This window comes from Saccharomonospora amisosensis, assembly GCF_011761185.1.
GTDB lineage: Bacteria > Actinomycetota > Actinomycetes > Mycobacteriales > Pseudonocardiaceae > Saccharomonospora_A > Saccharomonospora_A amisosensis.
Window position 1 is genome coordinate 395,920 of sequence record NZ_JAAOYM010000001.1, and the last position, 56,515, is coordinate 452,434.

The 56,515-nt window shown below is 68.5% G+C and carries 53 protein-coding genes, 1 tRNA gene, 1 pseudogene and 1 riboswitch (2 of these 56 running past the window's edge); of the genes and pseudogenes, 39 read left to right on the top strand and 16 right to left on the bottom strand.

The window, feature by feature from the left end; genetic code table 11:
* A protein-coding gene (locus FHU38_RS01980; protein WP_243852181.1) for a type II secretion system F family protein crosses the window boundary here: on the top strand, window positions 1-366 show its end. Its footprint begins 378 nt before the window's first position; the window shows 366 of its 744 coding nt (coding positions 379-744); its start codon lies off the left edge, out of view; it ends in the stop codon at window positions 364-366.
* A gap of 62 nt (window positions 367-428) precedes the next feature.
* On the opposite strand, the gene FHU38_RS01985 is transcribed toward FHU38_RS01980, so the two are convergent.
* Complete coding sequence (locus tag FHU38_RS01985; RefSeq protein WP_167165929.1) at window positions 429-1,667, bottom strand: IS110 family transposase; 1,239 nt, start codon at window positions 1,665-1,667, stop codon at window positions 429-431.
* 245 nt (window positions 1,668-1,912) lie between these two features.
* Here FHU38_RS01985 and FHU38_RS26905 point away from each other — a divergent pair, with 245 nt between their 5' ends.
* The 4 genes from FHU38_RS26905 (at window position 1,913) to FHU38_RS02005 (ending at window position 3,876) form a co-directional block, all read left to right on the top strand.
* Window positions 1,913-2,122, top strand: a complete 210-nt coding sequence (locus FHU38_RS26905) for a DUF4244 domain-containing protein (RefSeq protein WP_313886638.1) — start codon at window positions 1,913-1,915, stop codon at window positions 2,120-2,122.
* Entirely contained in the window at window positions 2,122-2,526 is a 405-nt protein-coding gene (locus FHU38_RS01995; protein ID WP_243852182.1) for a TadE family type IV pilus minor pilin, read from the top strand. Before FHU38_RS26905 ends, FHU38_RS01995 begins: the two co-directional genes overlap by 1 nt.
* On the top strand, window positions 2,513-2,890 hold the full coding sequence (locus tag FHU38_RS02000; RefSeq protein WP_208415523.1) for an Rv3654c family TadE-like protein: 378 nt from the start codon (window positions 2,513-2,515) through the stop codon (window positions 2,888-2,890). Before FHU38_RS01995 ends, FHU38_RS02000 begins: the two co-directional genes overlap by 14 nt.
* Before the next feature lie 344 nt (window positions 2,891-3,234).
* Window positions 3,235-3,876, top strand: coding sequence for a bifunctional DNA primase/polymerase (locus FHU38_RS02005; RefSeq protein ID WP_167165931.1), 642 nt, complete (start codon window positions 3,235-3,237; stop codon window positions 3,874-3,876).
* Here the strand turns inward: FHU38_RS02005 and FHU38_RS02010 are convergent.
* Window positions 3,840-6,248 carry a DEAD/DEAH box helicase gene (locus FHU38_RS02010; protein ID WP_167165933.1) on the bottom strand — a complete coding sequence of 803 codons (2,409 nt, stop codon included), beginning with the start codon at window positions 6,246-6,248 and terminating at the stop codon, window positions 3,840-3,842. The two genes, FHU38_RS02005 and FHU38_RS02010, sit on opposite strands and share 37 nt — an antisense overlap.
* A 541-nt stretch (window positions 6,249-6,789) precedes the next feature.
* Here FHU38_RS02010 and FHU38_RS02015 point away from each other — a divergent pair.
* The 6 genes from FHU38_RS02015 to FHU38_RS02040 all read left to right on the top strand — a co-directional run bounded on the left by FHU38_RS02015 (window position 6,790) and on the right by FHU38_RS02040 (window position 17,126).
* The gene (locus FHU38_RS02015) at window positions 6,790-9,069 is read left to right on the top strand and encodes a sodium-translocating pyrophosphatase (protein WP_167165935.1); all 2,280 of its coding nucleotides are present in this window, start codon (window positions 6,790-6,792) and stop codon (window positions 9,067-9,069) included.
* A 128-nt stretch (window positions 9,070-9,197) separates the two neighbouring features.
* A complete protein-coding gene (locus FHU38_RS02020) occupies window positions 9,198-9,830 on the top strand; it encodes a hypothetical protein (protein ID WP_313886639.1) in 633 nt (210 codons plus the stop codon).
* Between the two features lie 278 nt (window positions 9,831-10,108).
* Complete coding sequence (topA, locus tag FHU38_RS02025; RefSeq protein WP_390623221.1) at window positions 10,109-12,922, top strand: type I DNA topoisomerase; 2,814 nt, start codon at window positions 10,109-10,111, stop codon at window positions 12,920-12,922.
* A gap of 105 nt (window positions 12,923-13,027) precedes the next feature.
* Window positions 13,028-13,648 (top strand): hypothetical protein, encoded by a 621-nt coding sequence (locus FHU38_RS02030; RefSeq protein ID WP_167165936.1) that lies wholly within the window; start codon window positions 13,028-13,030, stop codon window positions 13,646-13,648.
* A 140-nt stretch (window positions 13,649-13,788) separates the two neighbouring features.
* A complete protein-coding gene (locus FHU38_RS02035) occupies window positions 13,789-15,927 on the top strand; it encodes a bifunctional MFS transporter/dTMP kinase (RefSeq protein ID WP_167165938.1) in 2,139 nt (712 codons plus the stop codon).
* The gene (locus FHU38_RS02040) at window positions 15,924-17,126 is read left to right on the top strand and encodes a DNA polymerase III subunit delta' (protein ID WP_167165940.1); all 1,203 of its coding nucleotides are present in this window, start codon (window positions 15,924-15,926) and stop codon (window positions 17,124-17,126) included. Before FHU38_RS02035 ends, FHU38_RS02040 begins: the two co-directional genes overlap by 4 nt.
* Window positions 17,127-17,239: 113 nt before the next feature.
* Here FHU38_RS02040 and FHU38_RS02045 read toward each other — a convergent pair whose 3' ends face one another.
* The gene (locus FHU38_RS02045; protein WP_167165942.1) at window positions 17,240-18,892 is read right to left on the bottom strand and encodes a hypothetical protein; all 1,653 of its coding nucleotides are present in this window, start codon (window positions 18,890-18,892) and stop codon (window positions 17,240-17,242) included.
* 132 nt (window positions 18,893-19,024) lie between these two features.
* Between FHU38_RS02045 and FHU38_RS02050 the strand changes: the two genes are divergently transcribed.
* A tRNA-Thr gene (locus FHU38_RS02050) sits at window positions 19,025-19,098 on the top strand.
* Window positions 19,099-19,198: 100 nt separating this feature from the next.
* Window positions 19,199-19,717 (top strand): gamma carbonic anhydrase family protein, encoded by a 519-nt coding sequence (locus tag FHU38_RS02055; RefSeq protein ID WP_167165944.1) that lies wholly within the window; start codon window positions 19,199-19,201, stop codon window positions 19,715-19,717.
* Between the two features lie 57 nt (window positions 19,718-19,774).
* On the opposite strand, the gene FHU38_RS02060 is transcribed toward FHU38_RS02055, so the two are convergent.
* The 4 genes from FHU38_RS02060 to FHU38_RS02075 are packed head-to-tail and all read right to left on the bottom strand — an operon-like array spanning window position 19,775 to window position 21,602.
* Window positions 19,775-20,101, bottom strand: coding sequence for a hypothetical protein (locus FHU38_RS02060; protein WP_167165946.1), 327 nt, complete (start codon window positions 20,099-20,101; stop codon window positions 19,775-19,777).
* Window positions 20,098-20,544, bottom strand: a complete 447-nt coding sequence (locus FHU38_RS02065) for a YbaB/EbfC family nucleoid-associated protein (RefSeq protein ID WP_167165948.1) — start codon at window positions 20,542-20,544, stop codon at window positions 20,098-20,100. Before FHU38_RS02065 ends, FHU38_RS02060 begins: the two co-directional genes overlap by 4 nt.
* Window positions 20,545-20,557: 13 nt before the next feature.
* Window positions 20,558-21,220, bottom strand: coding sequence for a DUF2207 domain-containing protein (locus FHU38_RS02070; protein ID WP_167165950.1), 663 nt, complete (start codon window positions 21,218-21,220; stop codon window positions 20,558-20,560).
* 13 nt (window positions 21,221-21,233) lie between these two features.
* Window positions 21,234-21,602, bottom strand: a complete 369-nt coding sequence (locus tag FHU38_RS02075) for a hypothetical protein (RefSeq protein WP_167165952.1) — start codon at window positions 21,600-21,602, stop codon at window positions 21,234-21,236.
* 180 nt (window positions 21,603-21,782) lie between these two features.
* Between FHU38_RS02075 and FHU38_RS02080 the strand changes: the two genes are divergently transcribed.
* Window positions 21,783-22,208, top strand: coding sequence for an uL11 family ribosomal protein (locus tag FHU38_RS02080; RefSeq protein ID WP_167175370.1), 426 nt, complete (start codon window positions 21,783-21,785; stop codon window positions 22,206-22,208).
* An 86-nt stretch (window positions 22,209-22,294) separates the two neighbouring features.
* Window positions 22,295-22,380, top strand: a riboswitch (ZMP/ZTP riboswitch).
* Window positions 22,381-22,400: 20 nt separating this feature from the next.
* The gene (locus FHU38_RS02085; protein ID WP_167165954.1) at window positions 22,401-23,669 is read left to right on the top strand and encodes a serine hydroxymethyltransferase; all 1,269 of its coding nucleotides are present in this window, start codon (window positions 22,401-22,403) and stop codon (window positions 23,667-23,669) included.
* Between the two features lie 48 nt (window positions 23,670-23,717).
* Here the strand turns inward: FHU38_RS02085 and FHU38_RS02090 are convergent, their stop codons facing one another.
* Entirely contained in the window at window positions 23,718-24,221 is a 504-nt protein-coding gene (locus FHU38_RS02090) for an inorganic diphosphatase (RefSeq protein WP_167165956.1), read from the bottom strand.
* 153 nt (window positions 24,222-24,374) lie between these two features.
* Between FHU38_RS02090 and dacB the strand changes: the two genes are divergently transcribed.
* From dacB to folK, 13 genes are all read left to right on the top strand, one after another.
* The gene (gene dacB, locus FHU38_RS02095; RefSeq protein WP_167165958.1) at window positions 24,375-26,282 is read left to right on the top strand and encodes a D-alanyl-D-alanine carboxypeptidase/D-alanyl-D-alanine endopeptidase; all 1,908 of its coding nucleotides are present in this window, start codon (window positions 24,375-24,377) and stop codon (window positions 26,280-26,282) included.
* A gap of 90 nt (window positions 26,283-26,372) precedes the next feature.
* Window positions 26,373-27,443: a zinc-dependent metalloprotease gene (locus FHU38_RS02100; protein WP_167175373.1), complete on the top strand. Its 1,071-nt coding sequence runs from the start codon at window positions 26,373-26,375 to the stop codon at window positions 27,441-27,443.
* Between the two features lie 4 nt (window positions 27,444-27,447).
* On the top strand, window positions 27,448-28,476 hold the full coding sequence (gene tilS / locus FHU38_RS02105) for a tRNA lysidine(34) synthetase TilS (RefSeq protein WP_167165960.1): 1,029 nt from the start codon (window positions 27,448-27,450) through the stop codon (window positions 28,474-28,476).
* A 4-nt stretch (window positions 28,477-28,480) separates the two neighbouring features.
* Window positions 28,481-29,035, top strand: coding sequence for a hypoxanthine phosphoribosyltransferase (gene hpt / locus FHU38_RS02110; RefSeq protein WP_167165962.1), 555 nt, complete (start codon window positions 28,481-28,483; stop codon window positions 29,033-29,035).
* 153 nt (window positions 29,036-29,188) lie between these two features.
* Complete coding sequence (locus tag FHU38_RS02115) at window positions 29,189-29,557, top strand: hypothetical protein (protein ID WP_167165964.1); 369 nt, start codon at window positions 29,189-29,191, stop codon at window positions 29,555-29,557.
* A 20-nt stretch (window positions 29,558-29,577) separates the two neighbouring features.
* On the top strand, window positions 29,578-30,912 hold the full coding sequence (locus FHU38_RS02120; RefSeq protein ID WP_167165966.1) for a hypothetical protein: 1,335 nt from the start codon (window positions 29,578-29,580) through the stop codon (window positions 30,910-30,912).
* A gap of 3 nt (window positions 30,913-30,915) precedes the next feature.
* Complete coding sequence (locus FHU38_RS02125) at window positions 30,916-31,707, top strand: ESX secretion-associated protein EspG (protein WP_167165969.1); 792 nt, start codon at window positions 30,916-30,918, stop codon at window positions 31,705-31,707.
* 78 nt (window positions 31,708-31,785) lie between these two features.
* Window positions 31,786-32,562 (top strand): ESX secretion-associated protein EspG, encoded by a 777-nt coding sequence (locus FHU38_RS02130; RefSeq protein WP_167165971.1) that lies wholly within the window; start codon window positions 31,786-31,788, stop codon window positions 32,560-32,562.
* Window positions 32,563-32,757: 195 nt separating this feature from the next.
* Window positions 32,758-35,151, top strand: a complete 2,394-nt coding sequence (gene ftsH, locus FHU38_RS02135; RefSeq protein WP_167165973.1) for an ATP-dependent zinc metalloprotease FtsH — start codon at window positions 32,758-32,760, stop codon at window positions 35,149-35,151.
* A gap of 44 nt (window positions 35,152-35,195) precedes the next feature.
* Window positions 35,196-35,804 (top strand): GTP cyclohydrolase I FolE, encoded by a 609-nt coding sequence (gene folE, locus FHU38_RS02140; protein WP_208415861.1) that lies wholly within the window; start codon window positions 35,196-35,198, stop codon window positions 35,802-35,804.
* Window positions 35,805-35,848: 44 nt separating this feature from the next.
* Window positions 35,849-36,649 carry a dihydropteroate synthase gene (gene folP / locus FHU38_RS02145; protein ID WP_167175377.1) on the top strand — a complete coding sequence of 267 codons (801 nt, stop codon included), beginning with the start codon at window positions 35,849-35,851 and terminating at the stop codon, window positions 36,647-36,649.
* A 1-nt stretch (window position 36,650) separates the two neighbouring features.
* On the top strand, window positions 36,651-37,028 hold the full coding sequence (folB, locus tag FHU38_RS02150; protein ID WP_313886641.1) for a dihydroneopterin aldolase: 378 nt from the start codon (window positions 36,651-36,653) through the stop codon (window positions 37,026-37,028).
* Window positions 37,025-37,522: a 2-amino-4-hydroxy-6-hydroxymethyldihydropteridine diphosphokinase gene (folK, locus tag FHU38_RS02155; RefSeq protein WP_167165978.1), complete on the top strand. Its 498-nt coding sequence runs from the start codon at window positions 37,025-37,027 to the stop codon at window positions 37,520-37,522. The genes folB and folK overlap by 4 nt, the downstream gene beginning before the upstream one ends.
* 35 nt (window positions 37,523-37,557) lie before the next feature.
* Here folK and FHU38_RS02160 read toward each other — a convergent pair whose 3' ends face one another.
* A complete protein-coding gene (locus FHU38_RS02160; protein WP_167165980.1) occupies window positions 37,558-38,511 on the bottom strand; it encodes a MerR family transcriptional regulator in 954 nt (317 codons plus the stop codon).
* 73 nt (window positions 38,512-38,584) lie between these two features.
* On the opposite strand from FHU38_RS02160, the gene FHU38_RS02165 reads away from it, so the two are divergent.
* The 7 genes from FHU38_RS02165 to FHU38_RS02195 all read left to right on the top strand — a co-directional run bounded on the left by FHU38_RS02165 (window position 38,585) and on the right by FHU38_RS02195 (window position 45,260).
* Window positions 38,585-39,046 (top strand): DUF3180 domain-containing protein, encoded by a 462-nt coding sequence (locus tag FHU38_RS02165; protein ID WP_167165982.1) that lies wholly within the window; start codon window positions 38,585-38,587, stop codon window positions 39,044-39,046.
* A 69-nt stretch (window positions 39,047-39,115) separates the two neighbouring features.
* Entirely contained in the window at window positions 39,116-40,747 is a 1,632-nt protein-coding gene (locus FHU38_RS02170; protein ID WP_167165984.1) for a DUF6779 domain-containing protein, read from the top strand.
* Window positions 40,748-40,876: 129 nt separating this feature from the next.
* Entirely contained in the window at window positions 40,877-41,971 is a 1,095-nt protein-coding gene (locus tag FHU38_RS02175) for a PrsW family intramembrane metalloprotease (RefSeq protein ID WP_313886867.1), read from the top strand.
* 160 nt (window positions 41,972-42,131) lie between these two features.
* Window positions 42,132-43,025, top strand: coding sequence for a Rossmann-like and DUF2520 domain-containing protein (locus FHU38_RS02180; protein WP_208415524.1), 894 nt, complete (start codon window positions 42,132-42,134; stop codon window positions 43,023-43,025).
* The gene (gene panC / locus FHU38_RS02185) at window positions 43,026-43,940 is read left to right on the top strand and encodes a pantoate--beta-alanine ligase (protein ID WP_167165990.1); all 915 of its coding nucleotides are present in this window, start codon (window positions 43,026-43,028) and stop codon (window positions 43,938-43,940) included.
* Between the two features lie 13 nt (window positions 43,941-43,953).
* Complete coding sequence (gene panD, locus FHU38_RS02190) at window positions 43,954-44,454, top strand: aspartate 1-decarboxylase (RefSeq protein WP_167165992.1); 501 nt, start codon at window positions 43,954-43,956, stop codon at window positions 44,452-44,454.
* Window positions 44,454-45,260 (top strand): type III pantothenate kinase, encoded by an 807-nt coding sequence (locus tag FHU38_RS02195; RefSeq protein ID WP_167165994.1) that lies wholly within the window; start codon window positions 44,454-44,456, stop codon window positions 45,258-45,260. Before panD ends, FHU38_RS02195 begins: the two co-directional genes overlap by 1 nt.
* Here FHU38_RS02195 and FHU38_RS02200 read toward each other — a convergent pair.
* Window positions 45,232-45,990 carry a class I SAM-dependent methyltransferase gene (locus FHU38_RS02200; RefSeq protein WP_167165996.1) on the bottom strand — a complete coding sequence of 253 codons (759 nt, stop codon included), beginning with the start codon at window positions 45,988-45,990 and terminating at the stop codon, window positions 45,232-45,234. The genes FHU38_RS02195 and FHU38_RS02200 overlap by 29 nt on opposite strands.
* Before the next feature lie 666 nt (window positions 45,991-46,656).
* On the opposite strand from FHU38_RS02200, the gene FHU38_RS02205 reads away from it, so the two are divergent.
* Entirely contained in the window at window positions 46,657-47,004 is a 348-nt protein-coding gene (locus tag FHU38_RS02205; RefSeq protein ID WP_009156519.1) for a histone-like nucleoid-structuring protein Lsr2, read from the top strand.
* A gap of 52 nt (window positions 47,005-47,056) precedes the next feature.
* On the opposite strand, the gene FHU38_RS02210 is transcribed toward FHU38_RS02205, so the two are convergent.
* A complete protein-coding gene (locus FHU38_RS02210) occupies window positions 47,057-47,752 on the bottom strand; it encodes a helix-turn-helix domain-containing protein (RefSeq protein ID WP_313886868.1) in 696 nt (231 codons plus the stop codon).
* 184 nt (window positions 47,753-47,936) lie between these two features.
* On the opposite strand from FHU38_RS02210, the gene FHU38_RS02215 reads away from it, so the two are divergent.
* Window positions 47,937-48,518 (top strand): TIGR03086 family metal-binding protein, encoded by a 582-nt coding sequence (locus tag FHU38_RS02215; protein WP_167165998.1) that lies wholly within the window; start codon window positions 47,937-47,939, stop codon window positions 48,516-48,518.
* On the opposite strand, the gene FHU38_RS02220 is transcribed toward FHU38_RS02215, so the two are convergent.
* Window positions 48,515-49,363: a (2Fe-2S)-binding protein gene (locus tag FHU38_RS02220; protein WP_313886642.1), complete on the bottom strand. Its 849-nt coding sequence runs from the start codon at window positions 49,361-49,363 to the stop codon at window positions 48,515-48,517. The two genes, FHU38_RS02215 and FHU38_RS02220, sit on opposite strands and share 4 nt — an antisense overlap.
* A 373-nt stretch (window positions 49,364-49,736) precedes the next feature.
* Here FHU38_RS02220 and FHU38_RS02225 point away from each other — a divergent pair, with 373 nt between their 5' ends.
* Complete coding sequence (locus FHU38_RS02225; protein ID WP_167166000.1) at window positions 49,737-52,286, top strand: ATP-dependent Clp protease ATP-binding subunit; 2,550 nt, start codon at window positions 49,737-49,739, stop codon at window positions 52,284-52,286.
* A 67-nt stretch (window positions 52,287-52,353) separates the two neighbouring features.
* Here the strand turns inward: FHU38_RS02225 and FHU38_RS02230 are convergent.
* The 3 genes and pseudogenes from FHU38_RS02230 to FHU38_RS02240 form a co-directional block, all read right to left on the bottom strand.
* Window positions 52,354-53,168: pseudogene (locus FHU38_RS02230) on the bottom strand (SIR2 family NAD-dependent protein deacylase).
* Complete coding sequence (locus tag FHU38_RS02235; RefSeq protein ID WP_167166002.1) at window positions 53,165-53,476, bottom strand: antibiotic biosynthesis monooxygenase family protein; 312 nt, start codon at window positions 53,474-53,476, stop codon at window positions 53,165-53,167. The pseudogene FHU38_RS02230 and the gene FHU38_RS02235 overlap by 4 nt, the downstream one beginning before the upstream one ends.
* Window positions 53,477-53,568: 92 nt before the next feature.
* On the bottom strand, window positions 53,569-54,990 hold the full coding sequence (locus FHU38_RS02240) for a M1 family metallopeptidase (protein WP_167166004.1): 1,422 nt from the start codon (window positions 54,988-54,990) through the stop codon (window positions 53,569-53,571).
* Window positions 54,991-55,005: 15 nt separating this feature from the next.
* Between FHU38_RS02240 and FHU38_RS02245 the strand changes: the two genes are divergently transcribed.
* Window positions 55,006-55,773 carry an alpha/beta fold hydrolase gene (locus tag FHU38_RS02245; RefSeq protein WP_167166006.1) on the top strand — a complete coding sequence of 256 codons (768 nt, stop codon included), beginning with the start codon at window positions 55,006-55,008 and terminating at the stop codon, window positions 55,771-55,773.
* A gap of 23 nt (window positions 55,774-55,796) precedes the next feature.
* On the opposite strand, the gene FHU38_RS02250 is transcribed toward FHU38_RS02245, so the two are convergent.
* Window positions 55,797-56,515, bottom strand: the 3' portion of a protein-coding gene (locus FHU38_RS02250) for an A/G-specific adenine glycosylase (protein ID WP_167166008.1). It continues 157 nt past the right edge of the window; the window shows 719 of its 876 coding nt (coding positions 158-876); its start codon lies off the right edge, out of view — the gene reads right to left on this strand; its stop codon occupies window positions 55,797-55,799.

The window sequence follows — 56,515 nt, forward strand, 5'->3', positions numbered from 1 at the left end:
TCGGTGCGGGCGGTTGCGGGTACCGCGCCCGCGCCGGTGGCTACCGCACTCCTTTCCACAGCCGAGTTGCTCGCGCTCGGTGCGGAACCGGCGCAGGCGTGGGAACCGGTGAGGAACTGTCAGGCGACGGCCGAGTTGGCACGCGCGGCTATCCGAACGGCGCGATCGGGCAGCGCACTGTCCGGAGCCGCGACCGCGCTCGCAGAGCGGGTGAGGGCTGCTGTGGCCGACGAGGCGGAAGCGCAGGCGCAACGTGCCGGAGTGTTGATTACCGCTCCGCTCGGCTTGTGCTTCCTCCCCGCGTTCCTGTGTCTGGGCGTACTCCCGGTGGTGATCGGACTCGCGACGCGGCTCGACATCACCTGACCAGTCAAAGCAACAGAAAGGGAACACCCATGACACCCCTTGTGTCAACCTCGAGATCAAGGTTAGGCCGTGAGCGGTTGTTTGATGCGTTGTTGGGCGCCGCCGTGCAGCGCCGGGTCGTAGGGCGTGCGGTTTTGCCAGCAGCGCCACATGACCCGGACCCAAGCGCGAGCCAGGATGCGGGTGGCGTGTGGGTGGTCCTTGCCGCTGGCGCGGGCACGGTCGTAGATGTCGGCGGCCCACGGGCTGCAGAAGCGGCTGTTGGCGGCGAAAGTGGTGATGGCCACGCGCAGGCGTTTGTTGCAGGCCCAGCGGAAGGACACGCCGCGTTGCTTGCCGGAGGCTTTGGTGACTGGGGTGATTCCGGCCAGTGCGGCGATGGCGTCGGGATGGTCGAACACCTCGCGGGCATCGCCCCATTCGGCCAGGATCTGGGCGGCGTTGATGGTGCCAGCGCGGGGGAAGGACCGGAACACCTCGCCGTCGGGATGGGTATCCATCCGCTCGGTGATCGAGCGGTCCAGCGCTTTGATCGCCGTGTTGAGGGCGGTGAGTACGCCGACCTGGGCCAGCACGGCGTCACGGATGCCCTCGCAGGTGGTGGGGTCGGTCGTGCCGCCCGGTGCCGAGCGCAAGCGAGCGAGCAGGACCGCGGCGGGCTTCTTACCCGAGTAGCCCTGTTTGGCGCAGAAGGCGGCCAGCCGCTTCTCGGTGAGGCTGGCGGCCGAAGCGGCGGTCGGGTACCTGGTGAGGAAGGCCAGGGCGATCGCGGACTCGATGTTGGCGAATACGGCCTTGGCGCCAGGCCAGTGGGCATCCAGCAGCGCGGCGAGCTGGTTGACCGCGGCCACCCGGGCCTCGACCAGCTCAGTCCGGGCGCGGACCACGGTGCGCACTGCCTTGGTGTGACCGGACAACGGCGGGGCGGGGCGCAGCCGGTGGATGCGCACCCGCAGGTAGTCGGCGATCACGTGCGCGTCGCCGGGATCGGACTTGGCGCCGGAGAGGACCTCGGACTCGCGCCAGGTCTTGATCGCGTTGGGCTTGACCGGCATCACCGGGTGCCCGGCCTCCAGCAGCGCGTCGACCAATCGGCCGTCCGGACGCTCGATCGCGACCGGCATGTCCTCCGGCTCGGCGTGCTTGTCCAGCCGGGCGGCCAGACCGGTGAAGCCGGCGGCGGTGTGGTCGATGGTGAACGCGGCGACCTTGCGGCCGTCCCGGTCCAGCACGCACACGGCGTGCTCGGCCGCTGCCCAGTCGATCCCGACAAAGAACAACGGCCCGTCATGCTGCGGCAACTGTGTCGCCTTCCTGCTCGCACGGGGCAGTGGCCAGGCGGAGGCGAGGGAACCGACAGCAGAGTGGTCACTAACCGGCGCTCTACGGCGCGTCCCTTTGTCATCGCTTCGCGGTTCCGGAGAAGCCGGGGACGGCAGTGTCATGCAAGCCCACGAGGGGCGACCGAACCAGGCCGTCACCCCGGCTTCCGCCTGGTTCCTACCACATCCGCCGTTCTGGCGTCTGCACGGAAGAGAGTGCACTAGTGACCGGGCTGAAAACGCTGCTACGGCGTGACATCTCACGACTGAGAGCTCTCGACGGACCGGACGAGGGCATGAGTACCGCCGAATATGCCATCGGCACGATTGCCGCGGCGGCGTTCGCCGCGGTGTTGTACGGCATCGTAACCGGCGATTCGATCGTCTCCGCGCTGACGTCTCTAGTTGAACGCGCGTTGGCCGTGGAGTTCTGATGTGGTTCACGATGCCGCATGTCGCGGGTGCGTCCGGATGGGTGGGCCAGCGGGACCGGGGCGCGGTCACGGTTGAAGCTGCCATGGCGTTGTGTTCGCTCGTACTGGTCTTCGGGGCAGTCCTGAGCGGGGTCGCCGCGGCCACTGACCACCTGCGTTGTGCTGACGCAGCGAGTGAAGCCGCACGGATGCTCTCGCGTGGTGATCGAGAGCGGGCCGAGGAGGCGGTGCGGCTGCTGGCTCCGGACGGAGCGCAGTTGGACGTCGAGCAGCGAGGTCGGGAGATCGCGGTCGCTGTGCGTGCGGACGCGGCCGGTGGCCTGTTGCCAGGTGTCGATGTTCGGGCCGAAGCGCATTCGGAGGCGGAACCCGGAGTCGAGGTAGTGGGCGATGCGGGCCGGTAGCCGTCCTCGGGACGGGGGAATTGCGACGGTGTGGGCCGCGATCGCCGTCGTGGGCCTGATGGTCGTGGCGTACGTGGTTTGGCTGCTCGGCGGGGCGATGCTGGCACGCCACCGGGCGGGCGGTGCGGCCGACCTGGCCGCGCTGGCGGCGGCGGGGCATGCCGATCGTGGTGTCGCGCAAGCCTGTGCGCACGCTCGGCAGGTCACCGACCGGATGCATGGTGCGCTAAAGGAATGCCGACTCGACGGTTGGGACGCGCTCGTGGTGGTCGAGTTGACCCCGCCGGGCCCGCTCCAGCCGCTCGGCCTGGCCACTGGGCGAGCAAGGGCCGGGCCGGTGGACGGTCATGACACCAACGGATGAAGGCAACTTACTGACCGGTCGGCCGGAGCGGTGGCCGGCGAGCAGCGGTCGTTCGCGTGCGGTGAACGGCATCGGCTCTATCCGGCGAACCCAACAGCGTCACATCGGCCCAGGTGTGCGACCCGGCCAAAGGTCCGGCGACGCCGGCTATCCGCAGTCGAACCCGGTCACAGCGACGACGATCGACAAAGCTGTTTCAGTCCGGCCGTTGTGTTCGTGCTCACTCATCGTCCAGTGATTACCGGTTGTCGAGTGGCGCTGTTGGTGAGCCTGCAACTTGCCGTTAAGTGAAGTGTGCACCGCGGCAGAGGCGGTGGAGGGTTCTGAGGAGGCTCGAGAAAGACATGTTGGACACGGAGTGGCCGGACAGCTGGCGCGGCGCCTTTCGCATCGAACTACGGGCGGAGGCGATCGGCTTGGCGTGGCGAGGCTGGCCGGTGCTCCCAGGTACGTACCCGGAAGGCGGTGACAGCTCAAAGCCCTCCGGAGGCTGGATTATGCCGACTCCGGCGCACGAGGACTGGCACAAGCGGCTAGGTGCACACCCGCAGCAGGTCGCGGCGTGGTGGACCGGCAGGCCCTACAGCCTGCTGGTGGCCACGGGCACGATGGTGGATGCCGTCGAGGTGGACGGCAGGCTCGGCAAGCGGGCGGCCAAGCTGCTCCGCGCCACGGGACAGCCCGCCCCGATCGTGGCGATGCCGAACGGCAGGTGGCTGTTCCTGACCACTTCGGCCGAAGGTGTGCCGGGGATTCTGGCGGAGCACGATGACGTCAGGTGGCACGGCGAGGGAAGTTGGGTCCCACTCCCACCGACCCCGTTCGAGCACGGCGTGGTGCATTGGCGCGTCAAGCCGGAGATCTGGGGTTGGCGCCTTCCCACTGCGGGAACCGTGCATAACGTGCTGGTGCGAGCGTTGCTGGGGGAGTCTGCCGAGCAGCCTTCCGCTCAGCCGGTTTTCGCGGCGGGGTCCTCGGCAGCATGAACCACGGAGTGACCGTACCGGGCGTCGTCGCCGCCGTTCAGCGCCCCGAGCACGATGTCCAGTACGGTCACCGCTCCTGCCTTGTCCAGCGGTTCGTTGCCGTTCCCGCACTTGGGCGACTGAACGCAGGACGGGCAACCAGCCGGGCACGCACAGGCGATGATGGCCTCTCGCGTCGCGGCCAACCATGGGGCGAGCGCGGAGAATCCGCGATCGGCGAATCCCGCACCCCCGGGATGCCCATCGTGCACGAACACCGTTGCCTCCCCGGTGTCGGCGTGCAACGCGGTGGACACCCCGCCGATGTCCCAACGGTCGCACGTCGCGAACAGCGGTAGCAGGCCGATCGCCGCGTGCTCGGCGGCATGCAGGGCGCCGGGGATCCGCGCCGGTTCGAGACCGGCGCACCCCGGTGCCCTGTCGTCTCCGCTCAACAGGGCGTCGCTGATCGTGTACCAGACAGCACGGGTTCGCAGCACACGTTCGGGCAGGTCCAACGGTACGTGGTCGATGACTTCCCCCGATGGCAGTCGGCGCAGGTAGCCGACGACTTGTGAGGTTACCGCCACCTCGCCGAGGCCGACCGTCACGCCGCCGTAGGCCTGCTTGTGCACGGTGTCCAGCACGGCGATGTCCACCACCTCGCGGGCCGAGGTGTTCCATTCCGGGTCCTCGGCGTGCACCAGAGCCAGGCCGCTTTCAAGGTCCAGCTCGTCCACCACGTACGACGATCCCTGGTGCAGGTACACCGCCCCGGGGTGCACCGTGTGACACGCCCCGCCCGGGTCGACGGTGCCAAGCAGCCGCGAGGTATCCGCCTCCACGACCGCGACCTGTTCGCCGCCCGACCCTCTGATGTCCACTTCGTGCTGCGGACGGTCCCTCGATGTCCAGTACCAGCCACTCGGTCGCCGCCTCAGCATTCGATCGGCCACGAGGTCGTCGACCACCTCCCTGGCCACTTCACCGCCGAACGCGTCCAACTCCTCGGCCTTCAGCGGCAGTTCGGCGGCGGCGCACGCGAGCTGCGGCGCCAGCACGTAAGGGTTGGCCGGATCCAGCACCGTCGTCTCCACCGGCCGCTCCAGCAGCGCCGAAGGGTGGTGCACCAGGTAGGTGTCCAGCGGGTCGTCCCTGGCGACGAACAACACGAGCGCGTCGTCCCCTGCTCGTCCCGCCCTGCCCGACTGCTGCCAAAACGATGCCAACGTGCCCGGATACCCGGCTAACACCACCGCGTCCAGCCCCGCGATGTCCACACCGAGTTCCAGCGCGTTGGTCGTTGCCACGCCGAGCAACTCACCGGACAGCAGCGCTGCTTCCAACGCCCTCCGCTCCTCAGGAAGGTAGCCCGCACGGTATGCGGCGACCCGTCCGCTGAGCTCGGCATCCACTTCCGTCAGTATTCGTTTGGCGCCGAGCGAGGTCAGCTCCGCACCACGCCTGGAACGGACGAACGCCAGTGTCCGTGCTCCTTCGACGACCAAATCGGCAAGGATTCGGGCAGCTTCGGCGCCAGCCGAGCGCCGCACCGGCGCGCCGTTCTCGCCAGCGAGTTCGTCCAGCAGCGGCGGTTCCCACAGTGCCACCGTTCTCGCACCGCGAGGCGAGGCGTCATCCACCACGGCGGCGGCAGGCGCGCCGGTGAGCAGGGCGGCGAACTCGGCGGGTTGGGCAGTGGTGGCGGAAGCGAGCACGAAGACGGGGTCTGCACCGTAGTGCCGTGCGACGCGGCGCAGCCTGCGCAGCAGCAGCGCGACATGTGAGCCGAACACGCCACGGTAGCCATGGCACTCGTCGACGACGACGTAAGTGAGCTTGCGGAAGAACCGTGCCCAGCGGGCATGGGTCGAGAGCACGCCGCGATGCAGCATGTCCGGGTTGGTGAACACCCACCTGGCATGGTCACGAACCCAGTTCCGCTCCGGTATCGGCGTGTCACCGTCGTAGGAGGCGGGCCGGATGCCGTCGAGACCCATGGACCGGACGGAACGCAGTTGGTCGGCGCCGAGTGCCTTGGTGGGCGCCAGGTACAACGCGGTGGCTTTCGGGTCTTCCAGCAGGCTCGACAGCACTGGCAGCTGGTAGGCCATCGACTTGCCGGACGCGGTTCCGGTGGAGATCACGACATCGTGGCCGGACCAGGCGAGTGAGGCCGCCTCCACCTGATGCGTCCACGGGCGTTCCACCCCGCTGCGCCGAAGCGCCTCCACGACATCGGCGCACGCCCACTCGGGCCAGCTCGCGTGGCGCGGCAGCCGCTCGGGCAGGTGAGCGACGTGGGTAACGGGATTGCGTTCGTCAGGTATGCCCGCCGTCACCCGGCTCAGCAACTGCTCGGCCGTCAGACGCCGCAGGCGCGGTCCGCTCATCGTGAGCCGTCCCGTGATCCGGATGGCGCCCCGTAAGCGGCGAGACCGGTGTGAACGTCGACTGTTGGGCGACCTCCAGCACGCACAGCGTGCGTCCCTACCACACGGAGTGATGTCGCCGCAGTGAGCATGGACACGGCGACGGTCCAGGGCGCGCTGTGTGTGGGGGACATGCCCGAAAGGGTCGCCATACTACGGGTTCCGCGAGCACCGAGGCGTACCCCCGCGGCAAACACGCTGGACCACTTGCTGGGCGCGGTTTCCCTGGTGGAGCGCTCGCGTGCGGCGACCCCAGCGAAAGCCTCGACCATCACGAGTCCGAGCTTCGCACACGGCTCCGACAGCGTCACGAATCACCCGAGGTGAGCGGATTCACACGGGTGTCCGTCGTGTCCGGCCTGGGACGGCTTGCCGGGCGCAGTCGCACTACCAATAGACTTCGCCGAACCACACCTTTAGTGGTGTAGATCCCAATGTCAGCGTCGGCACAGTGGTCAGCCCGCACCGGCGCTGGCAACAGGCGACGTTACCAGGAGGACGAATGTCCCGGCACTTCCTCGCGGAGAGCTCGATCGAGCTCTCCGGAGGTGACTACGGCATCGTGGCCGTGGTCGCCGTGGTCGCCCTTGCAGCACTGGTCATCGGGTATCTCCTGCTCAGAGAGGTTCTGGCGGCAGGCCAGGGCACCGAGAAGATGCAGGAGATCGCGAAGGCGGTGCAGGAAGGCGCGGCTGCCTATCTCAACCGGCAGCGGAAAACGCTCGCCATCTTCGGCGTTATCGTGTTTCTCCTGCTGTTCGCACTTCCCGCCGATGACTGGAACGAGGCCATCGGGCGTTCGGTGTTCTTCCTCATCGGCGCGGTCTTCTCGTTCTCGATCGGTTATCTGGGTATGTGGCTCGCGACCAGGGCCAATGTGCGGGTGGCCGCGGCAGCGCGCGAGCCCGCCGGTCGGGAAAAGGCGATGCGGATCGCGTTCCGCACCGGTGGTGTCGTCGGCATGTTCACGGTGGGGCTGGGCCTCTTCGGTGCCTCGGTAGTGGTGCTCGTCTACACCGGTCAGGCTCCCAAGGTCCTCGAGGGCTTCGGTTTCGGCGCGGCGCTGATCGCGATGTTCATGAGGGTTGGTGGCGGGATCTTCACCAAGGCCGCCGACGTCGGCGCCGACCTCGTCGGCAAGGTCGAGCAGAACATCCCCGAGGACGACCCGCGCAACGCAGCGACCATCGCGGACAACGTCGGTGACAACGTGGGCGACTGCGCCGGTATGGCGGCCGACCTGTTCGAGTCCTACGCGGTGACGCTGGTGGCGGCGCTCATCCTGGGCAGCGCGGCCTTCAGCGCCTCGGGTGCCGGGTTGGTCTTCCCGCTCATCATCCCGGCGATCGGCGTCATCACCGCCGTGATCGGTATCTACATCACCAGGGCGAGGGCGGGCGAGAGCGGCCTGACCACGATCAACCGCTCCTTCTACATCTCCGCGGTCATCTCGGCGGTGCTGTCGGCGATCGCCGCGTTCGTGTTCCTGCCCGACTCCTTCGACGGCGCCGAGGGCAACCCGGCCGTCATCGCCACCGTGTCGGTGATCATCGGTATCGCTCTGGCGGGCGTGATCCTGTGGCTCACCGGCTACTACACCGGCACGGAGCACAAGCCGGTCAAGGACGTCGGCAAGACCTCGGAGACCGGTGCGGCCACTGTCATCCTTTCGGGTATCTCCGTCGGCTTCGAGTCGGCCGTGTTCACCGCACTCGTGGTGGGTGCCGCCGTGTACGGCGCCTACCTGCTCGGCGGCGCGGTAGCGTTGTTCGCCGTCGCGCTCGCGGGCACCGGGTTGCTCACCACGGTGGGCGTGATCGTCGCGATGGACACCTTCGGCCCGGTCTCCGACAACGCGCAGGGCATCGCCGAGATGTCCGGCGACCTCGAAGAGGGCGAGGGCGTGCAGATCCTCACCGAACTCGACGCGGTCGGCAACACAACCAAGGCGATCACCAAGGGCATCGCGATCTCTACGGCGGTGCTGGCGGCAACCGCGCTGTTCGGTTCCTACTCTGACGCGATCATGCGGGCGCTCGCGGACGTCAACGCCTCGCTCGGTGAGGTGGGCGACTCCTTCATCGATCGGATCATCGAGCCGAACACGCTCGTCGGCGTCGTGATCGGTGCGGCCGTGGTGTTCCTGTTCTCGGGACTGGCCATCAACGCCGTGTCCAGGGCCGCCGGCGCCGTGGTCTACGAGGTGCGCCGTCAGTTCCGCGACATTCCGGGAATCATGGAGGGCACCACCCGCCCGGAGTACGGCAGGGTCGTGGACATCGTCACCCGAGACTCGCTGCGGGAGCTGGCCACGCCCGGTCTGCTTGCCGTGTTCGCGCCCATCGCGGTCGGTTTCGGCCTCGGCACGGGAGCACTTGCGGGCTATCTCGGTGGCGCGATCGCTACCGGCATGCTGATGGCGGTGTTTCTCGCCAACTCCGGTGGCGCGTGGGACAACGCGAAGAAGCTGGTTGAGGACGGCCACCACGGTGGCAAGAACTCCGAGGCCCACGCCGCGACAGTGATCGGTGACACCGTCGGTGACCCGTTCAAGGACACAGCGGGCCCGGCGATCAACCCGCTGCTGAAGGTGATGAACCTCGTTTCGCTGCTGATCGCCCCGGCGGTTGTGCAGTTCACGGTCGGGCCGGATGCCTCGGTGGGCGTCAGGCTGGCGATCTCGCTGGTCGCCGTGGCGGTGATCGTGGTCGCCATCGTGGTCTCGAAGCGGCGCGGCAGCGTGATGACGCAGGCGCCCGCGGAGCAGTCCACCAACGCGTGAGTGAAGGCGGTCGGGCCCGGCGGCCGGTCGGGCCCGACCAACCACACGCGGATTTGCATGGTTTCGACGCAGCGGTACGGTCGCACAGGGTTACCTGACACTGCGTCGGTTCTTTCGGAGGTGTGGGCGTGCGGCCGCGGATGACCGTCCTCGCAGCCGCGGTGGTCACGGCGCTGGCGTCCTCGGTGACGGCGTGCGGGCAGCAGCCCACGACCCAACCCGGGGCCCAGTTCGGTGCGACGACCGCAGGGCCAGGCATGTCCGAGGAGGAGATCCGCAGGCAGGACGCCACCACCAGTTGGGCGGACGGCTACTGCAGGGCGGTGTCGGAGCTGGTGGTGTCACTCTCCACGATGCCCGACATCGACCCGAGCAGCCCGCAACGGGCCTCGCGCACGTCGAGCGAACTGCTCGGCGTGATGGTGGGGGGCCTCGACCGTACGATCGAGGGTCTTGATCGGCTGGAACCGGCGCCCTCGCGTTCCGCGGAGCAGGTGAAGGCCAATGCCGTCGCGAACTACAAGGGCATCAGGACGAGCGCGCTGAAGGCCAAGCGGGCGCTTGACGCGGCGCGAGATGCCGAGGCCAGCCGTGCGGCGATCGGTTCGGTTAAGGGTCCACTGGAACGCATCGGCCGGGTCAACCTGCTCGAGGGTTTCGCGGGAGTTCCCGAGTTGTCGCAGGCCATTGCGCGGGCACCGGCGTGTAGGCAACTCACCGACAAGGGGCCAGCACCCAAGTTCGACAACGGAGCACGCTGATCGCCCGGCGCGATTACTCCGCCCGGCCACGGGAATCCTGCGGCGGATGTGCGCGGCGCCAAGGGCACGTGCTGTAGTACTTCGACCACTTATCGGGGCGGGGCGGGCATGAGGCGCATGTCACGTGCTAGGTGTGGAAGGAAACGCCACCGGCGCGAACACCGATGCGCATGGCACGCGCTTCCCGGCGTGTCGGCCACCTGAGCGGACGCGACGGGTCGGGAGCGTGCACACTGGCGGGTCGAACAGGTGAGTTAGTGAGCGGAGAGCGGGACAGCGTGGCTGGATCGACACGGACGAAGAAGACCGTGGGGCGCGGAGCCTCGTCGGGAGGTGCCGGCCGCACGAACAGCGGCAACGGCGCCGGTTCGAACGGTGCCGGTCGGCGAAGGCTCGTGATCGTCGAGTCACCGACGAAGGCCCGCAAGATCGCGCCGTACCTCGGCCGTGACTACGTCGTCGAGTCCTCCCGTGGCCATATCCGTGACCTGCCGAGAGGCGCCGCCGACGTGCCCGCCAAGTACAAGGGCCAGCCGTGGGCGAGGCTCGGCGTGGATGTGGACAACGACTTCGAACCGCTGTACGTCGTCTCACCTGAGAAGAAGGCCACCGTAACCGAGCTGAAGAGCCTGCTTGCCGATGTCGATGAGCTGTACCTCGCCACCGACCCCGACAGGGAGGGCGAGGCCATCGCCTGGCACCTGCTCGAGGCGCTCAAGCCCAAGGTCCCAGTCCGAAGGATGGTCTTCCACGAGGTGACCGAGCAGGCGATCCGCTCGGCCGCGGAGAGCACGAGGGACCTCGACCCCGATCTGGTCGACGCGCAGGAAACCCGCCGCATCCTGGACCGGTTGTACGGCTACGAGGTCTCACCGGTGCTGTGGAAGAAGGTCATGCCGAAGCTGTCGGCAGGCCGGGTGCAGTCGGTGGCCACCCGCATCATCGTGGAGCGCGAGCGGGAGCGGATGCGGTTCCGCTCGGCCTCCTACTGGGACATCTCCGCGACGATGGACGCCGGCGCGGACGCGAGCCCGCGCACCTTCCCGGCGAGGTTGACCTCGGTGGACGGCGCACGGTTGGCCACCGGCCGCGACTTCGGTCCGGACGGGCAGTTGAAGGCCCAGTCGACGGACGTGCGCGTGCTGGAGGAGGCCGAGGCGGGCAGGCTCGCCGAGGCGTTACGCGACCGGCGGTTCGCGGTGACCAGCGTCGAGCAGAAGCCCTACACGCGCAGGCCCTACCCGCCGTTCATGACGTCGACGCTGCAGCAGGAAGCGGGTCGCAAGCTGCGGTTCTCCTCCGAACGCACGATGCGGATCGCGCAGCGGTTGTACGAGAACGGCTACATCACCTATATGCGTACCGACTCCACTACCTTGTCGGACACCGCACTGGATGCCGCACGCAGGCAGGCAACGGAGTTGTACGGCTCCGAGTACGTGGCTGACAAGCCCCGCCAGTACACCCGCAAGGTCAAGAACGCGCAGGAGGCGCACGAGGCCATCCGTCCAGCGGGCGAGGTGTTCCGCACGCCGGGCGCGGTCGCGAGCGAACTGGAGACCGACGAGTTCCGGCTCTACGAGCTGATCTGGCAGCGCACCATCGCGTCGCAGATGGCCGACGCCAAGGGCACCACGATGTCGGTCCGCATCACCGGCATGGCCGCCAGCGGCGAGGAGTGCGTGTTCTCCGCATCCGGGCGGACCATCACCTTCGCGGGCTTTCTCAAGGCCTATGTCGAGGCGGTTGACACCGAGGCGGGCGGCGAGGCCGACGACAAGCAGAGCAGGTTGCCCGAGCTGCGGCGTGACCAGCGGCTCACCGCGAAGGAACTCAGCCCTGACGGGCACTCGACCTCGCCGCCGCCGCGCTACAGCGAACCGAGCTTGGTGAGCAAGCTCGAGGAGTTGGGCATCGGGCGGCCGTCGACATACGCCTCGATCATCAACACCATCCAGGACAGGGGCTACGTGTGGAAGAAGGGTTCCGCGCTGGTTCCGTCCTGGGTCGCGTTCTCGGTGGTCGGGCTGCTCGAACAGCACTTCGAGCGGCTGGTGGACTACGACTTCACCGCCGCTATGGAGGACGAGCTGGACAAGATCGCCTCCGGTGACGAGGAGCGCACGAGGTGGCTTTCGCGGTTCTACTTCGGCGGCGACATGGGGGTGGACGGCTCGATCGGGCGGCTCGGTGGCTTGAAAAAGCTCGTCGGCTCCGGGGTGGAGGACATCGACGCACGTGAGATCAACTCGATCCCGCTGTTCGACGACAACGAGGGTCGCAAGGTCGTGGTGCGGGTCGGCCGCTACGGGCCGTACCTGGAGCGGGAGGTCGACGGTGAGTCGCAGCGGGCGAACCTGCCAGAGGACCTGCCGCCTGACGAGTTGACCGTCGAGATCGCCGAGCAACTGTTCGCCACCCCGCAGGAGGGTCGGGTGCTCGGCACCGACCCGGCGACCGGACACGAGATCGTGGCGAAAGAGGGTCGCTTCGGCCCCTACGTCACGGAGGTGCTCCCGGAACCGGAGGAGCCGACCGAGGCAAAGAAGTCCGCGAAGTCGAAGAAGCCCAAGCCGCGCACAGCCTCGCTGTTCAAGTCGATGTCGATCTCGGACATCACGCTGGACGACGCGCTGAAGCTGCTTTCGCTGCCGCGCGTGGTGGGTACCGACCCCGAGTCCGGCGAGGAGATCACCGCACAGAACGGCCGCTACGGGCCCTACCTGAAGCGGGGAACCGATTCGCGTTCGCTGGCCTCCGAGGAGCAGATCTTCGACATCACGCTGGAGGAAGCACTGAAGATCTACGCCGAGCCGAAACGCCGGGGTAGGCAGGCCGCCGCGAAGCCTCCGCTGAAGGAGTTCGGCGAGGACCCGGTCTCCGGAAAGCCGATCGTGGTCAAGGACGGTAGGTTCGGGCCCTATGTCACCGACGGTGAGTACAACGCCTCGCTGCGTCGTTCGGACAGCGTGGAGGACCTGACGAAGGAGCGTGCCGCCGAGTTGCTCGCCGAGAAGCGGGCCAAGGGGCCTGCGCCGAAGAAGAAGTCGTCGAGCCGTAAGAAGGCGTCCACCGCGAAATCGAGTTCCTGAACCAGCGCGTCATGGGCGTCGCCCCCCCTGGTAGCTGAGCGTGATGGCGAATGTGCCCGGTTGGGCGGGTACTGAACGCGGCCGACTCGTTACGCTTGTCCGCGGATGGGAATCACCGAGGACGATGGCACCGATACCGGCATCTCGTTCCAGGCGATGCCGACCCCCTTCGAGGGAGGACCCGTGGCGAACGCGGACGGCACCCAGGCACCCGAGCCCCCCCGGTCGTACACCGACCCGCTTTCCGGGCTGGTGACCGGCGGAAGGCCGGGATTCACGGTGAAGGGTGAGCGCGAGGAGTCCCTTGACGTCCGGATCGCCGACCCGGTCGAGCCTGATCCGGACATGGTTCGGCAGATGGTGGATGCCACGCTGGCCGCCGAGGAACGTGCGCGGACGGGCGATTCCGACGGGGCGAAAGCCGACCCGGCAACCGCCGACGCGGGCTCCGGGCAGCAGCAGTCCACGCCCGCCGGTGTCTACCCGCAGCAGCAACGTGCCTGGCCCGCACGGTCGCAGCTGTTGCCGCCGATGCTGCGGCTGCGGCAGCGAAGCTCGGAGGACGAGGGGGAGGACAAGCCACGTAAGGGGCCGCAGTCGTTGCGCAAGCCGTCCAGCGGATCGGCGGGACTCGCGGTGGCACTGGTCCTGCTGGTGTTGTTCATCGTGATCGCCATTCAGTTTCTCGCGAGCCTTTTCGGCAGCATTTCGGGCCTGTTCGGGTGAGTTGCCCGCAATTTCTCACTTCGAAACGTGGCTAATTGATCACTTTCGGTGTTTTCGCACCTACACCGGCGGTGTGACCACCCCCGGCGCTACGCTGACGGCACGGCAAGGCACAGCGATGCTGGGCATTCTCCATTGGGGTGGGGCAGATCAGCGAAGCACGGCAGGGGGCAGCGAGCGCCGGCACGCACCGGTCGGCGGTCTCTGAGGCGTCCACCGTTCACCGAGTGCGCCGGGTGCTCGCTATCCGGCCGTTCCGCAGGTTGTGGGGGGTCACCTACCTGTGCAGCGTGGCCGACTGGCTGTCGCTGCTGGCGTTGACCGGGCTGGTCACCAAGTTCACCGACAACTACACGGCGCAGAACTTCGCGTTCGCGGGTGTGGTGCTCACACAACTACTGCCCGGCCTGCTGTTCGCGCCGCTGGGCGGCATGCTCGCCGACCGGTTCGACCGGCGCAAGATCATGATCATCGCCGACCTGGTGCGGTTCGGGCTGCTGCTGTCGATCGCCCTGGTCGGGACACCGCTGTGGCTGTTCATCGGCAACTTCCTGGTCGGGTCCGCGGCCATGATGTGGATCCCGTCGAAGGACGCGGCGGTTCCCAACCTGCTGCGAAGGCCGGATCAGGTGGAGACGGCCAACCAGCTCGGCATGGTTATGACCTACGGCGTCGCGGTGGTCACCGGCGCCGGCCTGTACTCGATCCTCACCGGTATCGAGACCGCGTTGAACCTGCCGACCGCGATACTCGGCGAGTTCGGCATCGCCAAGATCGTGGTCGTCATCAACAGCCTGCTCTACCTCGCCAGCGCGCTGTTGATCTCGCGCATTCCGGAACTGTCGCTGCGTAACGTGCACCCGGTGCCTTCGAGCGGCAAGGCAGGGAGGAGCGACGAGCCCGCCACCGCCAACACCGACGGTGCCGCCGCGGCCGGTGCCTCCACCGACAGCGGTGAGAAGGGCTCCACCGGCATACGGGCGATGGTTCGCGACGGGGTGCGCTACGTCAGGAGTACCCCGCTGATCAGGGGACTGTTCATCGGGATGATGGGCGCGTTCGCCGCGGGCGGGGCGGTGATCGGATCCGCGAAGCCGTACGCGTTGAGCCTTCGGGGTGGCGACGCGACCTTCGGTCTGCTGTTCGTTGCCGTGTTCGTTGGAGCGGCGGTGGGCCTGGCGAGCACGCCGAAGCTGGCACGGCGACTCCCGCACGAGCGGCTGTTCGGCGTCGGGATCGTGCTCGCGGGCCTCGCATTGCTGGTGGTGGCGCTCGCGCCGCATCTCGCGGTGGCCCTCGTGGCCGTCGCGGTGGTCGGGGCCTGCGCGGGCGCGGCCTTCCTGACCGGCGTGACGATCATCGGCTCCCAGGTCGACGACGCGATCAGGGGCCGCATCAACGCGATCTACCAGGCCCTGCTGAAGATCATCATTTTCGGGACCACCTCGCTCGTTCCCGGCCTGATCGGGTTGGTCAGCCCGAGGGTGGTGACCATCTGGGGCAGCGAGGTCACGATCGACGGGACCCGGCCGGTACTGCTGGGTGGAGGTCTGCTCGCCGCGGCTGTCGGCGTGGTCGCCTACCGGCAGATGGACTCGCGGCGCACGGAACCGATCCTCGCCGACCTTCGCAATGTCATCAGGCGAAGGCCGCGCCGCGCCAACGGCCTGCTCATCGCGCTGGAGGGCACCACGGCCGCCGACACGGCGAGCCAGGCCGCCCGACTGGCGCACTGGCTGAGCACGGGGCCCCGGCAGGTGGTGCTGGCGGCCGACCCGGCTCTGGACGATAAGCGGCTGACCGCGCTGGTGTCCGGCGCGTCGCTGTCCGGCGCGCGAGCGCAGGCCCTCGCCGCCGCCGCGGTGCGGGCCGACATCGTCGAGCGAGACGTGCGGCCCGCCCTCGACACAGGTTCGGTCGTGGTGATGGAGCGCTTCGTGGACTCCCCACTGGCACACCTGTCTGCGGTCGCGGGGCTCGACACCGCGGAGCTGGAGGGGCTCGCCGACTGGGCGACCGGGCGGCTGCGCCCGGACCTGACCGTCCTGCTCGACGCTCCAGCGGGCCCCGGTGAGCCCTCCACCAACTCAGCCGAGCACCATTGGCGTGTGCAGCAGTTGCTCACCGAGATGGCGGCGGCGGCACCTGACCGCTACGTCGTTGTGGACGGCGAAGGCAGCGAGGACGAGGTGGCTCGGCGGGTCCGCTCCGCGGTGCGGAGCGCGCTGGAAGGGCGAGCGGAGCTGGCGCCCGTGGTGGCGGAGGCGAAGGCGAATTGAGCGCGCCGGTCTGGTCCCAACTCGTCGGTCAGGAACCAGCCGTGGAGGTGTTGTCGGCCGCGGCGGAGTCGGCGGCAGCGCTCGTGGCGGGCGAGTCGGCCGAGCTCGGCGCCATGACGCACGCCTGGCTGTTCACCGGACCGCCCGGCTCTGGGCGCTCTGTAGCGGCACGCACGTTCGCGGCGGCACTGCAGTGCACCAACGGAGCAGGCTGCGGAGAGTGCACGGGGTGCAGAACCGCGCTGTCCGGCACCCACGCCGACGTGCGGATGGTCGTCCCCGAAGGCTTGTCGATCTCCGTGGCGGAGATGCGGGCGTTGGTGCAGGCCGCTGCACGCAGGCCGACGACGGGCCGCTGGCAGGTGGTTGTCATCACCGAGGCCGACCGGCTCACCGAAGGCGCGGCGAACGCTCTGCTCAAGGCGGTCGAGGAGCCACCGGAACGCACCGTGTTCCTGCTGTGCGCACCGTCCGACCACCCCGAGGACGTCTCGGTGACGATCCGTTCCCGCTGCAGAAGCGTGCTGCTGCGCACTCCTCCCTCTGCGTCGATAGCGCGGGTGCTCGTGGAGCGCGACGGCGTAGCGCCGGAGCTGGCTGAGTGGGCCGCGTCGGTGTGCGGTGGCCACGTCGGCAGGGCGCGCAGGCTAGCCACCGACGAGGCCGCCCGCGAGCGCAGGAACACCGTGCTGCGGATTCCGCTCGGCCTGCGAAGGGCGGCTGACGTGTTCGCGTGCGCCGACGAGCTGATCAAGACAGCGGAGGCGGACGCGACCGAGGAGAGCAAGGCGCGTGACGAGGCCGAGCAGGAGGCGCTGCGAACGGCCATGGGCGCGGGAGGGACCGGCAAGGGGGTGGCTGCCGCAAGGCGTTCCGCCGACGCGGCCGTGCGGCAACTCGAGAAGCGGCAGAAGTCCAGGGCCACCCGCACCCAGCGCGACACGCTTGACCTGGCGCTCGTTGACCTCGCCGGGTTCTACCGGGACGTACTGGTGGCCGCCAGCGGGGCCGACGTCACCCTCAACCATCCCGACTTCGCCGAACAGAGCGCGGAGGCGGCCACGCGATGGACTCCCGCCGCGACCCTGCACCGGCTTGAGGCCGTGCTGGCCTGCCGCGAGGCGATCGAGTGGAACGTCAAGCCACGGATCGCGGTGGAGGCCATGGTGACCACATTGCGGGAGGGGCAGGGCGCCTGAGCTATTCGGGGCCCGAGAAACGCTCCGCCCGAACCCAGCTCGCGAGTCCACAACCGACGGTTCGTGGCAAGGGGCCTACCGAAGTCGCGGCAGGCTCCTTGCCACGGACGGAACTACTCCTCGCGTGGCCTCGGTGAGGGCTTGGCCACAGCTGGCTCTTCCCGCCTGCGAGCCGGCAGCCCGGCCACCAGCACCACCCCGATCAGCAGCATCGCGGTTCCCGTCCAGAACAGCGGCACCGAGGAATAGGCCGCACTCGTCTGCGCGAGCCGGTCGGGCACGCCCGGCTGCTCGCCACCGCCCGCGGGCGGTGAAGCGGGCGGAGCGGTGGTCGAGCACTCGACGCCTCCCTTGGGCGCGTAGGCCCGCACGATCTGCTCGCCGAGCGAAAGCTGAGCCAGCGACGAGGGCAGCTTCTCGGCGAGGTCGGCTGGCATTGCCTTCTTGAGCGCCTCGGTCGGCAGGATGCGCAGGTCGAGCATGCGTGCGGACGCGCCGAGCTGGTACCCATCGAACGGTTCGGTCGAGTAGGAACCCTTCTTGACCAGGTCGGCGATGCTCAGCCGCAGCACGCCCACGTCGAGCACGAAACCGGTGGCCTTGCCGGTGAGTTGCCGCAGTCCGCCGTCGGCGAGTTCGGCGACGCCCCCGATCACCGGGGTGCTCTTCACCTTCTCGAAACCGGGCAGCGCGCCCAGGCCCGGCAGCGGGACACCAATGGGCACGTCCTTCGTCGGGTGTGCCGCGTCGAGTTCGAACAGTTTCTGCCCGCCTCGCTCGACGGAGAGCACCGGAGCCGTGTACTCGACGTTCGACGTTTTCTCCTCGCCCGTCGAGGTGGCCCGTAGAGTCGGCTGGCTCACCACCTTGATCGTCAAGCCCAGCGGCGTTCCCTTGAGGATGTTGATGTCGGCGGCCCGCATGGTCGAGGTGGACTCCACTGCCTTGCGGTCGGAACCGGGGATGTCGACCAGCCGGACGACGGAACGGGTGGCCAGCGTGTTCGGCATGCTGAGTACCGAGCCGGTGCCGTCGGCGTTGGGCTTTTCCTCACCGCCGCCCGACAGCAGGCCGCCGAGTTCGGCGAGCGGACCGGGCAGCGAGTTCAGGGCGGACCGCAGCCGGTCGCTCGCGGCGGTGAGTTGGCCGGTGTCCGGCATCGTGGGCACCACGTTGAGCATCGAGATGCTGGCGGCCGAGGTGCTCGCGTCTGCGATGGTGCCGATACACGGTCCCATGGTGGGACTCCAGCGAGCCTGCACCCTTCCGTTGAGTGCGCTCAGGTTGAGCAGCGGGTTCTGCGGTGCCGTGAGCCCGACACTGCGCGGCCGCGGGTTGTCCGGCAGCGCGGTTTGTGCCAGCGCACCGGGTGCCTGGGGGGAGTTGCCAGCGATGGACAGGCCCGCCGGGGTCGCCTCGGCGATGGAGCGCTCGTAGGTGAGGTACGCGCCCGAGTTCGCCCTCGCGCTTGAGATGCCGAAGCCACCTTCCAGCGCGGATTGTTTCGGCAGCTGCTCCTCCATGCCGGGCATCACGGAGCTTGTCGGCACCGCCTCCGGTAACAGGCGCAACATGCCGAGCGCCGTTCCCGCCTCACCAATGGCCTTGCCCGTCGGCATCGGGTTGGGCGGTGAGGAGATCGGCGCCTGGCCCGGGTCGGCAGGCTCCGGCGGCGGGGTTGTCTGCCCAGCCGCGGGGACTGCCGACAACAGGAGTACGGCCGTCGTGACGGGGAGTGCCAGCGTGCGGGGCAGGCGTCGGCGCATGAAGCAGTTCCTCCCAGAAAGCCGCCATCCGGCGTCGGATGACACCGATGTCATCGCGATCCCTAACGACGCGGGGCCGTGCGAGTGACGCGAGTGACATCGCTATACTGTTTGCCAGCCGGTTCGGCACTTGCCGCCTTAGCTCAGTCGGCCAGAGCGGCTCACTCGTAATGAGCAGGTCGGGGGTTCGATTCCCCCAGGCGGCTCGGCTGAACAGTGGCCCTTACGCCAGGTGCGTAGGGGCCACTGTTCGTTTCAGGGTGTGCTGACTCTCGGGCTGGGCCGGATGTGTTTAGGGTGTTGCTCATGCCGATGTTCGCCTTCGAGGGCGTGAGCCCCACCGTGCACCCGGACGCCTGGATCGCCCCGACGGCGACGCTGATCGGAGATGTCGTCGTGGAGAAGGGCGCGTCCGTCTGGTACGGGGCGGTGCTGCGGGGCGACTTCGGCCGAATCGTGGTCCGGGAGGGCGCGAACATCCAGGACAACTCGGTTCTGCACGTCAATGACGGGGTGTGCGAGGTGGGTCGCAACGCCACCGTCGGTCACTCCTGCATCGTGCACGACTGCACGATCGGGGAGCAGGCCCTCGTCGGCAACGGGGCGACAGTGCTCGACAGGGCGGTCGTGGGCGCGAGGACGCTGGTGGCTGCCGGTGCCACCATCACGCCGAATACCGAGGTGCCCGAAGAGGTGATCGCGATGGGCAGCCCGGCGAAGAAGTTCGTGCCGCTCACCGACTCCGCCCGCGCGTGGATCGACCACAATGCGGAGATCTACCAGCAGCTGGCACGCAGGCACTCCGAGGGCATCGAGCCGGTATGAGCCGAGCCTTTCGCGAGACCGGGCTGGCGTCAGGCCGGTGAAGGTGAGCGGTGGCCGTCAGCCCGGATTCCCGGACTCGCTCCGGCGACGGGCCGCACCGTAGAAGATCGCCAGCAGGATCGTCACAGCCAGGCCGAAGCCCGCGAACAGTACAACCGCTGCGGATCCGTTCATCGGGATCTCGGGGCCGCCCTGACAGCGGATGGAGATCGCGGCACGGAAACTCAACTCGGCGGGGCCCTCACAGGAGTCCGCGACCTCGGCAAAGCTGATCAGGCCCGCCAGCAGCACCGCGGTGAGCGAGGCGATCGACCAGACAATCAACAACAGCACCGAAGCGCGTGCGGAGCCGATGCCGCTCCTTCGTACCGGTCGACTGTTCATCGACCGATGCGAAAGTCGTCGAAGAACTCGTCGTCCCCTTGTCCGCGGCGGCCCTCGGCCTGACTCCGTCCCCGCCGTGCCACGTCTCCGGACGTCCCAGGTGCCTGCGGTGTCTCGGACGGCGCTGCGGTCTGCTGGCGCAGCGCGGCGACGTCGCGCAGTTCCTGGGCGAACTCGGCTACGTCGAAGTCGAGGAACGTCGCCGCTCGGCTCGCCGCCTCGTAGGCGCTGTTGATCTCCTCGGTGAGCCACTGCTCGTCACCGTCGCGCACGGTTCCCGGCGCGATATGCAGCCGCCTGTGCCTGCCGAGCAGGTCGACCCACACCGTCACCGCACCGGTCCTCGACGTTCCCTTGTATTCGCTGAACAGCGCTTCCGTGGGATTCTGCTTGATCTTCGCCAGCCGTGCCTTGAGTTGTGCGACGTGTTCAGGGCTCGTCATACCGTCACCGCCGTCACGGGGTGGTCTCGTTGGCCGACGTCATGGTCTCCTGCGCCTCCTTGCCCGCGGCGTTCAGTGCGTCGATCTTCGCCTGTTCCTGGCTGTGAATCGTCCACCAGATCGAGACCGCTCCCACGATGACACTCAGGATTCCGATGACGATACCGACAACGGCGCCGACCCCTGTCCAGCCCGCGGCGATCTCAACGGCCACCGCGACGATCACACCGATGATCGACAGCGCGAGGCCGATCATGGCGAGAACGTCGGCGAAGCTGCGGCCGAAGACCTGGTCCCATGCGTCGGCGATCTCGATCAGCGCATCGCCGACGTCCGCGGACGGCTTGCGCATGTCGTCAAGACCCTTCTTGATCTTGTTGACCCGGGTGGCGTAGGCGTTGTTCGCCTCCCCCGTCCACGCGGCGGTCTGGCGGCTCGCCAGGTCCAGTTTCTCGACACAGGCGTCGAACTTGGTGCCGACGAGATCCTTGCCGCCTTCGCCGCCCGTACCCCAGACGTCCTCGGCGACCTTGCGAAGGCGGTCGGTGTCGATGTCCCTGACGATGCGGAGAGTCTGCTCCACGGAGGGCAACGACTCCCCGTGTCGCGCGAGGAAGTTGTCGACTTCGCGCGCGTCGGACAGCACGCCCTCGTCGATCAGGTCCTTCAACGCCATAGGAATCAGACTCCTAGTTGGGGTCGTGCTTGCGCAGCCATTCCTCGACCTGGTCCTCGGTGATCTGGTAGTCCGCGCCTGCCTTGGCCACGCCCTCCGCCGTCGTCGTGATGGTCACGTGTGCCCTCGCGATGAAGTCGTGCATCGCGTCGACCACAGCGGGGTACCTCTTGTCGACGAACTCCGTGAGCGCGAGCACGGTCTCCTCGACCGTCTCCTCCACGTTCTCGTACCGGCTCACTTCTTGAGTCGTCAGGAAACCTTCGAGGCTGGCGCGCTGTGGAAAGTCGACCATGTCAAGAGCGTCACTGGCGTCACCGAGAATCCCTTCGAGCTTCTTCAACTCGTCCGGTTCTACGCCGTACCCACCATGACCGTTCATGTGCGGCTCCTCCCCAGCAGCCAGCCGACAGTGATCATCAGAGTGCGCTGCGTGGTCACTGCCCTGAGAGAACATCGCACACGAGATCCCGGCATGTAAAGCGTTGACCAGCCGGCCACCACAGCCGCAGTGTCGAGCAGGTCCGAGCTTGACCCTCCAGCCGCTGGAGTTCATAGCGTCCTGCGGGTGAAGAAGAAGCCGATATTCCGGGCCACGCTGCAACTTCCCGCGGGGGACGCGCCCGTGGTCGACCTCGGCAAGATGCTGGGGCAGACGGGAGTCAATCTTGTCGAGGTCAAGCGCACTTACGACGAGGCGACCGCCGCGCAGCGCGGCGACATCGTGCCCGTCGTGATCACCGTGTTCGAGGACCGCTCGTTCGTGCTGAGGTGCAAGACACCACCGACGGCGTACCTCGTGCGCAGAGCGCTGCGCGGCAAGGGGGCGGCCCGACCCGGCCACGAAGCGGCGGGTGCCATCAGCCGCGAGCAGTTGCGACAGATCGCGCTACGAAAGCTGCCGGATCTCAACACGGCCGACCTCGAGGCGGCCATGCGCACCGTCGCAGGAACCGCACGCTCGATGGGGGTGAGGATCGAGGACTGATCACTCGAACTGGGCGCTGTGGGCATCGTGCGAGTGCTCGCGCGCACGATCGCTCCGACTTCCGGCCCGCGGTCCACTAGCATCGAACACGCAGCAGCGACTGGCGCCATCGAGGTGGAGCACCACCGGGGAGCGATCGACGAGGCAGGCACCGCGCGCCTGGGTGCCACGCCGCGGCCAGGAGTTAGTGACATGACACACCAGCCAGCGATTCCGACTCTCACGGCGGCCGACCCCCAGATCGCCGAACTGATCGAGGCAGAGGCCACTCGCCAGCACGACAAGGTGCGCCTCATCGCCTCGGAGAACTACGTCTCGCAAGCCGTACTCGAAGCGACCGGCTCCGTACTGACGAACAAGTACTCCGAGGGTTACTCCGGCAAGCGCTACTACGAGGGCCAGCAGTTCGTCGACCCTATCGAGGACTTGGCCGTCGAGCGGGCCAAGTCGGTGTTCGGCGTCGAACACGCCAACGTGCAGCCGTACTCCGGGTCTCCAGCCAACCTCGCCGCCTACCTTGCCTTCGCCGAGCCGGGTGACACCGTGCTGGGCATGGCGCTGCCCGCGGGCGGTCATCTGACACACGGCTGGTCGGTGTCGGCGACCGGCAAGTGGTTCAACGCGGTGCGCTACGGCGTGCGTAAGGAAGACGGCAGGCTGGACCTCGACGAGGTCCGCGACCTGGCAAGGCAGCACAGGCCGAAGCTGATCTTCGCTGGCGGCACCGCCATCCCCCGGACAATCGACTTCGCCGCGTTCGCGGAGATCGCGCGGGAGGTCGACGCTGTGCTGGTCGCCGACATCGCCCACATCGCGGGGCTGGTCGCGGGCGGTGCGCACCCATCTCCGGTCGGGCACGCCCAGGTGATCACCACCACCACGCACAAGACGCTGCGTGGCCCGCGTGGTGCGATGATCATGTCCGATGCCGACCATGCCAAAGCGGTGGACAAGGCGGTGTTTCCCGGCCTGCAGGGTGGCCCGCACAACCACACGACGGCCGCTATCGCGGTCGCGCTCGGTGAGGCCGCGAAGCCGGAGTTCCGGGAGTACGCGCAGGGCGTGGTGGCCAACGCGAAGGCGCTCGCCGAGGCACTGCTGGAACGCGGCTTCGACCTGGTTTCCGGCGGCACCGACAACCACCTGCTACTCGTCGACCTGACCCGCAAGCACATCGGCGGCAAGCCCGCAGCCAAGGCGCTGGACGCGGCGGGGATCGAACTGAACTACAACACCGTGCCGTTCGACCCGCGCAAGCCGTTCGACCCTTCGGGGATTCGCCTCGGCACCGCGGCTGTGACCACGCGCGGGCTGCAGCCGCAACACCAGCCGAAGATCGCGGAGTGGATCGAAAGGGCGATCTCGGCCGCCACTACCGACGACGCCAAGGCGCTGCGCATGATCGCGGGCGAGGTGCGGGAGCTGCTCGCCGCATACCCGGTTCCCGGCTACCGCGACTGAGCACCGTGGCCGGTGCGGCGCCGCCCACGGCGGGCGGCGCCGCACCGCTCACGCGTTGGCGTCCTGCTCCTTGTGTGCTGCCTCGCGCTCGTAGGAACGCTTGATTTCCTCCTCGGCCTCGGCGCGGCTCGCCCAGGTGGAACCCTCGACGCTCTTCGCGGGTTCGAGGTCCTTGTAGACCTGGAAGAAGTGCTCGATCTCGAGTTTGTGGAACTCGTTGAGGTGATGGATGTCGCGCAGGTGCTCCAGGCGTGGGTCGTCCGAGGGGACGGCGAGGACCTTGTCGTCGGGGCCCTTCTCGTCGGTCATCCGGAACATGCCGATCGCCCTGCAGCGAATCAGGCACCCGGGAAACGTCGGCTCCTGCACGAGCACGAGCACGTCGAGCGGGTCGCCGTCCTGGCCCAGCGTGTTGTCGATGAACCCGTAGTCCGCCGGGTACTGGGTGGCCGTGAAGAGGGTGCGGTCCAGCTTGATCCGCCCCGTCTCGTGGTCCATCTCGTACTTGTTGCGTTCCCCTTTGGGGATTTCGATCGTTACGTCGAACTCCACGCCGTCCTCGCTGCCTCGTTCGTTGGCGCCGCATCCGGGCGGCTCACATCGTCGTTCACCTGGCGTCACTAGTGTGGACCACACATTCGGCGGGTGCGGCACGGATGGTGTGCAAGTGTGACCTCTGCCCCGTCGAGCTGCGAGGAGGGGTGTGTGCCGGGTAGTGACGAGACGCCGGAGCCGACGTGGCCTTCCAGCGACCACGATGCTGACCGAGACACGACGGCGAGTGGTGACGGCGGGGTAACTGACCAGCTTCGGGTGCCGAAGGTCAGCAATGTCGATCCACCGACCATCAGGGTGTCCAAGCCCGCGGAGCCGAACCGCGCCCGGCAGGCTGACCCGCCCACTCAGCAGGCTGCCACGAGGCAACCGCCTCCGCAGTCACCGCCGCCTCCGCAGGCTGCCCAACAGCCACCACCGCAACCACCGCGGTTCCCGGCTCAGCAGGCGCAACAGGTGGCACCACAGCCACAACCACAACAGCCACAACCACAACAGCCACCGCCGCAGCCGCGGCAGCAACCGCCGCGCAACCAGCCGCAGCGACAGCCACAACCACAACCACAACCACAACCACCGTCACAACCACAACCACCGTCACCGCTGGGTAAGCCTGCCGGGGCAGGACCCCCTGAGGAGAACGCGGCAGCCGAGCCCGCCGTTGCGAGGCGAGGCAAGGGGCTCCGCATCGGTGCAGTGCTGGCGGTGCTGTTGCTGGTGGCGACCGGGGTCACCCTCGCGCTGCCCGACGTCTCAAACCGGCTCGGGCTGCCATGGGCACCGAACGCGCCGAAGGCAGAGCCGCCTGAACCCGTCGCGGTCACCCGCGACCTGCGTGGACCCTCCGAAGCCGAACCCGCCCCTACCCAGGCGGGCGTCGCCTCGGCACTACAGGACCCTGCCTCGGCCAGCGTGCTCGGCACACTGGCAGGCAGCGTCATGGACCCGGACACCGGCACCGTGCTGTGGGAACGGGAAGCCGACCGGCCGTTGACGCCTGCCTCGACCACCAAGCTGCTCACCGTCGCCGCCGCGCTGCTCGCGCTCGACCACGGAACGCAGTTCCCGACCACAGTGGTGCAGGGCGACGAGCCGGGAACCGTCGTGCTCGTCGCTGGCGGCGACGTGACCCTGTCCTCGCTTCCGAGTGGTGAGCAGTCTCTCTACCCCGGCGCCGCTCACCTCGACGACCTGGTGACGCAGGTGGAGCAGGCCACCGGCGGTGGCGTCACGGAGGTACGGCTCGACTTGAACGCCTTCACGGACGACCCGTCGGCGCCCGGTTGGGCGCCGGGTGATTCGCCCTCGACCTTCATGGCCCCGGTCGCGCCCGTCATGCTCGACGGTGGTCGCATGGACGCCACGGACCCGAACTCGCAGCGGTATGGCGACCCCACCGGGGAACTGGCGCGGGAACTGGCGAACCGGCTCGGTGCGAAGGTCGGCGAACCACTTCGCACGTCCGCACCGCAGGGTGCTCGCGTGCTCGGCGAGGTGCGCTCCGCGCCGTTGGCCGAGCTCGTCGATCGGGCGCTGCTGACCTCGGACAACCTACTCGCGGAGGTGCTGGCCAGGCAGGTGGCGATCGCGCAGGGCAAGGAGCCGTCCTTCGCGGGCGCCGCGCAGGCCACGCTCGAGGTACTGGGCCGCAACGGTTTCGACGTCACCGGGGTGGAGCTGTCCGACGCCAGCGGACTGTCCACGAAGAACCGGGTCCCTGCGGCGGTGCTCAGCGAGCTGTTGGCCGTCGCCGCCGACCCCAGCGACGACGACCCGCGCACGGCCAAGCTGAGACCTCTGCTCGGCGGCCTGCCGGTGGCCGGTGGCAGCGGGACCCTGTCCGACCGCTACACCGACGGTCCGGCGACCGAGGGCAAGGGCTGGGTGCGGGCCAAGACCGGGACCTTGAGCGGCGCGAACACACTCGCCGGGGTGGTGCTCGACGAGGACGGCCGCGTGCTCGTTTTCGCGTTCATGTCCTCGGGAACCGACATCAAGGCCGCCCGCGCCGCGCTCGACGAGTTGACCGCCACACTGCGTGGCTGTGGTTGCCGCTGAAGGCAGGTAGCGTCGTAGGAGCAGGCGACGGCGGAAGGGGCAATGCGTGAGTAGGGCAGCGCCCGGCGGGTGGACCTCCGCGGCTACCCGATGGTGGCGAGCACGGTGAACCAGGGCACCGAGTACGCGTCCAACCGGCTCGTCGACTGGTCCGTGGCCGCGTCGACCGGGGCTTTCCTCGTGCGGGGTGGACCGACCGTCTCCCCCGAGGAGGCCGAGCGGGCGGTCACCGAGTTGCGCGAGCTGACCGTGGCCGCTGAGGGCCACGTCCGTGAACTCACCGGTCTCGGTGAGGGACTGCCGCTGTTACCCGGCGAGGTCCTCGACCGTCCGGGGTGGGTGAGGGCGGCCGCGTCCGGCCTGGACGAGCTGACCAGCCGAGCGTTGCCCAGCGGGCAGGCAGGCAGGTTGGCGCCGCTGGTGGCAGGCACCGCCGGCCTGCAGACCGGTGTGGTGTTGGCGTTCCTCGGAGCTCGCGTGCTCGGCCAGTACGACCCCTTCGGCGGTGCCGACAAGAACGGCAGTCTGCTGCTTGTCGCTCCCAACGTGGTGACCGCGCAGCAGGCCATGCGTGTACCGGGCAGGGACTTCCGCATGTGGGTGTGCCTGCACGAGTCCACACATCGGTTGCAGTTCACGGCGGTGAGTTGGCTGCGAGACTACTTCGCCGACGAGGTGGGCAGGCTGGTCGGTGGTCTCGCGGAGTCCGAAACCCTCGGCAACCTCCTCGCACGGTTGCCCGACGCGGTCCGCGAGGTGCGGCGGACCCGGCAGGGCGGCTCGGTCGGGCTGGCCGAGCTGATGCAGTCGCCTTCCCAACGCGCGGTGTTCGACCGGCTGCTCGCCCTTTCCACGTTGCTGGAGGGCCACGCCGACTACGTGATGGACGCCGTCGGCCCCGAAGTGGTACCGAGCGTGACCACGATTCGGCGCAGGTTCACCGCCCGCCGCAAGGGCGGTGGCGTGCTCGACCGGCTGTTGCGCAGCCTGCTGGGTGTTGACGCCAAGATCCGCCAGTACGCGTTGGGCGCCAGGTTCACAAGGCAGGTCGTGGACGCTGTTGGCATGACCGGTTTCAACGCGGTGTGGACCTCGCCGAACACGTTGCCGAGCAGGGCGGAGATCAACGATCCGCGGTCATGGCTGCGCCGGGTGCACTGACGGTGTGACGGGAACGCAGGCGGTGCGGACATCCTCGCGACGAGACCCCGACGCGGTACTCGCCGTGCGTCGGGCCGTGCGGCGGTTCCTGGACGAACCCGAGTGCGCACGGCGATTGTGGCCGGGTGAGCTGTACGTGGCGGTTTCCGGCGGAGCCGACTCGCTGGCGCTCGCCGACGCGGCTGCGCATGCCGGGCGGCGCAGGAACGTGCGGGTCCATGCGATCGTCGTCGACCACGGCCTGCAGCCTGGTTCGGCGGGCGTCGCCGAGCAGGCGGCCGAGACCGCGCGACGGCTTGGGGTGGACGAGGCCACGGTGGTGACCGTCACCGTGGCCGGTCCCGGTGGCCCGGAAGCGGCCGCCAGGCGCGCCCGTTACGCGGCGCTGCGCGCGCAACTGCCCGAGCCCAACCGGCTGGTGTTGCTCGGCCACACCCGCGACGACCAGGCCGAGACCGTGTTGCTCGGGCTGGGCCGCGGCTCGGGGGCGAGGTCGCTTTCGGGCATGCGGCCGCTTGACCCGCCATGGGGTAGGCCACTGCTGGACCTGTCGAGGTCGGTCACGACGCAGGCCTGCGCGGGGCTGGGGGTGCGGCCGTGGTCCGACCCCCACAACAGCGACCGCAGGTTCACGCGCGTGCGGTTGCGCGAGGAAGTGCTGCCGCTGCTGGAGGACGTGCTGTCCGGAGGTGTGGCAGCGGCACTCGCCCGAACCGCGGCGCAGTTGCGCGAGGACACCGACGCGCTGGACGCGCTCGCAGAGGAACTGGCCGAGCGCGCGCACGACGGTGCCGCGCTCGACGTCGAGGTGCTCGAACCGGCCCCTCCCGCGTTGCGCAGGAGGGTGTTACGTGGCTGGTTGCTCGCCGAGGGCGTGCCCGAACTGACCGACGCGCACCTGCGCGCTGTGGACGCGTTGATCGGCCGCTGGCGTGGTCAGGGCGGCGTGTGGTTACCGGGCGATTTTGAAGCGCGCAGGTCACATGCAAAGCTCATGCTGAACGCTTCCCGACCCACCACAAGAGGGGACTGAACCCGTGTACGAAGGCGACATCGCCTCCGTGCTCATCACAGAGCAGCAGATCAAGGACAAGATCGCGGAGTTGGCCGAGAAGGTGGCGGCCGACTATCCGGCGCAGGACCGGGCCTCGGATCTCGTGCTCGTGGGGGTGTTGAAGGGCGCGGTGATGTTCATGACCGACTTCGCCCGTGCGCTGCCGATACCGACGCAACTCGAGTTCATGGCGGTGTCCTCGTACGGCTCCTCGACGTCCTCCTCCGGCGTGGTGCGCATCTTGATGGACCTCGACAGGGACATCTCGGGCAGGGACGTGCTGATCGTCGAGGACATCGTTGATTCCGGACTGACGCTTTCCTGGTTGCTCAAAAATCTGGCCAGCAGGAACCCGGCGTCGCTTTCGGTGTGCTCGCTGCTGCGCAAGCGAGAAGCCGTGCAGGTGGACGTGCCGGTCAAGTACGTCGGCTTCGACATCCCCAACGAGTTCGTGGTGGGCTACGGCCTCGACTACGCAGAGCGATACCGGGACCTGCCGTATATCGGCACTCTCGACCCCCGCGTTTACTCCTCGTGACCAGCGCGCGAGCGACGCTTCACCGCCCCGGAAAAGGGAACCCGACCTCCGTGGAAGGCGTCCTACGAACGGCGCTGTTGCGTTAGTCTGAGCCAAGATCGCAGGCGCGTTGGCCAGGTTCGTGCTCGTACTGGGGATGAGGAGAGCGAAGCGATGGGGAACAGCAGCTATGCGGACGCTGCCGCGTTCCGGAACGCCGCGGCGACCGGTCAGGTGGGGATCGATCCCGACGCCGCGCAGGCAGTGTTGAGCAAGATCCGGACGGGTAAGGACACCGTGGAGGACCTGCTGCGCAACGCGGGCAACCTTGCCGCGCCGCCGAGGCTGGGCGCCAACCCCGTTGGGCAGGCCATCGCCGCCAAGTTTTCCGACCGCGCATCGGGAGCGGGGGACTCCTACGCGCAGGCACTTCGCAACCTATACGCGCAGTACGACCACGCCGAGCAGGCGATCGTTACGGCCATGAACCGCTACCACGAGTTCGACCGGGCCAGCGCGGAGCCGTTCACCGGACAGCTGTGAGACCAGGGGGAAGCCGCATCATGGATGTCAACAGGCCGCGGTCCGACGAGAGTGGCCCTCGGGTGCCGCTCGGCGACAGCGGAGAGGTCTCCGACATCGTCGCGCAGGCACGCAACCGCAACGACGGGTTCCAGTACGGCGATGACAGGGCGATCGCCGCGCGGCCGAACTGGGAGGCGCACGACAGCGAGCAGCTCTACCGGTACGCCACGGTCAACAACGATCCCGGCTCCGCCGAGGAGGTCGGTCAGGGCTGGTCCGCCCACAGCGGGGAACTGCACAGGGCCGCCGACGACCTCTACAGCGCCATCTCGGAGTTGGGGGCGGCCTGGATCGGGCAGGGCGCCGGTGCCGCGCAGGGCGCGCTCGTGACCATCGCGAACTCAACCGGTCAGGCCGCGGAGGCCGCCAACACCATGAGCTCCAGGCTCGCCCAGCAGGCCGCTGCCGCCGCCAAGCTGAAGACCATGCCACAGCCCAAGGAATTCGACCCCGCCGCGGAGACCGCGGCGATGCTCGCGGGTGGCCCCGCGGCCATGGTCGGTGACCTGAAGCCTCGGTTCGACGCCGCGCGCGAGGTCAAGGCGCAGCAGGTCGCCTTCCTCGAGGCGTACACGGCCGAGTTGGCCGAGATCGACGGCGCCACCCCGAGCTTCGGCCCCGAATCGCTCGGTTTGAAGCCCATGGCGGGCGGCACGAACTCGGGCATGGGCAACGTCGCAGCCGCCGGTTCCTACGGCGGGCCGGGAATGTCGGTGACCGGGCTGGGCACCACACCCGTCGCGGCAGGTCTTGGTGACGGGGTGTCGGCCTCAGCGCTGGGTGCGGGCGCTCCAGGCGCGACCGCGAACGCACAGGGGCAGGGCCCCGCACAGCCGCCCACTCCGCAGCACGGACCTCCCGGTGGCACCGGTGCGAGCCCGGCCGCGCCCGCGCATGCCCCTGGCGCTGGCGGCGGGCCGACAGCGGGTCAGGCACTTGGCGCTGCGGTCGCGGGCGGAGCGCTCGGGTACGCGGGTGCGAGGGCACTTTCGAAGGGCTCCCGCAGCGGCAGCACCAAGAAGCAGTCCTCGGAAACGGCCGCGTCCGCCAACCAGCAGAGCGCTCCGGTGGCTCCCGCTCAGGGCCAGGGGCAGGTGGCCCCGGGCAGCCCGGTCGGTGCGGGGCAGGTTCCGCCCACCACGGGCGCCCCGATGACGGGGATGGGGGCAGCCGGGGGCGGAACCGACGACGAGAAGGAACACACCCACGCCTCCTTCCTCATCGAGCCGGACCCCGACGACACCTTCGGTGCCACGGAATCCACCGCGCCGCCCGTGCTCGGCGCGTGGGGGCCGGACGACGAGGGGCGCTGAGGCGTGGCGGAGCGGCTCTCTGCGCTCGAACTCGACTTCCTGTCGGAGGCGTTGCGAGCAGGAGAGTTGCCCTACCCGCTGCGGGTGCGCTCGCACGGGGAATCGGTGGAGGAACGTGCCGGGTTGCGCGGGCAGGTGATGGCCGGGCTCGCCCGACGTGGGCTCGTCGACGACGGCGGCACGCCGCAACCCTGGCTGGAGGATGCCTTCGAGGTGCTGGTCGGCTCCGAGGTCAGCCTGGACTCGATTCAACTCGTCGCCCAGAACGCGCAGCCACGGCTGGCCGTCGCCGCCGCCATCGGCGGTGAAGGGGTGCTCGCCGTGCAGGAGGGCTACGGGCTCTACCTGGAGCGGGTACCTGCCGACGGTCTGGCAAGCGCGATCGTCGGCCAGTTGCCACCCGCATCGAGGGGCACGGAGAAGTCGATCACCGTGCCGATCGAGCAACTGCTCGCCGGTCCTGGAGCCGACTTCATGCAGCGCAGGGCGAGCGCTCCGCAAGGCGGTGTGGGAACGGCTGACACCGACCGCAAGGCACTCGCCCGGCTGCATGCACAGGAGCGGCTGCGCGGTGGCCAACTCGGGGCGAACGCCCGCGGTCGTAGTGGAGGTAGGAGCCGCATGCCGGTGTTGAGCTGGTTCGACACCGAGACCGGGCGCTATTTCACCCAGGCGAGCCGGGGCCAGGACAACAGGGACTGGATCATCATTGCCCCCGCTGACGCGGCCACTTTGCGGCACCGGTTGTCCGAGATGCTAGCGAACGCGGTGAACTCGACGGCCGCGCCGCTGTAGCGGCAACGGACGGCGGCGCTCAGGTTCGTTACTCTGCGGTAGTAACGACGCCACGGTCAGGGAGTCAGCTGGAGGATCGTGCCCGCTCAGGAGTTCTTCACGCCCGTGTCCTTCGATTTCCTGTGGGAAGCCGCCGGACTCGGCGACCTGCCCTACCCGTTGCGTGTTAGCTCGCACGGCGATACCGAGGTCGAACGCGCGGCGCTGCGGGAGAGGGCGAACCTGGAGTTCGCGGCCCGCGAACTCGCGAACTCGCCCGTCGAGGACTGGCTCGGCCTGCTGTCCAGGCCGAGGATCAGCATTGACGCGCTGCACATCCCGGACTTCCAGGCGCCACCGGTCGCCGCGCTCGCGGCGAGCGACGGCAATCAGGCTGTGCTGGCCATTCAGAACAGCGACGGCATCTGGCTGCGCCCCGTCTACCCCGACGGTCTGGTCTCCGCGGTGGTCGATCTGCTGCCCGCCTGTGGGCGCGGCACCGAGGCCTCCATCACACTGCCTATAGACCAGGCACTGCGCACAAGGCCCGCGAACACCGGCGTACCCGCGGCGGCGGGTACGTCCGCGCGCAGGACTGCGAGGTTGTCGGAGCGAACGGCGAACGAGGGCGAGACTTTCGCGCGGCTCATCGCGCAGCCGAGATTGCGGGGTGGCCAACTCGTCGCCAACAGTCGAGACGACCTCGGTGGCAGACGTCGAAGTGGGGTGCTGGCCTGGTTCGATACCGCGTCGGGGCGCTACCTCAGCCTCTCCCGCACCGGTCCCGACGGCAGTGAGTGGATCATCGTCGCGCCCGCCGACGCGAAGGCGTTACGCGGTCGACTCGCCGAGTTGGTCACCGAGGTCACCCGGTAGCCACGCGCTGAGCTGGGAACATCCCCGCCCTGGGAGCCGTTGGATTTGCGTAGAGGATCGCCCGGCCGTTCGCGCAAGCCGGGCGGTACCCTGATAGGACGGTTACCACCGTGCCCATGCAGTTGTACACCGTGACGGCGGATGTCACATCTACCGCCTAGCCAGGGAGGGTCGAGGCCGCAACGGCCGGATCTAATGGACCGCAAGCGCCTGCTCAAGAACCCACTGCTGTGGATAGTCGCGGTTCTGCTGCTCTATTTCCTGTTCAGCATGATGTTCGACAGCGACAGGGGTTACACGCACGTGCCCACGTCGCAGGCCGTCGAACAGATTCGCGGCGGCAACATCACCGAGGCGAACCTCGAGGACAAGGAACAGCAGCTCAAGCTGCACCTGGCCAACCCGATCGAGGTCGACGGTCAGCAGGTCACGCAAGTCATAACGAAGTTCCCCGCAGGCGCTTCCGACCAGCTGTACAACTCGCTCATCAACGCGGGTGGTGACGAGCAGAACGTCCGGTTCGACACCACGGTCACCCAGGACTCCTTCATCACCCAGTTGCTGATCTACATGATCCCGCTGGGCATCCTGCTGCTGTTGCTCATGTGGATGATGAACAACGCGCAGGGTGGCGGTAACCGGGTCCTCAACTTCGGCAAGTCCAAGGCCAAGCAGCTGAACAAGGACATGCCGAAGACCACCTTCAGCGACGTGGCTGGTGCCGACGAGGCCGTCGAGGAACTGCACGAGATCAAGGACTTCCTGCAGAGTCCGGGTCGCTACCAGGCGCTCGGCGCGAAGATCCCGAAGGGTGTGCTGCTCTACGGCCCGCCGGGTACCGGTAAGACCCTGCTCGCGCGTGCGGTGGCAGGCGAGGCCGGGGTGCCGTTCTACACCATCTCCGGCTCCGACTTCGTCGAGATGTTCGTCGGTGTCGGTGCCTCCCGGGTGCGTGACCTGTTCGAGCAGGCCAAGCAGAACGCGCCCTGCATCATCTTCGTCGACGAGATCGACGCGGTGGGCAGGCAGCGTGGCGCGGGCCTCGGCGGCGGCCACGACGAGCGGGAGCAGACGCTGAACCAGTTGCTCGTCGAGATGGACGGCTTCGACTCGCGCGGCGGCATCATCCTGATCGCCGCCACCAACCGCCCCGACATCCTCGACCCGGCGTTGCTGCGCCCCGGCCGGTTCGACCGGCAGATCCCGGTTTCCGCGCCTGACCTGCGTGGTCGCAGGGCGATCCTGGAGGTGCACGCCAAGGGCAAGCCGCTGGCCGAGGGAGCCGACCTCGACGCGCTCGCGAAGCGCACGGTGGGCATGTCGGGCGCCGACCTGGCCAACGTCATCAACGAGGCCGCGTTGCTCACCGCGAGACAGCACGGCACGGTCATCTCCGACGCGGCGCTCGAGGAGTCCGTGGACAGGGTGATCGGTGGCCCGGCGCGCAAGAGCCGGATCATCTCCGAGAAGGAGCGCAAGATCACCGCCTACCACGAGGGCGGGCACGCGCTCGCCGCGTGGGCCATGCCGGACATCGAACCGGTGTACAAGCTGACGATTCTGCCCCGTGGCCGCACGGGAGGGCACGCACTGGTCGTTCCCGAGGACGACAAGCAGCTGATGACCCGGTCGGAGATGATCGCGAGGCTGGTGTTCGCGATGGGCGGCCGCACGGCGGAAGAGCTCGTCTTCCACGAGCCGACAACCGGTGCCTCCTCCGACATCGAGCAGGCTACGAAGATCGCGAAGGCGATGGTCACCGAGTACGGCATGAGCCCGAGGCTCGGCGCCGTCAAGTACGGCCAGGATCAGGGCGACCCCTTCCTCGGCCGGTCGGCGGGCAGGCAGCCGGACTACTCGCTCGAGGTCGCGCACGAGATCGACGAGGAGGTGCGCAAGCTCATCGAGACGGCGCACACCGAGGCGTGGGAGGTGCTCAACACCTACCGCGACGTGCTCGACGACCTGGTGATGGAGGTGCTGGAGAAGGAGACCCTGCAGCGCAGGGACCTTGAGCGCATCTTCGCGACGGTGGAGAAGCGTCCCAGGATCACCGCGTTCAACGAGTTCGGCGAGCGGTTGCCCTCGGACAAACCGCCGATCAAGACGCCGCGTGAACTCGCGATGGAGCGTGGGGAGCCGTGGCCTCCAGAACCCGAAACCGAACCCGAACCGGAACCGCGGCCGGAGCCCGCGCCGGTCGGCGGTCCGTACGGCGGGCACGAAGTCCCGGGCGGAGCACAGCAGGGTATGCCCGAGCCGCCCGCGAACCCGTCGTCGTACAACCCGTACGCTCCACCCTCTGGTGACTATCCCAACGGCGCCCGCCGGACCAACGGCGGCCAGGGTCACGGAGCCCGCGGCCACGGCGGTGGTTCCGGGGGCGGAGGCGCCGACTCGAGGCCACAGCCTTACGGTGGTGGCCGGCAGGGTCGAAACGCCGGCCCGCCCAACTACGGCGCCCCGCCCGGATGGACACCCGCCACCAAGCCGGACCGCGCTGGCCAGCCGTGGCGGTACGACCCGCCCCGGCAAGAGCAGAGTGGTCACGAGCGTGGAGGCGATGAGCAGGACGGTCAGCATCGTTAGTGACCGGGAAAGGCAGTGACGTGTCAGGCAACGGTCATGGTTCTCTGGACGTCGACGCCGAGTTGCCTCGGGTGGAAGGGCGCGTGTTCGACCAAGCACGTGCCGAGCACGCCGTACGTGAACTGTTGCTGGCGTGCGGCGAGGACCCCGACCGCGACGGCCTGCGCGAAACCCCGGCCAGGGTGGCGCGTGCCTACCGGGAGATGTTCGCCGGGCTCTACAGCGAGCCGGATCACGTGCTCGACCGCACCTTCGACGAGAGCCATGAGGAGTTGGTACTCGTCACCGACATCCCGATGTTCAGCATGTGCGAGCACCACCTGACGCCGTTTCACGGTGTGGCGCACGTCGGCTACATCCCCAACGGGCAGGGCAAGGTCACCGGCCTTTCCAAGCTTGCGCGGCTGGTCGACCTGTATGCCAAGCGCCCGCAGGTACAGGAACGGTTGACCTCGCAGGTCGCCGACGCGCTCTACCGCAAGTTGCGGCCACGGGGTGTCATCGTGGTCATCGAGGCGGAACACCTGTGTATGGCGATGCGGGGTATCCGTAAGCCAGGTGCGCGGACCACGACCTCCGCCGTGCGCGGTCTGTTGCAGAGCTCGGCGTCCTCCCGGGCCGAGGCGCTGGACCTCATCAAGGGTCGGCGGTGAACCCGCCCGAGTCCCCGCTGCCCTCGCCCGGCAGGTCTGTCGTGATGGGGGTGCTCAACGTCACCCCCGATTCCTTCTCCGACGGTGGCCGCTACCTCAGCAGGGAGGATGCCCTCGCGCACGCGCACGCCATGTGGCGGCGCGGCGCGGACATCATCGACGTCGGAGGGGAGTCAACCCGGCCTGGGGCGCTGCGCGTCGACGCCGAGACCGAAAGTGCGCGGGTGATTCCTGTCATTCGCGCGCTTGCCGCCGACGGGCTGCTGCTGTCGGTGGACACCACGCGAGCGGCCGTGGCCGCTGCCGCCCTCGATGCGGGCGCGCGGATCGTCAACGACGTCTCCGGTGGCCTCGCCGACCCGGACATGGCGCGGGTCGCCGCCGAAGCCGGAGCACCGTTCGTGTTGATGCACTGGCGTGGCCACAGCAAGGACATGAACGCGCTCGCGCGCTACGACGACGTCGTCAAGGAGGTCTGCGACGAGCTGCGTGCCAGGGTGGATGCCGCGCTGGCCGCGGGGGTCGCCGAGAGCGCCATCGTGCTCGATCCCGGCCTCGGCTTCGCCAAGGAGGCCGAGCACGACTGGGCGCTGCTGCACCGCCTCGATGCCGTCCTCGACCTCGGCTTCCCCGTGCTTGTTGGTGCCTCACGCAAGCGCTTTCTCGGCAGGCTGCTCGCCGACTCCGACGGCCAACCACGCCCGCCCGCGGGCAGGGAGGTCGCCACGGCAGCCGTCTCCGCGCTCGCCGCGAGCGCCGGTGCGTGGGGGGTGCGCGTCCACGATGTCGGAGCCTCGCTCGACGCGGTGAAGGTCGCGGCGGCGTGGCTGCGCGGTGGTGTCTGAGGTGGCCGACGTGTCGGGGGCGGGCGACCGCATCACGTTGACCGGGTTGCGGGTGTTCGGCAGGCACGGCGTACTCGAACGCGAGAAGCGTGACGGGCAAGAGTTCCTGGTGGACGTCACCGCATGGCTCGATCTTCGCCCCGCCGCGGCCTCCGACGACCTGACTGACACCGTCAACTACTCGGAACTCGCCCGGCTCGCCGCCGACATCGTCGCAGGGCAGCCGTACGACCTGATCGAGAGCGTCGCCGGTCGGATCGCGGACGAAGTGCTACGCGACGTGCGACTGCACGCGGTGGAGGTCACGGTGCACAAGCCGTCCGCGCCGATCCCGCTGACTTTCGCCGACGTCGCCGTCACGGTGCGGCGGCAGCGGTGAGCAGGGCCGTGTTGTCGCTCGGTTCGAACCTTGGCGACCGACTGGCGTACCTGCGGCTCGCCGTCGAAGGGCTCGCCGACCGAATCGTCGCGGTTTCCAGCGTGTACCAGACGCGTCCGTGGGGCGTGCCGGACCAGCCGGACTTCCTCAACGCGGTCTGCATCGTCGACGACCCCGAAGCCGATCACTGGGCGTGGCTGCGTGCCGGTCAGGAACTGGAGCGCAGGGCCGGCCGGGTACGGCAACGGCGCTGGGGCCCGCGCACGCTCGATGTCGACGTGGTCACCGTGGACGGGGTTCGTAGCGACGACCCCGAACTGCTGCTGCCGCATCCCGGCACCGCCGAGCGGGCGACCGTGCTCATCCCGTGGCTGGAGATCGACCCGGCGGCGCGGGTGCCGGGACACGGCCGCGCCGCCGACCTGCTTGCCGCGCTCCCCGAGGCCGACCGGGAAGCCGTCACCCCACGCCGCGACCTTCGGCTGTGGCCATAACCCGCTGATCCGAAGCCGTTGCCGAGTTCGGTGGCTCAGTCCGCCGTCGCGCGGAGCGCGGCAACGATCCACCGTGCGGCCTCGTTGCGGCTCGGGACGGCAGGCCAGTCGTTGATGATCGCGAGTAGTTGCCAGTACCGCTCGGCGCGTGGATCTGCCCCTTCGGCGATTCGGCCGGCGAGTTCGGCACGGAACCTCGGGGTGTCGGCGACACCTTCGGCCGCCGAACGTGCCGCGATCTCGTCGGCGAGTTCCCGGCCGGTCGGCGAGTCCGCAGCCAGCCCCTGGTCGACAGCCGCCTGCGCGCGATCGCTCCACTCGCACCAGTGCTCCTGCTGAGCGCGTGCGGCGGTGTCGGTGGTCGCCACCTGCCCGCGCTCGGCCTGCCGCTCGCTCATCCTCCGGGTAAGGCCTCGGAACTCGGGATCACGGACCAGTTCCGCGAACTCGATCCACGCTTCGAGTTGTCGCGGGGTCGGGTCGTCAGGCAGTTCCGGTTTGGCCGACCGCATCCTGTCGTAGAACTCCGAGTCGACATCGAGCCCCTCGCTCACCTCGTCCCAGAACTCGTCGACGAGTCGCCTGCGCTCCTCATCGGACATCGAAGCCAGCTTGTTCATCAGTTTCACCTCGTTCAGTTCGCCACCTCGTTTGACGACCGCACGAAGCACCGCCCTGCGCAGCCGCAGCACGCGCAGCTGCTCTTCGAGCACCTCCAGGTGCTTGGCCGCCACGGTGCTGACGTCCTGAGTGCGGGCGAGCACGCGTCGCACGTCGGCGAGGCCGACCCCCAACTCGCGCAGTGTGCGCACCAGTTCCAGCCTCGCCAGCGAGGTGGTGTCGTACAGCCGGTAGCCCGCGCTCGTGCGGTCGGTGGGGGGCAGCAAGCCCTCGTCGGAGTAGTAGCGGATGGTCTTGACCGACAATCCGGTCCTGCGTGACAGTTCTCCGATCGTGAACACGGCTGGTTCTCCCCTCACCGGCTCCATGCTCGACTCTCCAGCGGGTGGAGAGTCAACCGTCGCACCTCGCCGTGGTCGTGACCTCGCCTACGGTGTAGCCATGCACTTCACGCGGCCACGTGAGTTGGTCTTCGCCACCTTGCTCGGCTTCGGACTGGCGCTGCTGCTCTTCCAGGCCGCGTACGACACGCTGCCGAGTCTGCCTCCGCCCGCGGGCACCACTTTGTTGGTGCTCGCCGTGGTCGAGACCGGGTTGGCCTTCGTGATCAGGGGGCGCATCCGTTCCCGTCGGGTGGTGACGGGCGTCTGGATCGCGCGTGCTGTGGCGCTCGCGAAGGCGTCGTCATTGCTGGGTGCGTTGATGCTCGGGGTCTGGCTCGGCGCGCTGGCGTTCCTCCTGCCACGCGCGGAGCGGCTCACGGCCGCGTCGGAAGATCTTCCAGCAGCGATCATCGGGGTGGCGTGCGCTGCCGCTCTGATCGCCGCGGCGCTGTGGCTGGAGTACTGTTGCCGCGCGCCGGAGCCGCGTGATCGGGACCACGATCAGAAGAAAACCGGTTAGCGACTGGAATCCACCGTTCGAAGTACCGATAAGGTCTCGGCTGGATAACCAGAAGGTACGGTGTTGGGCATGAGTGGCGTGGGTGAGGACTCGCGCGGCCGCGCGTCGGGTCGGCCGCTGTTCGCTGCCGGCGTGCTCCTCGCCATCGCAGCCACGGTAGCCATGGTGTTCACCGAGGATCTGCGCTGGCTACGCCTCGGGATCATCGCCGCGCTGTGGGCCGCCCTGATAGGCGGGTTCGTGGCGGCGAGATACCGCAAGCAGGCGGCGACCACCGAGCAGGCGGCGGCGAAGGCGCAGGAGATCTACGAGCTGGAGCTCGAACGCGAGATCGCAGCTCGCCGAGAGTTCGAGCTGGATGTCGAGGCGCAGACCAGGGAACGGGTTGAGGACGAGACGCAGGAGGAGCTACAGGCCCTGCGCTCGGAAGTCACCGCTCTGCGTGAGAGCCTGCAGGCGCTGTTCGGCGGTGAGGTGCTGTGGGAGCGGGTCGCGCTCACCGCGCAGTCGACCAGGATGCGGTCGCTGACGGAGGAGCCGAGGGTGGTCACCGCGGGCGACTCCAACGGCGGCAGACCGGCGCAGATCACGGCAGGCAAGAAGCTGGCCGAACTCGCGGAGCGACCCACCGAACTGATCGCTGCCGTCCGAGAGTTCGAAGCACAGTCATCACAGCAGGCCGAACACTCCGCCTTCGACCAATCTGCCTTCGACCAATCTGCCTTCGACCAATCTGCCTTCGACCATGTCGAGGCCGAGCCGGAGCAGCAGCCGGAGCAGCCGAGGACCAGATTCGTTCCGCGCCCTTCGCGGCCGGCCGAGCAGAGCAGACCCTCCCAGCGGCCGGTCGAACCCGCCACGCGCAGGGTGCAGCCCGTCGACCGCGGCGGCCTGCCGGGTGCGCGTGAAGCGGCGGCCAGGGCGAGAGCCGAGATGTCGAGGCCTCGGCAGCAGCCGGTGAATCGGCCCGCCGCGCGAGCGGAGCGATCCCGAACCGAATCGGCCTCCGCCGAGTCGCGCGGTGTGCAAGGCGCGGCTACGAAGGCGGCTCACCCGCCGCCAACCCCTCCCACGCGACCGGCCCAGCACGCCCCTGCACGCAGCGGGCCACCTGCCGACCCCGCGAGGTCCGCGGCGGACAAGCAGGAGGCCAATCCTTCCTCGGCCGCGCGGCCGCAGCGCCCGACGAAACGGCAGTCCCCTCCCGAACAACCCACCGAGTTCACCGGCGGGCTCGACCTGGATTCCGCGCCCACGAGAACCACGCGGCCTCCGATGGAGGCCGAGCGTGCGGCCAGGACCACGAGGCGCGAACCGGCAGCCGAACCACAGACCCGCGTCACCGAACCGACGCCGCCGCAGCCGAATCCGACGTTGCCCCCCGAAATCCGGGAGGTGCGAAGCAGGCCGGGCGGTCGCAGGCGCAGGGCCGAGCCCGACGACGTCGAGGTCCCCGCCGTGTCCGGCGGCAGGCGATACCGGTCCGACGACGAGCCGCCCCCGTGGGAGGCCTTCGGCGAAACCTCCGGCTCCCGGGGCGGACCGGAAGGTCGCAGGGCTGCCGGGGACACCGCGGGCGACTACGCCGCGGAGACCGACGAGTCGTCCGGGTCGCATGCCGAAGGCCGCTCGGTGAGCGAGTTGCTGGCCGCCCACGGTGCGAACGTGTCAAGGCCGCGCCGCAGGCGCCGCGCAGACTGAACCGGCGAATCGGCTCACGGGCTCGGTGGGAACGCTTGCGGTGGCCCTCGTTAGGGTGCCCGCGTGAAGGCAGAGACCACCGGGCGACCGCGACATCGGTTGCGTAGGCATCCGCCGCGCCGGTTGGCCGTGTTGTTGCCGATCGCGGGTCTCGTGGGGGTGGCGTTGTGTGGCCTGCTCGTGCTCACGCTGGCCACCGTCAGGGTCGGCGTGGTGGCGGTGGCCATCGGTGTCGTGGCCTCGACCCTTCCTGTCACCCTGGTGGTGGCGGCCTTCCTGTGGATCGACAGGTGGGAGCCGGAGCCTGCCAAGCTGTTGCTGCTCACCTTCGCCTGGGGCGCGTTCGTGGCGACACTCACCGCCCTGCTGATCAACGACACCGCTGAAGCGGTGGGTGACCTGCTGCTGGGTACGGGCAGTGGCGGCAAGGTGAGCGCACTCGTTTCCGCACCGCTGGTCGAGGAGGCGGTCAAGGCGGTGCCGGTATTCGCGATCCTGCTGCGTCGTTCGCAGGAGTTCGACGGCCTGGTGGACGGCATCGTGTACGCCGGTATCAGCGCGGCCGGGTTCGCCTTCACCGAGAACATCTACTACTTCGGGCGAGCGTTCGCCGAGTACGGCTTCGGCGACGGGGCGAGCGCGGGTGTGCTCGCGGCGTTCCTGCTGCGCGGTGTGCTCTCCCCGTTCGCGCACCCGCTGTTCACGGTGCTGACGGGTATCGGCGTCGGCCTCGTCGTCAGGGCAGGCCGTCGCTCGCTGAAGGTGCTGGTTCCGCTGGGGGCCTACCTGTGTGCGGTGTTCCTGCACGCGCTGTGGAACGCGGCCGCAACCCTGGGCGGCGCCGCGACGTTCCTCGACGTCTATTTTCTGATCATGGTGCCGATCTTCATCGCGGTGTTGCTGCTTGTGCTGTGGCAGCGTCGACGCGAACAGCGGATCATCGCCGCGGCCTTGCCTCAGCTGGCGGCCAACGGCTGGATCGCGCGCTCGGAGGTGCCGTTGCTGGCCAGTCTGCGCGGCAGAAGGCGCTGGCGCGGGCAGGCGCGCAAGGAGTCGGGCAGGCACGCAGCCAGGGCTGTGGCCGCCTACCAGGCGAGTGTCACAGAGCTGGCGTTCCAGCGCCGGTGGTCGACCGAGGAGGGCGGTACGAGCGGTCGCCATGACGACCTCGTCGACGTCGTCATGCAGGCCAGGGCTGAAGCGGTACGGCTGGCGGCTCGGTGATGACCGGACCGGGTGAAGTGCGGGTGAAGCTGGTCACCTACGCGCCGTCGCTGAGAGTTCACGGGCTAGTCTCGCGCGCGTCGTCTGGTACCCGCGTCCGCAGAGTGGGACTGGAACGAGCTTGGGAGTCGTTGAGCATGAGCGTCCAGTGGGGCACGCGATGACACGCCCTGCCCGACTCGCGGTAGGCGTGGTATCGGCAGGCAGGGTCGGCAGCGTGCTGGGTGCCGCGCTGGCCCGTGCCGGGCACACGGTGGTGGCGGCGTCCGGCGTCTCGGACGCGTCGGTGCGGCGAGCCGAGCGGTTGTTGCCCGGAGTGCCCCTGCTGGCGCCCGACGAGGTGGCGAGGCAGGCCGATCTCGTGCTGCTCGCCCTTCCCGACGACGCGCTCGGCCCGATGGTGAACGGGCTCGCGGCGACCGGGGCTTTCCGCGCCGGGCAGATTGTCGTGCACACCTCCGGCGCTCACGGCGTCGGTGTGCTGACACCCGCGGTCGAGGCGGGTGCGCTCCCGCTAGCACTGCATCCCGTGATGACGTTCACCGGCCGCCCCGAGGACCTGGAGCGGATGTCCGCCTGCAGCGTCGGCGTCACGGCAACGGAGGCTGACGAGGCCGCCTGGAACGTCGGTGAGGCGCTGACCGTGGAGATGGGTGCGGAACCCGTCCGAATACCCGAGCAGACGCGCCCGCTCTACCACGCCGCACTCGCGCACGGTGCCAACCATCTCGTCACACTGGTCGCGGACTGCGTGCAACTGCTGCGCTCCGGGGGAGTGCGGACCCCGGAGCGGCTACTCGCTCCGCTACTGTCCGCCGCGCTGGACAACGTGCTGCGGCAGGGCGACCGTGCACTCACCGGCCCGGTGGCACGCGGCGACACTGGCACGGTGACCACCCACCTCGGTGTCCTCGCGCGACGCGCCCCGGAGCTGCTGCCCGCCTACACGGTCCTGGCACGCAGGACGGTCATGCGGGCGCGCGATGCGGGCCTGCTCGGCGGTGTCGAGGCAGCCGAGATCACCAACCTGCTCGACGACGGACGTGATGCTTGAGTGAGTACACCCAGGTTCAGCCGGGGCGAGTTGAACACCTACCGCAAGCCCGGCGAGGTCAGGCAGGTCACCGCGGCGCTGCGCGCGGTCGGCCGCAACGTGGCGCTCGTACCCACGATGGGCGCGTTGCATGCTGGTCACCGCGAGTTGCTTCGCCGCGCGAAGCGGCTGCCGAACACCGTCGTGGCCGCATCGATCTTCGTCAACCCGCTGCAGTTCGGCGCGGGCGAGGACTTCGAGGCCTACCCGCGGCCGCTCGAACGCGACCTCGAGGTGCTGGCCGACGCGGGGGTGGAGATCGCGTTCACCCCGAGCGAAGCCGACCTCTACGAGCCCGAGGCCGCGGTGACCGTGCAGCCCGGTGTACTCGGCACCGAACTGGAGGGGCAACACCGGCCGGGGCACTTCGCCGGGGTGCTGACAGTGGTGGCGAAGTTGTTCAACATCGTCCGCCCGCACTACGCCTTCTTCGGGGAGAAGGACTACCAGCAGTTGGTGCTCATCCGGCGAATGGTGCGCGACCTGAACATGGAGACCAGGGTGCTGGGGGTGCCCACAGTGCGGGAGCCGGACGGTCTCGCACTCTCGTCACGCAACGTTTACTTGCGCCCCTCGGAGCGTGAGCAGGCGGTGGCCCTTTCCGCCGCGCTCACCGCGGGCGCGCATGCCGGGCAGCGGGGAGCTGAGGCGGTGCTGCGTGAGGCACGGCGCACGCTCGCCGCGTGCCCCGAGGTGGCTGTCGACTACCTGGAGTTGCGTGGTACCGATCTCGGTCCCGCGCCCGTCGACGGCGAGGCGCGGCTGCTGGTGGCCGCGAGGGTGGGGACAACCCGCCTGATCGACAACGTCGGTGTTTCGTTGGGTTCGGCTGCCGAGCAGCCGCGCGAGCGGGCCGGCGAGGACGCAGGGGTGTAGAGGAGAGTCCACGATGTACCGCACGATGTTGAAGTCCAAGATCCACCGGGCAACGGTGACGCAGGCGGACCTGCACTACGTCGGTTCGGTCACGGTCGACGAGCGGCTCATGGAGGCGGCGGACCTGCTCCCGGGCGAGCAGGTCACCATCGTCGACGTCACCAACGGCGCGCGGTTGGAGACCTACGTCATCACGGGCGAACGGGACAGCGGTGTCATCGGGATCAATGGTGCGGCGGCGCACCTGGTACATCCCGGCGACATCGTCATCCTGATCGCGTACGGGCACATGGACTCCGCCGAGGCGGCCGCTTTCCGCCCCCGGGTGGTGTTCGTCGACGCGGACAACCGCGTCGTCGAAGCCGGTGAGGATCCCGCGGACGTGCCGGCGGGCTCTGGTCTCGTGAGCGGCGCGTTGCCGGTCGGTCAGCAGCACGGCGAGTCGCGGGCCTTCCCGGTCGCTGAGACGGTCGACGCCGCGCGGCTCGACGCGCTGCTGCACGCGGAGGGCTAGTGCTGCTCACCGTCGATGTCGGTAACACCAACATCGTGCTCGGCCTCCACTCCGGGCGCGGGGAGAACGCCGAGTTGGTGCGGGACTGGCGGATGCGCACCGACGCGCGGATGACTGCCGACGAGCTTTCCCTGACGATGCGTGGGCTGCTCGGCCGTTACGCCGACAAGGTCACCGGGATCTGTGCGCTGTCCACGGTGCCCGCGGTGCTCCGCGAGCTGCGGACGATGCTCTCCCGGTACTACCCGAACGTGCCGAAGGTCGTCGTGGAACCTGGGGTGCGCACGGGAGTCCCGCTGCTGGTGGACAACCCCAAGGAGGTAGGGGGTGACCGGCTTGTCAACACCCTCGCCGCACACCACCTGCACAACACCGCCTGTGTGGTCGTGGACTTCGGCACCTCCACCAATGTTGATGCCATCTCGGCGAAGGGCGAGTTCCTCGGCGGCGCCTTCGCGCCCGGCATCGACATTTCCGTGGACGCCTTGGCGTCACGCGCCGCAGCGCTGCGCAAGGTCGAGTTGGTGGCGCCAAGATCGGTGATCGGTAAGAACACGGTCGAGTGCCTGCAATCAGGAATCCTGTACGGATTCGCGGGACAGGTCGACGGCCTGGTGCGGCGGATCATCAAGGAACTGGTGTCCACTCCTGGCGAACGGGTAGAGGTGATCGCGACGGGCGGACTCGCCCCGCTTGTGCTCAACGAGTCGGAAACGATCACCGAGCACGTGCCGGAGTTGACGCTGCTCGGCCTGCGGCTGGCCTATGAGCGCAACATCACCGGCGGACGGCCCGCAGCGCGGTAGTCACCATCGGCCTGTCGAACTCGCCCCGCGCTGTTTGTGGTCGCGACGCCAGGATCTGCCTTGCCCGCCGCAGTAGTGCCGCGCGTTCGCGCTCGGAGGAGATCAGTACGTGTGAGTGAGTCGCGAGCGTCTCTACCATGCTGTGCGCGGTGCGACGTTGCACGTGCGGAAACCGGTCGCGCTGAAACGGGCAGAACGCTTCGTGTGAGGGCAGCCGGTGGGGGTAGGCTCTGCCGCCGCCGGACTTCATGAGCGCGGCGAACTCCGCGACCCACGGGTAGACCTCGTCGTCGTCGTTCCACAGCAGCAGCACGACACCGCCAGGGCGAAGGACTCGCGCGATGTCCTCGAGCGCGGCCTCGCCGTCGAACCAGTGGAACGCCTGCCCGATGCAGACCGCGTCCATCGATCCGTTTCGTAGTGGGATTTCTTCCGCGGTTCCTTTCAGCGCGGCGACATCGGGCAGTGACTCGCGCAACTGCGTGAGCATGTCGAGGTCGGGCTCGACGGCGGTGACCGCGCCGAATGCCCGCAGTGTCGCGGCGAGTTTCCCGGTTCCCGCCGCGAGATCGAGCAGCCGTTTCACCATCCCCGCCGGTTCGAGCCCCCACTCCACCGCTTCGGTCGGGTAATCGGGCCGGTGTTCGGCGTAGGCGCGTGCCCGCGCGCCGAACGATGCCGCGCGAAGGGCGCGGACGTGTTCGGCGGGATCTCGCGGCACATCGTTCATGCGGAGATTCTGCGGGCTACGACCTGGTCGGCCAACCGGTTCTCGCCCGTCCGTGCGTCAGCGGCACCTCACCGTGGCCACTCTTCCGCGGTGAAAGCACAGGAATGCATGATGCACAGTCGTGTCGGTCCCGCCTTCACCGGCTTCGGGTTAGCACACCCGTCGCCGGGTGCGATCGGCCGTGCGATAAGCGGCGTGTTCGCGAATCTTCGCATTCGCCCGAGTTCTCCACCCGGAGATTATTGTCGGCCTGTCGACGCTTGCTCACCAAAGACGCAGGGCGGCAACCGGGCAGGGATCGTCGAACAGACCCTGTGCGATACATTCGTACCGTGCGAACCGTGCGGCCCCTAGTGGTCGAACCCGGCGCCCTGCCGGGGCGTTGCGGCAGGCCGATGATTCCTTCGTGCCGGGTCGGGTATTACCGCCAAGCGGAGGTACTCGAATAGGAGTCAACCGGTTACCGATGGCACTCGGCGGTTCCGGTATCCGGGAAACGATCCGGCTTCGCCTGGTACGAACGCAAATAGCGGCCACGGCGCGCCGCAATCAACAGAAGGTGATTTGCGTTTATGCGCCCAAGCGGGTATTAAGGTTCCCAGTCGGGTCTTTTCGTCTGGGCATGGGCACCACGTGATCTAATGTTGGCTTAACAGGAGGAATCAGATGGCGCAGAAGGTCCTCGTCTCCCTCGTGGATGATCTGGACGGTTCGGAGGCCGAGGAGACGGTGGAGTTCGGGCTGGACGGCGTCAGCTACGAGATCGACCTGTCAGCGGAAAATGCCGAAGAATTGCGTGATGCTCTCGCTCAGTATGTCGAGCACGCCCGCAGGGCCGGTGGTCGCAAGCGGGCAGGCACCCGTTCGGCTGTGAAGGCGCCCGGACGCTCGGCGGCGGTTGACCGCGAGCAGAACCAGGCGATTCGCGCGTGGGCACGCAAGAACGGTTACGAGGTTTCCGACCGAGGCCGTATCCCGTCGGAAGTGGTCGAGGCATACCACAAGCGGAACTGAGCGAACGTGCTCGGTGGCCTCCCGGATCGCGCGCCGGGAGGCCACCTTCGTCTCATATTTCAGCGCGTTGCGACTCCATGCGACGATAAGTGGCGGGGGAGATGCCCACGGCGGCGGTGAAGTCCCGTGTGAAATGGGCTTGATCGCTGTAGCCCAGTTCGGCCGCGATCGTCGCCCAGTCCGGCCGCGATTCGCCGCCTGCTCGTTTGGCGGCCTCGTTGATCCGGTAAACCCTGATAGCCCACTTCGGGCCGACTCCGACGTGTTCGACGAACAGTCGCTGCAGGGTGCGAGTCGGCATTCCGGTTGCGGCACTCAGTTGTCGGACGCTGATGATCGTCGGGTCTCCCGCTACGCGTTCCACTGCGGCGGCCACTCGTTGTTCGGCAGGCGTTGGCCTTGGCGCGCTCGCCCGCAGGAACCGGTCGGCCGAGGCGACCATTTCCCGGGTGGAGTCCGCGCGCAGGATCGCTTCCTGCGTCTCGCCGGCACCCGCGCCGAACACCTCACCCAACGACCTTCGCTCGCCGCCGAGTTCATTCACTGATCTACCGAGCACCGCGCCGCAACAGCCGGGCCGCATCCGTACACCCAGGACCTGGTCCTTGCCATGGAGAACGTTGGAAAAGACCCCGCGACTCGGGGGCCATACGCCGGGGGCGTCGCGGCTGAACACCACGTGCACGCTCAGATTCGGCAACACCCGCTGCTCGTGTGGCGGGCGGTCGCGCAGATCCCACCGGACGATCCAGTACTACTGCACGAACGGCCGCAACCGCTCAGCCGGTTCGTGCCGACTGAGCTGAAGCAGCCCGGCCGACGCGCGCTGACCGAGGATGCCCTGCGGTATCCGTTCCACGGCAGGAAGGCTAATGGGGGTCACTGACGCGTTTGTTCAAGACGATCGAAGGCAGGTGGTGTTCACTTCGGGCATGACCGAACTGAAGGAACCCATCAGCTGTGCCGCGCGTGAGTTCGGCCAGATCGTGCGTGCCGTACCTGCCGACAAGCTCCAGGCCGCGACACCGTGCGATGAGTACGACGTCCGCGGCCTGTGCAACCATTTGCTGTTCTGGATGCCGAGGCTGCTCGCCGCGGTTAGCAAGGACACTCCGGCGCCATTGGGCGACGGCGAGCGAGCGGCGGAGTTGGTCGTCGGCGACTGGGCAGATCGGCTCGCCGCGCAGGCCCTCGAACTCGCCGACGCGCTGCGCGACCCCGCTGCATGGCAGGGCAGTACGAGCATCGCGGGTGGTGAGCTGCCCGCCGCGATGGTCGGCAGGATGGCGCTGTGCGAGTTCGTGGTCCACGGCTGGGACCTCGCGGCGGCTACCGGCTTGCCCGCGCGCTACGAGTCCGACGTGGCCGTGGCGGCCGAGCAGGTCATGCGCGAGATCGGCGAGCAGGGCAGGCAATTCAAGGCATTCGGTCCCGAGGTGCCGCTCGGCGACGACGCGTCGGTGCTGGACCGGGTTGTCGCGCTTTCCGGCAGGGACCCGGCGTGGCGGCCCTAGCCGGCGTGTGGTTTCGGTCGCAGGCGGGGACACCCTTCGCACTCGCCGCGTCCGGGCAGCAGGTAGGTGAAACAGCAGCTTTCCCGGCGGCGTGTCCAGCTTCTGTCCGGTGTGCCTCCGCTGGAGCGCAGGGTGGAGGGTGAGGTCAGCGGAGGAAACCGCGACTGGAGCACGAGCGCTGCCTCGGCAACACCCGCCCCCTCGTCGCCGCTGTCCGCTCCCGCCCACCACAGGCAGGTGTCCAGCGCGTCCGTAGCCGCTGCCCACAGCGTGTGGGTGCCAAGCGGGCTGACCCTGCCGAAGGCGTGGACGAACCTGGCGGCGTGCGCGATGTACCGCGCCCGCAGTACCGAGGCGAGCTGCCTTTCGTCGGCCACGACAGTGGCCTCCGGCCTGCCCGCGCCGGGATCGAGCGGCAGGCAGTAGAACGAATCGTCGAGCACCGCGACGCCGGTCAGTTCCGGTCTGCCATGCGGCGCGGTGCGCAACGCCAGCGCTTCCGGTCGCAGCGATGGGACCCTGCGTTCCTGATGCAGTAGCAAAGCGGCGACGTAGGCGGGCGCGCGCAGGTACCACGCCGTGACGTAGCAGGCGGTGGTGCGGCCGGGCGCGGGGCCGGCGATTCGGTACCGCGCCCGCAGCCAGTCGGCGAGAGCGTCGCGCCACCTGCTGAAACCGCCGGGGTCGGCAAGTAGGTCGGAGCAACGCCGCCAACCGTCGCCGGTGGCGTCCGCCCGAACCTCGATGCGAGTCGGCCGCGCGGCCACGCGGTCGAGCGACCCCACCAGCCCGTCGAGATCATCCTGAATGTGTCGAGCATCACGAAACGGCCCGCCGATACTCACACGTGCGCCCTCACTGCTCCATCCGGGTGTCCTCAATTAGGCGTGCCTTACCTTACCGGCGAGGCGGTGGTAAGCCACCGGGGCCCCAGATCCGGGGATGGCCAGGGAAAGTGTGTTCGCGAGGAGCGGACAACGAGATCGGCAGGAATCCCCGGACCCCGTCACGCGTTGTGCATAGGGTCAACAGCCAGCAATAAGTCGACTGTGTGTCTGCCCGAAACCGCGTGCCAGAGCTGATCAGGCGGTACGGAATCCGCCCCAGTGGTAAACCGACACGTGCGCTTGGCTACTACAGTGGTCTCACGGTGCCGAGCTCACCTAGCGAATTCAGGGCTGAGATCGGGCCGCCGGCGCAGCAGTCGAGGGAGTGGGAATGTTCGAAAGGTTCACCGACCGCGCGAGGCGGGTGGTTGTCCTGGCCCAGGAAGAGGCCAGGATGCTCAACCACAACTACATCGGCACCGAGCACATCCTCCTGGGTCTGATCCACGAGGGTGAGGGTGTCGCCGCCAAGGCGCTGGAGTCGTTGGGTATCGCGCTTGAGGGCGTCCGCCAGCAGGTCGAGGAGATCATCGGCCAGGGGCAGCAGGCCCCCAGCGGGCACATCCCCTTCACGCCGCGTGCCAAGAAGGTGCTCGAGCTGTCTCTGCGCGAGGCGCTGCAGCTCGGCCACAACTACATCGGCACCGAGCACATCCTGCTCGGCCTGATCCGCGAGGGCGAAGGCGTCGCGGCGCAGGTCCTCGTCAAGCTGGGCGCCGACCTCAACCGCGTTCGCCAGCAGGTGCTGCAACTCCTGTCCGGCTACCAGGGCAAGGAGCCCGCCGAGGCGGGCACGGGCCGTGGCGAGGGCACCCCGTCCTCCTCGCTGGTACTTGACCAGTTCGGTCGCAACCTCACCGCGTCGGCGCGCGAGGGCAAGCTGGACCCGGTCATCGGCCGCAGCAAGGAGATCGAGCGGGTCATGCAGGTGCTGTCCCGCCGCACCAAGAACAACCCCGTGCTCATCGGGGAACCCGGCGTCGGAAAGACCGCCGTCGTCGAGGGCCTCGCGCAGAACATCGTCAAGGGCGAGGTTCCCGAGACCCTGAAGGACAAGCAGCTCTACACGCTCGACCTCGGATCGCTGGTGGCGGGCTCCCGCTACCGCGGTGACTTCGAGGAGCGGTTGAAGAAGGTCCTCAAGGAGATCAAGACCCGAGGCGACATCATCCTGTTCATCGACGAGCTTCACACGCTCGTCGGCGCGGGTGCCGCCGAGGGCGCGATCGACGCCGCGAGCATCCTCAAGCCGATGCTCGCGCGTGGAGAGCTGCAGACCATCGGCGCCACCACGCTCGAGGAGTACCGCAAGTACATCGAGAAGGACGCCGCGCTGGAGCGCCGGTTCCAGCCGATCCAGGTCGGTGAGCCGTCGCTGGAGCACACGATCGAGATCCTGAAGGGTCTGCGCGACCGCTACGAGGCACACCACAGGGTGTCGATCACCGACTCCGCGCTCGTGGCCGCCGCAACGCTGGCCGACCGCTACATCAACGACCGGTTCCTGCCGGACAAGGCGATCGACCTGATCGACGAGGCGGGCGCCCGCATGCGTATCCGGCGCATGACAGCTCCGCCGGACCTGCGCGAGTTCGACGAGAAGATCGCCGACGTGCGCAGGGAGAAGGAGTCCGCCATAGACGCGCAGGACTTCGAGCGGGCAGCACGCCTGCGGGACGAGGAGAAGACGCTGCTGGGCCAGAAGTCCGAGCGGGAGAAGCAGTGGAAGGACGGTGACCTGGACGTCGTCGCGGAGGTTGACGACGAGCAGATCGCCGAGGTCCTCGCCAACTGGACCGGTATCCCCGTGTTCAAGCTCACCGAGGAGGAGACCACGCGTCTGCTCCGCATGGAGACCGAGCTGCACAAGCGGATCATCGGCCAGGAGGACGCGGTCAAGGCCGTTTCGCAGGCCATCCGCCGCACCAGGGCCGGCCTGAAGGACCCGAAGCGCCCTTCCGGTTCGTTCATCTTCGCAGGCCCGTCAGGTGTGGGTAAGACCGAGCTGTCCAAGGCGCTGGCCAACTTCCTGTTCGGTGAGGACGACGCGCTCATCCAGATCGACATGGGTGAGTTCCACGACCGCTACACCGCCTCGCGGCTGTTCGGTGCCCCTCCGGGCTACGTCGGCTACGAGGAGGGCGGCCAGCTCACCGAGAAGGTCCGTCGCAAGCCGTTCTCCGTCGTGCTCTTCGACGAGATCGAGAAGGCACACCAGGAGATCTACAACACCCTCCTGCAGGTGCTCGAGGACGGCAGGCTTACCGACGGTCAGGGCCGCACTGTCGACTTCAAGAACACGGTGCTGATCTTCACCTCGAACCTGGGCACACAGGACATCTCCAAGTCCGTCAGCCTCGGCTTCTCTTCCGGTTCCGACGAGGGATCGCGTTACGAGAAGATGAAGCAGAAGGTCAACGAGGAGATGAAGAAGCACTTCCGGCCGGAGTTCCTCAACCGGATCGATGACATCATCGTGTTCCACCAGCTCACGCAGGACCAGATCATCGAGATGGTGGACCTGATGGTCACGAGGGTCGAGGAGCAGCTCAAGGGCAAGGGCATGGAGCTGGAGCTCACCGACAAGGCGAAGGCGCTGCTCGCAAAGCGCGGCTTCGACCCGGTGCTCGGCGCCCGCCCGCTGCGCCGGACCATCCAGCGGGAGATCGAGGACCAGCTGTCCGAGAAGATCCTGTTCGGCGAGGTGCAGCCCGGCCAGATCATCATCGTGGACGTCGACGGTTGGGAGGTCGGCGACGAGCGCGACGACAAGGCCAAGTTCGTGTTCCGCGGTGAGGCCAAGCCGCTGGACGTGCCCGACGCGCCACCGGTGAGCATCGCCGCCGCCGGTAGCGAGGACGGCGAGTCCGAGAACGAGTAACCGAACGTGAAACGAAGGCGCCCCCACGGCAGTTCGCCGTGGGGGCGCCTTCTCGCGTTCCGGGTTGTCAGTCCGCGAGTCGCGAGGCGATGGCGCGCAGTGCCTCCAGTGCCCCGCACGGCACGGAAACGCCCCGGCCATGCCGCACTTCGGGTTCGCGCGGGTTGATCCGGACCAGCGCACCGTTGGCCGCGCTCGCCAGCTCGGCCTGCCGCCGCACGGTCGGCACCGCCAACCCCGCACCCAGCTCCACCACCGTGACATCGGTGTTGGCACGCCGCCATGCCCGCAGCGTTTCGAGCTGCCGTTGGGTGCGGTGCGGTATCCAGCCCATATCGCCGAACATCAGGATGTTCGGTCGGGCAGGCGCACCGCAGTGCGGACAAGACGGCAGCGGTGGTCGTGCCCGCATCGTTTCCGGATCGACGTCCAGGTCGATACCGTCGGCAGGCCAGATGTCGTCGCCGCAGCAGGCAAGGCACTGCAGGTGGTGGGCCGAGCCGTGCACCTCGGTCACCCCGGTGAACCCGGCGCGCTGGAACTGGCCGTCCACGAGGTGAACACGTGCACCCCGCCGCGCTTGGCCTCACCCCACTCCCGCAGCAGCTGGAACCCTTCGTGCGGGGTGGTCTCCCGGTACAGCGAGAGCCGGTGGCCGTAGAAACCCCAGGCCAGCTCGGGGTCGGTGGTGAAGTGTTCGGGATCGGCCAGTTCCACGAAACTCAACCCCAGCCGGGCGTAGGGCGGGTAGGCACGCCAGAATCCCTCGTCGCCACGAAAGTCCGGCAGACCGGAGTCCACTCCCATTCCAGCGCCCGCGCAGACCAGTAACGCGCTAGCCGAGGAGATCAGCTCCGCGGCCCGGTCGAGCTCCGCTTTCACTCAGCAGCGGGCTCAGAGCTTTGCACGACCTCGAACTCCAGCAGGCTCGCCCCGCTGACCACCGGTTTCGCGCGTTCACCGGAGTGCGCTTCCCGCGCAGGTCCCTGTGCCCACGCCTGGAAGTGTTCCTCGGTCTCCCACTTCGTGTAGACGAAGTACCGGTTCTCTCCGGAGACGGGTCGCAGCAGTTCGAAGCCGAGGAACCCGGGCTGGGAGTCCACCGCGTGCAGCCGCGCGGCGAACCGCTTCTCCAGCTCGGGGCCCGCGCCCTCGGGCACTTCAATCGCATTGATCTTCACAACAGCCATGGGGCAAGCCTAGGCCCTCGGCCGGAGGGTGCCGGGTGCTCTGCGGGACGACGGGAGCGGGGGACTCGCGGGCAGGAGCGGGGGACTCGCGGTCAGGAGGGGTAGAGGTAGGGCCGCGGTGGGCGTTCGGTGCTTCGAAACCAGGCGTCGAAGAAGCCGCGCAGATCCTGCCCGGTGCTGCGCTGTACGTACTCCTCGAACTGCGGCCAGCTCGCATTGCCGTCGCGGTGCATCGCGGGCCACTCCCGCAACACCCGGTCGAATGCCTTGTCGCCGATCCGTTGCCGAAGCGCGTGTACCGCGAGGATGCCCTTGTCGTAGACCCCTTCGAACTCGTGTCCCGCACCCATGTCGTACAGCCGAGGGGCCCAGAACGCGGCGTTGTCGCGCAGTTGTTCCACCGCCCTGCGGTAGCGCGCGTCGAGGTCGTCACCTTCCTTGTGCTCGGCCCACAACCATTGCGAGTAGCTGGCGAAGCACTCGTTGAGGCAGATATCGGCCCAGGACCGCACGGAAACCGAGTTGCCGTACCACTGGTGCGCGATCTCGTGCACCACGGTGCCCAGGTCGGCGGAACGGGTGTAGGTCGGTTTGCCCTGGGTTTCCAGCGAGTAGCCGATGTCCTTGCCTAGGTAGATCCCGCCCGCCGTGGTGGCCGGGTACTCCCCGAAGCGGCCCGCGAGGAACTCCACGATCTCCGCCACGCGTGCCGCCTCGTCCCGCATGGCATCGGAGCCGGGCGCGAACGCGTTCAACACCGGGGTTCCGTCCTTCAGCTCACCGCGCTGGAAACTGAACCGGTCGATGACGACGGTGGTCAGGTAGCTGGCCACCGGGTCCGGTTCCTTCCAGGTCGTCGTGGTCCAGCCGTCGGTCGTCGACTCCTCGCCGCGACGGCCGATGGAGACCGCCGACCAGCCCTTCGGCACGCTCGCCCGCAGTTCGAAGGTCGCCTTGTCGCGCGGGTGCTCGTTAACCGGGTACCAGTAGGAGGCCGACTGCGGTTCCCCGAGCACGAAAGCCCCGCCGCTGGGGCTTCGTTGCCAACCGTCGCCGCCGAGTTGGGCGTCCTGCGAGCCCTGGGGCGTTCCTGAGTAGCGCACCCTCGTGCTGAACGTCGAACCCTTTCGCAGCGGTCGGGCAGGCGTGACGACGAGTTCGAAGCCGTCCTCACGGGAGAAGCGTGCCGCCTCGCCGTCGACCTCCACCGACGACACCGTGAAGCCGCGCAGATCGAGGTTGAACCGGTCCAGGTCGTAAGTCGCCTCGGCTGTCACCGTGGTGTCGCCCCGCAGCCTTCCACTGCTGGGGTCGTAGCGGACGGACACCTGGTAGCCGGTGGCGTCGTAGCCGCCGTTTCCCGCGTTGGGGTAGTAGGGGTCTCCGATCCCCGCCGATCCTGCCTCGGCTCCACCTCCCGACTGGCCGGGAGCGGCCGATTCCGGCGCTGTGCAGGCGGCTAGGGTGCTGAGCAGACCGCAGAGCACAGCGGCCCGCACGCGGCGGTAGGGCATGAACGGGAAGCCTAGATGCGAGCACGTGAGGACGTCGTTGACTTCGGCGGCGAGGGTACGCCGATCGTGCTGTTGCACGGGCTGATGGGCAGGGCCACCACCTGGTGGCGGGTTTCGCGGTGGCTCACCGACTACGGGCACGTGGTCGGTCTGGACGCCCGTGGCCACGGGCGGTCACGCCGTCGTGGGACCTGGCGCACCGAGGAGTTCGTCGACGACGTAGCTGACTTGATCACCGATCTTGGCGATGGCCCCGCGGTGGTGCTGGGGCACTCGATGGGTGGACTGCACGCGTGGGTGCTGGCCGCCAGTTACCCGCACCTGGTGCGCGGGGTCGTCGTCGAGGACATGGCGCCAGATCAGCGCGGCCGAACGGTGGACGCCTGGCGTGCCTACTTCGACTCGTGGCCGGTGCCGTTCCGGTCACTGGCACACGTTCGAGACTTCTTCGGCAGCACGGGCGACTACTTCATCGAGTGCGTGCGGGAGGAAGCCGACGGCTACCACCTGCTGGCGGACCTTGAGGACCTCTACCGGATCGCAGGCGAGTGGGGGCGTCGCGAGTACTGGTCATACGTGGCAGGAGTGAAGTGCCCGCTGCTCGTGGTCGAGGCAGGCGACACTGCCATGCCACCTGGTCAGCAGGCACGGCTTGCCGAGTTGGCGCCCGGGGGCGGCAGGCACATCGTGATCGAGGGGGCGGGCCACGTCGTGCACGACGACGCGCCACAGGAGTTCCGAGGCGCCGTCGAAGCGTTCCTCTCCGAGGTGCTCGACCGCTGATCGGTGAGCGCGAGCGCCCGGTTTCAGTGCTCTCCGGGGAGGCCGAACCTCCCGTCCGGCGTTTGCTCGACCAGCCCGTCCACGAGCAGCGAGTCCAGGCAGCGGTCTCGCTGACCCGGTTTCGACCAGACGACGTCCAGTCGGGACTTCTCCACCGGCTCGGTGGTGTTCCTGAGCACGTCGAGCAGCAGACCGCGAACGTGCCGGTCGGTGCCGCCGTACTGCTGCACGGGCTTGGCCGGACCGGTGTACTCGGGCCTGCCCGCGCGCTGCCACGCACAGTCGGACACCAGCGGGCAACCCGTGCACCGGGGCGAGCGGGCCACGCAGATCAGTGCGCCCAGTTCCATCAGGGCGGCGGAGAACCGTGCCGCCGTTGGCTCGTCGGCGGGCAGCAGGGCCTCCACGTCGGCGAGGTCTCGGCTGGTTGATGCGGGTCCGGAGTCACCCGCGCCGTGCACGGCCCTTGCCACGACCCTGCGCACGTTGGTGTCCACCACCGGTGCGCGCCTGCCGTAGGCGAAGGCCGCGACAGCGCGCGCTGTGTAGGCCCCGATGCCCGGCAGCGCGAGCAGGGTGTCGACATCGTCGGGGACCTCGTCGCCGTGCTCTCGCGCGATCACGCTCGCCGCGGTGTGCAGTCGTAGCGCGCGCCTCGGGTAACCAAGCCTGCCCCACGCTCGCAGCACCTCGCCCTGGCTTTCCTCGGCGAGGGCCGACGGCCGTGGCCATCGGTCCAGCC

What these genes read in the sequence shown, in the direction of transcription:
- FHU38_RS01995 (WP_243852182.1), top strand. Translation starts at nt 2,122, where the DNA reads ATGTGGTTCACGATGCCGCATGTCGCGGGTGCGTCCGGATGGGTGGGC.
- FHU38_RS02000 (WP_208415523.1), top strand. Translation starts at nt 2,513, where the DNA reads ATGCGGGCCGGTAGCCGTCCTCGGGACGGGGGAATTGCGACGGTGTGG.
- FHU38_RS02005 (WP_167165931.1), top strand. Translation starts at nt 3,235, where the DNA reads ATGTTGGACACGGAGTGGCCGGACAGCTGGCGCGGCGCCTTTCGCATC.
- FHU38_RS02010 (WP_167165933.1), bottom strand. Translation starts at nt 6,248, where the DNA reads ATGAGCGGACCGCGCCTGCGGCGTCTGACGGCCGAGCAGTTGCTGAGC.
- FHU38_RS02015 (WP_167165935.1), top strand. Translation starts at nt 6,790, where the DNA reads ATGTCCCGGCACTTCCTCGCGGAGAGCTCGATCGAGCTCTCCGGAGGT.
- FHU38_RS02030 (WP_167165936.1), top strand. Translation starts at nt 13,028, where the DNA reads ATGGGAATCACCGAGGACGATGGCACCGATACCGGCATCTCGTTCCAG.
- FHU38_RS02045 (WP_167165942.1), bottom strand. Translation starts at nt 18,892, where the DNA reads ATGCGCCGACGCCTGCCCCGCACGCTGGCACTCCCCGTCACGACGGCC.
- FHU38_RS02055 (WP_167165944.1), top strand. Translation starts at nt 19,199, where the DNA reads ATGCCGATGTTCGCCTTCGAGGGCGTGAGCCCCACCGTGCACCCGGAC.
- FHU38_RS02060 (WP_167165946.1), bottom strand. Translation starts at nt 20,101, where the DNA reads ATGAACAGTCGACCGGTACGAAGGAGCGGCATCGGCTCCGCACGCGCT.
- FHU38_RS02065 (WP_167165948.1), bottom strand. Translation starts at nt 20,544, where the DNA reads ATGACGAGCCCTGAACACGTCGCACAACTCAAGGCACGGCTGGCGAAG.
- FHU38_RS02070 (WP_167165950.1), bottom strand. Translation starts at nt 21,220, where the DNA reads ATGGCGTTGAAGGACCTGATCGACGAGGGCGTGCTGTCCGACGCGCGC.
- FHU38_RS02075 (WP_167165952.1), bottom strand. Translation starts at nt 21,602, where the DNA reads ATGAACGGTCATGGTGGGTACGGCGTAGAACCGGACGAGTTGAAGAAG.
- FHU38_RS02085 (WP_167165954.1), top strand. Translation starts at nt 22,401, where the DNA reads ATGACACACCAGCCAGCGATTCCGACTCTCACGGCGGCCGACCCCCAG.
- FHU38_RS02100 (WP_167175373.1), top strand. Translation starts at nt 26,373, where the DNA reads ATGGTGGCGAGCACGGTGAACCAGGGCACCGAGTACGCGTCCAACCGG.
- FHU38_RS02115 (WP_167165964.1), top strand. Translation starts at nt 29,189, where the DNA reads ATGGGGAACAGCAGCTATGCGGACGCTGCCGCGTTCCGGAACGCCGCG.
- FHU38_RS02120 (WP_167165966.1), top strand. Translation starts at nt 29,578, where the DNA reads ATGGATGTCAACAGGCCGCGGTCCGACGAGAGTGGCCCTCGGGTGCCG.
- ftsH (WP_167165973.1), top strand. Translation starts at nt 32,758, where the DNA reads ATGGACCGCAAGCGCCTGCTCAAGAACCCACTGCTGTGGATAGTCGCG.
- folP (WP_167175377.1), top strand. Translation starts at nt 35,849, where the DNA reads ATGGGGGTGCTCAACGTCACCCCCGATTCCTTCTCCGACGGTGGCCGC.
- FHU38_RS02160 (WP_167165980.1), bottom strand. Translation starts at nt 38,511, where the DNA reads ATGGAGCCGGTGAGGGGAGAACCAGCCGTGTTCACGATCGGAGAACTG.
- FHU38_RS02165 (WP_167165982.1), top strand. Translation starts at nt 38,585, where the DNA reads ATGCACTTCACGCGGCCACGTGAGTTGGTCTTCGCCACCTTGCTCGGC.
- FHU38_RS02170 (WP_167165984.1), top strand. Translation starts at nt 39,116, where the DNA reads ATGAGTGGCGTGGGTGAGGACTCGCGCGGCCGCGCGTCGGGTCGGCCG.
- FHU38_RS02180 (WP_208415524.1), top strand. Translation starts at nt 42,132, where the DNA reads ATGACACGCCCTGCCCGACTCGCGGTAGGCGTGGTATCGGCAGGCAGG.
- panD (WP_167165992.1), top strand. Translation starts at nt 43,954, where the DNA reads ATGTACCGCACGATGTTGAAGTCCAAGATCCACCGGGCAACGGTGACG.
- FHU38_RS02200 (WP_167165996.1), bottom strand. Translation starts at nt 45,990, where the DNA reads ATGAACGATGTGCCGCGAGATCCCGCCGAACACGTCCGCGCCCTTCGC.
- FHU38_RS02205 (WP_009156519.1), top strand. Translation starts at nt 46,657, where the DNA reads ATGGCGCAGAAGGTCCTCGTCTCCCTCGTGGATGATCTGGACGGTTCG.
- FHU38_RS02215 (WP_167165998.1), top strand. Translation starts at nt 47,937, where the DNA reads ATGACCGAACTGAAGGAACCCATCAGCTGTGCCGCGCGTGAGTTCGGC.
- FHU38_RS02225 (WP_167166000.1), top strand. Translation starts at nt 49,737, where the DNA reads ATGTTCGAAAGGTTCACCGACCGCGCGAGGCGGGTGGTTGTCCTGGCC.
- FHU38_RS02235 (WP_167166002.1), bottom strand. Translation starts at nt 53,476, where the DNA reads ATGGCTGTTGTGAAGATCAATGCGATTGAAGTGCCCGAGGGCGCGGGC.
- FHU38_RS02240 (WP_167166004.1), bottom strand. Translation starts at nt 54,990, where the DNA reads ATGCCCTACCGCCGCGTGCGGGCCGCTGTGCTCTGCGGTCTGCTCAGC.
- FHU38_RS02245 (WP_167166006.1), top strand. Translation starts at nt 55,006, where the DNA reads ATGCGAGCACGTGAGGACGTCGTTGACTTCGGCGGCGAGGGTACGCCG.